49 protein-coding genes and 2 pseudogenes (2 of these 51 running past the window's edge) are annotated in these 56,144 nt (G+C 71.9%); 30 read left to right on the top strand and 21 right to left on the bottom strand.

The window, feature by feature from the left end:
• On the bottom strand, nucleotides 1-458 hold the 5' portion of the coding sequence (locus tag ACIRQ7_RS13140) for a LysR family transcriptional regulator (RefSeq protein WP_404262199.1). It extends 484 nt beyond the left edge of the window; only the first 458 of its 942 coding nucleotides appear in the window; it begins with the start codon at nucleotides 456-458; its stop codon lies off the left edge, out of view.
• Between the two features lie 83 nt (nucleotides 459-541).
• On the opposite strand from ACIRQ7_RS13140, the gene ACIRQ7_RS13135 reads away from it, so the two are divergent.
• On the top strand, nucleotides 542-1,303 hold the full coding sequence (locus ACIRQ7_RS13135) for a TSUP family transporter (RefSeq protein ID WP_404262197.1): 762 nt from the start codon (nucleotides 542-544) through the stop codon (nucleotides 1,301-1,303).
• A 118-nt stretch (nucleotides 1,304-1,421) separates the two neighbouring features.
• A complete protein-coding gene (locus ACIRQ7_RS13130) occupies nucleotides 1,422-1,661 on the top strand; it encodes a hypothetical protein (RefSeq protein ID WP_404262195.1) in 240 nt (79 codons plus the stop codon).
• Nucleotides 1,662-1,713: 52 nt separating this feature from the next.
• On the opposite strand, the gene ACIRQ7_RS13125 is transcribed toward ACIRQ7_RS13130, so the two are convergent.
• From ACIRQ7_RS13125 to ACIRQ7_RS13110, 4 genes are all read right to left on the bottom strand, one after another.
• Entirely contained in the window at nucleotides 1,714-2,964 is a 1,251-nt protein-coding gene (locus ACIRQ7_RS13125; RefSeq protein ID WP_404262193.1) for an MFS transporter, read from the bottom strand.
• Between the two features lie 100 nt (nucleotides 2,965-3,064).
• Nucleotides 3,065-3,616: an isochorismatase family protein gene (locus ACIRQ7_RS13120; protein ID WP_404262191.1), complete on the bottom strand. Its 552-nt coding sequence runs from the start codon at nucleotides 3,614-3,616 to the stop codon at nucleotides 3,065-3,067.
• A 109-nt stretch (nucleotides 3,617-3,725) separates the two neighbouring features.
• A complete protein-coding gene (locus tag ACIRQ7_RS13115) occupies nucleotides 3,726-3,974 on the bottom strand; it encodes a hypothetical protein (protein WP_404262189.1) in 249 nt (82 codons plus the stop codon).
• 10 nt (nucleotides 3,975-3,984) lie between these two features.
• On the bottom strand, nucleotides 3,985-4,416 hold the full coding sequence (locus tag ACIRQ7_RS13110) for a MarR family winged helix-turn-helix transcriptional regulator (protein ID WP_404262188.1): 432 nt from the start codon (nucleotides 4,414-4,416) through the stop codon (nucleotides 3,985-3,987).
• Nucleotides 4,417-4,575: 159 nt separating this feature from the next.
• Between ACIRQ7_RS13110 and ACIRQ7_RS13105 the strand changes: the two genes are divergently transcribed.
• The 3 genes from ACIRQ7_RS13105 to ACIRQ7_RS13095 all read left to right on the top strand — a co-directional run bounded on the left by ACIRQ7_RS13105 (nucleotide 4,576) and on the right by ACIRQ7_RS13095 (nucleotide 8,233).
• Complete coding sequence (locus tag ACIRQ7_RS13105; protein ID WP_404262187.1) at nucleotides 4,576-5,910, top strand: hypothetical protein; 1,335 nt, start codon at nucleotides 4,576-4,578, stop codon at nucleotides 5,908-5,910.
• Between the two features lie 170 nt (nucleotides 5,911-6,080).
• Nucleotides 6,081-6,923: a nitrilase-related carbon-nitrogen hydrolase gene (locus ACIRQ7_RS13100; RefSeq protein ID WP_401467391.1), complete on the top strand. Its 843-nt coding sequence runs from the start codon at nucleotides 6,081-6,083 to the stop codon at nucleotides 6,921-6,923.
• A 41-nt stretch (nucleotides 6,924-6,964) separates the two neighbouring features.
• On the top strand, nucleotides 6,965-8,233 hold the full coding sequence (locus tag ACIRQ7_RS13095; RefSeq protein WP_401467389.1) for an aspartate aminotransferase family protein: 1,269 nt from the start codon (nucleotides 6,965-6,967) through the stop codon (nucleotides 8,231-8,233).
• An 18-nt stretch (nucleotides 8,234-8,251) separates the two neighbouring features.
• Here the strand turns inward: ACIRQ7_RS13095 and ACIRQ7_RS13090 are convergent, their stop codons facing one another.
• Nucleotides 8,252-9,136, bottom strand: a complete 885-nt coding sequence (locus ACIRQ7_RS13090; RefSeq protein WP_404262185.1) for an ABC transporter substrate-binding protein — start codon at nucleotides 9,134-9,136, stop codon at nucleotides 8,252-8,254.
• Between the two features lie 433 nt (nucleotides 9,137-9,569).
• Between ACIRQ7_RS13090 and hydA the strand changes: the two genes are divergently transcribed.
• The 3 genes from hydA (at nucleotide 9,570) to ACIRQ7_RS13075 (ending at nucleotide 13,648) form a co-directional block, all read left to right on the top strand.
• A complete protein-coding gene (gene hydA / locus ACIRQ7_RS13085) occupies nucleotides 9,570-10,976 on the top strand; it encodes a dihydropyrimidinase (protein WP_404262183.1) in 1,407 nt (468 codons plus the stop codon).
• An 11-nt stretch (nucleotides 10,977-10,987) separates the two neighbouring features.
• Nucleotides 10,988-11,989, top strand: coding sequence for a TIGR03842 family LLM class F420-dependent oxidoreductase (locus ACIRQ7_RS13080; RefSeq protein WP_404262181.1), 1,002 nt, complete (start codon nucleotides 10,988-10,990; stop codon nucleotides 11,987-11,989).
• Nucleotides 11,990-12,085: 96 nt separating this feature from the next.
• On the top strand, nucleotides 12,086-13,648 hold the full coding sequence (locus ACIRQ7_RS13075; protein ID WP_404262180.1) for an NCS1 family nucleobase:cation symporter-1: 1,563 nt from the start codon (nucleotides 12,086-12,088) through the stop codon (nucleotides 13,646-13,648).
• Between the two features lie 14 nt (nucleotides 13,649-13,662).
• On the opposite strand, the gene ACIRQ7_RS13070 is transcribed toward ACIRQ7_RS13075, so the two are convergent.
• The 3 genes from ACIRQ7_RS13070 to ACIRQ7_RS13060 form a co-directional block, all read right to left on the bottom strand.
• Nucleotides 13,663-14,727, bottom strand: a complete 1,065-nt coding sequence (locus ACIRQ7_RS13070) for a biotin/lipoate A/B protein ligase family protein (protein ID WP_404262178.1) — start codon at nucleotides 14,725-14,727, stop codon at nucleotides 13,663-13,665.
• 119 nt (nucleotides 14,728-14,846) lie between these two features.
• Nucleotides 14,847-15,620 (bottom strand): SIR2 family NAD-dependent protein deacylase, encoded by a 774-nt coding sequence (locus ACIRQ7_RS13065; protein ID WP_404262177.1) that lies wholly within the window; start codon nucleotides 15,618-15,620, stop codon nucleotides 14,847-14,849.
• A gap of 37 nt (nucleotides 15,621-15,657) precedes the next feature.
• Nucleotides 15,658-16,614: a hypothetical protein gene (locus tag ACIRQ7_RS13060; protein WP_404262175.1), complete on the bottom strand. Its 957-nt coding sequence runs from the start codon at nucleotides 16,612-16,614 to the stop codon at nucleotides 15,658-15,660.
• A gap of 212 nt (nucleotides 16,615-16,826) precedes the next feature.
• On the opposite strand from ACIRQ7_RS13060, the gene ACIRQ7_RS13055 reads away from it, so the two are divergent.
• The 9 genes from ACIRQ7_RS13055 to ACIRQ7_RS13015 all read left to right on the top strand — a co-directional run bounded on the left by ACIRQ7_RS13055 (nucleotide 16,827) and on the right by ACIRQ7_RS13015 (nucleotide 27,945).
• Nucleotides 16,827-18,419, top strand: coding sequence for an ABC transporter substrate-binding protein (locus ACIRQ7_RS13055; RefSeq protein WP_404262173.1), 1,593 nt, complete (start codon nucleotides 16,827-16,829; stop codon nucleotides 18,417-18,419).
• An 8-nt stretch (nucleotides 18,420-18,427) separates the two neighbouring features.
• On the top strand, nucleotides 18,428-19,381 hold the full coding sequence (locus ACIRQ7_RS13050) for an ABC transporter permease (RefSeq protein WP_404262325.1): 954 nt from the start codon (nucleotides 18,428-18,430) through the stop codon (nucleotides 19,379-19,381).
• Nucleotides 19,378-20,277 (top strand): ABC transporter permease, encoded by a 900-nt coding sequence (locus tag ACIRQ7_RS13045; protein ID WP_403672539.1) that lies wholly within the window; start codon nucleotides 19,378-19,380, stop codon nucleotides 20,275-20,277. Before ACIRQ7_RS13050 ends, ACIRQ7_RS13045 begins: the two co-directional genes overlap by 4 nt.
• Nucleotides 20,274-21,350 (top strand): ABC transporter ATP-binding protein, encoded by a 1,077-nt coding sequence (locus tag ACIRQ7_RS13040; protein WP_404262171.1) that lies wholly within the window; start codon nucleotides 20,274-20,276, stop codon nucleotides 21,348-21,350. The genes ACIRQ7_RS13045 and ACIRQ7_RS13040 overlap by 4 nt, the downstream gene beginning before the upstream one ends.
• Nucleotides 21,351-21,594: 244 nt before the next feature.
• Entirely contained in the window at nucleotides 21,595-22,839 is a 1,245-nt protein-coding gene (locus ACIRQ7_RS13035; RefSeq protein WP_404262170.1) for an ABC transporter ATP-binding protein, read from the top strand.
• 122 nt (nucleotides 22,840-22,961) lie between these two features.
• Nucleotides 22,962-24,764: a gamma-glutamyltransferase family protein gene (locus tag ACIRQ7_RS13030; RefSeq protein WP_404262169.1), complete on the top strand. Its 1,803-nt coding sequence runs from the start codon at nucleotides 22,962-22,964 to the stop codon at nucleotides 24,762-24,764.
• 122 nt (nucleotides 24,765-24,886) lie between these two features.
• Complete coding sequence (locus tag ACIRQ7_RS13025; protein ID WP_404262167.1) at nucleotides 24,887-25,789, top strand: inositol monophosphatase family protein; 903 nt, start codon at nucleotides 24,887-24,889, stop codon at nucleotides 25,787-25,789.
• A 40-nt stretch (nucleotides 25,790-25,829) separates the two neighbouring features.
• Nucleotides 25,830-27,251 carry a phytoene desaturase family protein gene (locus ACIRQ7_RS13020; protein WP_404262165.1) on the top strand — a complete coding sequence of 474 codons (1,422 nt, stop codon included), beginning with the start codon at nucleotides 25,830-25,832 and terminating at the stop codon, nucleotides 27,249-27,251.
• A 133-nt stretch (nucleotides 27,252-27,384) separates the two neighbouring features.
• Nucleotides 27,385-27,945: an O-acetyl-ADP-ribose deacetylase gene (locus ACIRQ7_RS13015; protein ID WP_404262163.1), complete on the top strand. Its 561-nt coding sequence runs from the start codon at nucleotides 27,385-27,387 to the stop codon at nucleotides 27,943-27,945.
• A 117-nt stretch (nucleotides 27,946-28,062) separates the two neighbouring features.
• Here ACIRQ7_RS13015 and ACIRQ7_RS13010 read toward each other — a convergent pair whose 3' ends face one another.
• The gene (locus ACIRQ7_RS13010; RefSeq protein ID WP_404262161.1) at nucleotides 28,063-28,455 is read right to left on the bottom strand and encodes a YciI family protein; all 393 of its coding nucleotides are present in this window, start codon (nucleotides 28,453-28,455) and stop codon (nucleotides 28,063-28,065) included.
• Between the two features lie 367 nt (nucleotides 28,456-28,822).
• On the opposite strand from ACIRQ7_RS13010, the gene ACIRQ7_RS13005 reads away from it, so the two are divergent.
• The 6 genes from ACIRQ7_RS13005 (at nucleotide 28,823) to ACIRQ7_RS12980 (ending at nucleotide 35,908) form a co-directional block, all read left to right on the top strand.
• Nucleotides 28,823-30,520, top strand: a complete 1,698-nt coding sequence (locus tag ACIRQ7_RS13005) for a purine-cytosine permease family protein (protein ID WP_404262159.1) — start codon at nucleotides 28,823-28,825, stop codon at nucleotides 30,518-30,520.
• Between the two features lie 139 nt (nucleotides 30,521-30,659).
• The gene (locus tag ACIRQ7_RS13000) at nucleotides 30,660-31,172 is read left to right on the top strand and encodes a metallophosphoesterase family protein (protein ID WP_404262157.1); all 513 of its coding nucleotides are present in this window, start codon (nucleotides 30,660-30,662) and stop codon (nucleotides 31,170-31,172) included.
• Between the two features lie 55 nt (nucleotides 31,173-31,227).
• Nucleotides 31,228-32,250, top strand: coding sequence for an alpha/beta fold hydrolase (locus tag ACIRQ7_RS12995; RefSeq protein ID WP_404262156.1), 1,023 nt, complete (start codon nucleotides 31,228-31,230; stop codon nucleotides 32,248-32,250).
• A 160-nt stretch (nucleotides 32,251-32,410) separates the two neighbouring features.
• Nucleotides 32,411-33,883 (top strand): AlkA N-terminal domain-containing protein, encoded by a 1,473-nt coding sequence (locus ACIRQ7_RS12990; RefSeq protein WP_404262154.1) that lies wholly within the window; start codon nucleotides 32,411-32,413, stop codon nucleotides 33,881-33,883.
• Between the two features lie 10 nt (nucleotides 33,884-33,893).
• The gene (locus ACIRQ7_RS12985) at nucleotides 33,894-34,442 is read left to right on the top strand and encodes a methylated-DNA--[protein]-cysteine S-methyltransferase (protein ID WP_404262153.1); all 549 of its coding nucleotides are present in this window, start codon (nucleotides 33,894-33,896) and stop codon (nucleotides 34,440-34,442) included.
• Nucleotides 34,443-34,606: 164 nt separating this feature from the next.
• On the top strand, nucleotides 34,607-35,908 hold the full coding sequence (locus ACIRQ7_RS12980) for a hypothetical protein (protein WP_404262152.1): 1,302 nt from the start codon (nucleotides 34,607-34,609) through the stop codon (nucleotides 35,906-35,908).
• Nucleotides 35,909-35,985: 77 nt separating this feature from the next.
• On the opposite strand, the gene ACIRQ7_RS12975 is transcribed toward ACIRQ7_RS12980, so the two are convergent.
• Nucleotides 35,986-36,813: a nucleotidyltransferase domain-containing protein gene (locus ACIRQ7_RS12975; protein ID WP_404262151.1), complete on the bottom strand. Its 828-nt coding sequence runs from the start codon at nucleotides 36,811-36,813 to the stop codon at nucleotides 35,986-35,988.
• A gap of 438 nt (nucleotides 36,814-37,251) precedes the next feature.
• On the opposite strand from ACIRQ7_RS12975, the gene ACIRQ7_RS12970 reads away from it, so the two are divergent.
• On the top strand, nucleotides 37,252-38,376 hold the full coding sequence (locus ACIRQ7_RS12970) for a glycerate kinase (protein WP_401467676.1): 1,125 nt from the start codon (nucleotides 37,252-37,254) through the stop codon (nucleotides 38,374-38,376).
• Nucleotides 38,377-38,516: 140 nt separating this feature from the next.
• On the opposite strand, the gene pssA is transcribed toward ACIRQ7_RS12970, so the two are convergent.
• The 9 genes and pseudogenes from pssA to ACIRQ7_RS12925 form a co-directional block, all read right to left on the bottom strand.
• Nucleotides 38,517-39,365 (bottom strand): CDP-diacylglycerol--serine O-phosphatidyltransferase, encoded by an 849-nt coding sequence (gene pssA, locus ACIRQ7_RS12965; protein WP_401467320.1) that lies wholly within the window; start codon nucleotides 39,363-39,365, stop codon nucleotides 38,517-38,519.
• A complete protein-coding gene (locus tag ACIRQ7_RS12960) occupies nucleotides 39,352-39,999 on the bottom strand; it encodes a phosphatidylserine decarboxylase (RefSeq protein ID WP_401467317.1) in 648 nt (215 codons plus the stop codon). The genes pssA and ACIRQ7_RS12960 overlap by 14 nt, the downstream gene beginning before the upstream one ends.
• Nucleotides 40,000-40,169: 170 nt before the next feature.
• On the bottom strand, nucleotides 40,170-41,375 hold the full coding sequence (locus ACIRQ7_RS12955; protein ID WP_404262148.1) for an acyl-CoA dehydrogenase family protein: 1,206 nt from the start codon (nucleotides 41,373-41,375) through the stop codon (nucleotides 40,170-40,172).
• Between the two features lie 2 nt (nucleotides 41,376-41,377).
• Nucleotides 41,378-41,902: a MaoC family dehydratase gene (locus ACIRQ7_RS12950; protein WP_404262147.1), complete on the bottom strand. Its 525-nt coding sequence runs from the start codon at nucleotides 41,900-41,902 to the stop codon at nucleotides 41,378-41,380.
• A gap of 5 nt (nucleotides 41,903-41,907) precedes the next feature.
• Nucleotides 41,908-42,870 (bottom strand): HpcH/HpaI aldolase/citrate lyase family protein, encoded by a 963-nt coding sequence (locus tag ACIRQ7_RS12945; RefSeq protein WP_401467308.1) that lies wholly within the window; start codon nucleotides 42,868-42,870, stop codon nucleotides 41,908-41,910.
• Nucleotides 42,867-44,942: pseudogene (locus ACIRQ7_RS12940) on the bottom strand (protein meaA); the annotation flags it as partial. The pseudogene ACIRQ7_RS12940 and the gene ACIRQ7_RS12945, both read right to left, overlap by 4 nt.
• Nucleotides 44,920-46,257 carry a crotonyl-CoA carboxylase/reductase gene (ccrA, locus tag ACIRQ7_RS12935; protein ID WP_404262144.1) on the bottom strand — a complete coding sequence of 446 codons (1,338 nt, stop codon included), beginning with the start codon at nucleotides 46,255-46,257 and terminating at the stop codon, nucleotides 44,920-44,922. The pseudogene ACIRQ7_RS12940 and the gene ccrA, both read right to left, overlap by 23 nt.
• A 485-nt stretch (nucleotides 46,258-46,742) precedes the next feature.
• Complete coding sequence (locus ACIRQ7_RS12930) at nucleotides 46,743-47,546, bottom strand: TetR family transcriptional regulator (protein ID WP_404262143.1); 804 nt, start codon at nucleotides 47,544-47,546, stop codon at nucleotides 46,743-46,745.
• Between the two features lie 115 nt (nucleotides 47,547-47,661).
• Entirely contained in the window at nucleotides 47,662-49,482 is a 1,821-nt protein-coding gene (locus tag ACIRQ7_RS12925) for a 3-hydroxyacyl-CoA dehydrogenase family protein (protein ID WP_404262141.1), read from the bottom strand.
• A 391-nt stretch (nucleotides 49,483-49,873) separates the two neighbouring features.
• Here ACIRQ7_RS12925 and ACIRQ7_RS12920 point away from each other — a divergent pair, with 391 nt between their 5' ends.
• The 4 genes and pseudogenes from ACIRQ7_RS12920 (at nucleotide 49,874) to ACIRQ7_RS12905 (ending at nucleotide 51,955) form a co-directional block, all read left to right on the top strand.
• Nucleotides 49,874-50,539: a HEAT repeat domain-containing protein gene (locus ACIRQ7_RS12920; RefSeq protein ID WP_404262139.1), complete on the top strand. Its 666-nt coding sequence runs from the start codon at nucleotides 49,874-49,876 to the stop codon at nucleotides 50,537-50,539.
• Nucleotides 50,536-50,829 (top strand): annotated as a pseudogene (locus ACIRQ7_RS12915) (hypothetical protein); the annotation flags it as partial. The gene ACIRQ7_RS12920 and the pseudogene ACIRQ7_RS12915, both read left to right, overlap by 4 nt.
• A gap of 94 nt (nucleotides 50,830-50,923) precedes the next feature.
• The gene (locus ACIRQ7_RS12910) at nucleotides 50,924-51,514 is read left to right on the top strand and encodes an SDR family NAD(P)-dependent oxidoreductase (RefSeq protein WP_404262138.1); all 591 of its coding nucleotides are present in this window, start codon (nucleotides 50,924-50,926) and stop codon (nucleotides 51,512-51,514) included.
• A gap of 72 nt (nucleotides 51,515-51,586) precedes the next feature.
• Nucleotides 51,587-51,955, top strand: a complete 369-nt coding sequence (locus ACIRQ7_RS12905; protein ID WP_404262137.1) for a MerR family transcriptional regulator — start codon at nucleotides 51,587-51,589, stop codon at nucleotides 51,953-51,955.
• Nucleotides 51,956-51,982: 27 nt separating this feature from the next.
• On the opposite strand, the gene ACIRQ7_RS12900 is transcribed toward ACIRQ7_RS12905, so the two are convergent.
• Nucleotides 51,983-52,999 carry an Rv2578c family radical SAM protein gene (locus ACIRQ7_RS12900; protein ID WP_404262136.1) on the bottom strand — a complete coding sequence of 339 codons (1,017 nt, stop codon included), beginning with the start codon at nucleotides 52,997-52,999 and terminating at the stop codon, nucleotides 51,983-51,985.
• 154 nt (nucleotides 53,000-53,153) lie between these two features.
• Here ACIRQ7_RS12900 and ACIRQ7_RS12895 point away from each other — a divergent pair, with 154 nt between their 5' ends.
• Entirely contained in the window at nucleotides 53,154-53,597 is a 444-nt protein-coding gene (locus tag ACIRQ7_RS12895) for an SRPBCC family protein (protein ID WP_401467290.1), read from the top strand.
• A 258-nt stretch (nucleotides 53,598-53,855) separates the two neighbouring features.
• Nucleotides 53,856-56,144: the 5' portion of an MFS transporter gene (locus ACIRQ7_RS12890; protein ID WP_404262135.1), read on the top strand. 285 nt of this gene lie beyond the right edge of the window; 2,289 of the gene's 2,574 nt are visible here — the first part of the coding sequence; the start codon lies at nucleotides 53,856-53,858; its stop codon lies beyond the right edge, outside the window.

Genomic DNA, 56,144 nt, shown 5'->3' with positions numbered 1-56,144 from the left:
GCTTCGTCGTCGACGACCACCCCCAGGTCCGCCTCGCCGTCGGCGAGCATCCGTACGGTCTGCGGGGTGCGGCTCTCGGCGACCTCGACGTCGACGTCGGGGTGTGCCCGGAGAAACGACACCAAGGCCCGCGGCACGAGCCGGTGCATCGCCGAACCGCCGCCCAGCAGCTTCAGGGGAGCGGTCGGGGACCGGGTGTAGCTCGCGACGGCGCTGTCCAGCCGCGCCGTCTGGGCGAGCACCTCGCGTGCGTGCCGGGTGAGCGTCGTCCCCGCGGGGGTGAGCCGCACGCCCCGGCGACCGCGGATCAACAGCGCGACACCGGCGTGGCGCTCCAGCGAACGCACCCTGGCACTGGCCGACGGCAGGCTCAGGTGCATCCGGCGAGCGCCCGCCGTGATCGAGCCCTCCGCCCCGATGTGGAGAAAGAGCCGCAGGTCGTCCAGGTCGTAGTGCACCGTCCCAGCCTAAGGCGGAGCCATAGGCTGGGTACGCCGATGACGCATTGTCGATGCACTGGTCACCGCGCGATGCTCGGTCGGTGACCGAGTTCCTGCTTGTCCTTCTGGCCGGTGCCGCCGCCGGAGCGCTGAACGCCATCGGGGGCGGCGGCACCTTCGTGGCGCTGCCCGCTCTCGTCGCGTTCGGCCTGTCACCGGTCACCGCGAACGTGGTGTCGCGCAGCGCCCTGGTGCCCGGTGCCGCAGTCAGCGCCTGGGTCTGCCGACGCGAACTCGCCCCGGTCGGGGGGACGTCCACGAACGTGCTGACAGGAATCAGTGTGCTCGGCGGCGGGCTCGGCGCCGTCCTGCTGCTCACCCTGCCCGCCACGTCGTTCGACGCCGCGGCGCCGTGGCTGCTCGCCTTCGCCACGGTGGTCCTCACCTGCGGACGGCGCCTCTCCCAGGCGGTGGGGAGCGCGCTGGGCCGCTCGGGAGACATCGGTTCCCGAGCCGTCCTGATCGGCCAGTTCCTCCTCGCCGTCTACGGCGGATACTTCGGCGGCGCCGTAGGCATCCTCATGACGGCGCTGTGGAGCACCGGTCTCGGCCTCGACGCCGCCGCGAGCAACCCGATGCGGCTCGCTCAGCTCGCGGCCGTCCATCTCAGCTCCACCGTGCTGTTCCTCATCGCCTCGCCCGCGCTGAGTGCTCCGCTTCTCCTCACCGTCATGACGGTCGGCGCCGTGGCCGGTGGCTTCGCCGGCGCCCACCTCGCCCGCCGCCTCCCCGCCCGGCTGCTGCGGGGCGTCGTCGTCACCCTCGCCGTGAGCACGACGGTCCTGTACTTCCTGCGCGGCTGACCACCCGCCGTCCCGATCGGCGAGCGCGAGCCGAATGCCCTGACACCTCCGATGCCGTGCGCACGTGCGCACGTGCGGATGGGGAGACGTGCGCACCACCAACACCTGGGAGAGACACATGGACGCCTCACCATCCGAATCCGACGCGGCCAGGCTCCTGCGGGCCCTCGCCGTGCGGGCCTTCACCCTCGCCCTTCTCGTCGGCATCGCGGGCGACTCCCTGCTGACGGCCGTTTTCGCGCTGACGGGGCTCGGGCTCCTCCGCGCACAGGTGGACACACCCTGCTCCGGGTCTTTTCCGGCCCCCGGCACCCGGGCCGGCAACCGCCACCGCGCGGACGGCCCCGGGCACATCTGACGGGCCGTACGGTGCGGACACGCCGGCGGTGCGGTCAGGTGCGGACGGTGGATCAGCCACCCGGTGCTGCGGTCTCCAGCTCACCGCCGGTCCGTGCGGCGATTTCGCGGCGGGGCAGCAGCAGCGGGGTGGCCAGTATGAGCACGCCGGCCAGCGCGATCGCGGTGCGGGTGCCGACGGCGCCGGCCAGCAGACCCCAGCACGCCGTCAGGGCAGCGACGGTCACGCTGCTGGAGATGGACCACGCCGACAGGGTCCGGGCGACGCGATCGGAGGTGGTGTTCTCGAGCCGGTAGGTGGAGAACACCGGGTTGAAGACCCCCATGCACGTGATCAGCCCGAGCTCGATCGCGATGACGAGCAGCAGCCCCGAGGGCCCGGGTTGGACGAAGGCGAGTCCGAGCGACCAACACGCGCGCAGCGTGCCGCTGGTGAGCATCACCCGGTGGTGCCCGTACCGGTCGACCAACGGCCGGGCCAGCCGCGAACCGATGAGGCCGCCGAGGCACGGCACGCCGAAGGCCAGCCCGTACTGCCAGGGGGCGAAGCCGAGGTCACGGAGGAGAAGGACCGCCATCAGCGGCACCGTCGCCATGATCAGTCCGCTCACCAGGACGGTGTTGAGGAACAGCGGCCGCAGGTGGGGGTGGCGCAGGATGTGGCGCCACCCCTCCAGGAGTTCGCCCGCGCGGAACTGCCGCTTGCGCCCGGCCGCCGGCGGGGCTTCGTGACCGCCGATCGCGCGGATCCCGAGGGCCGACAGCAGGTAGCTGACCGCGTCCGTCACCACGGTCGTCAGCGGCCCGAACATCCCGATGGCCACGCCTCCCAGGGGAGGGCCGAGCGCCGTCGCCGTCCACCGGGTCGATTCGAACCTGCCGCCGGCCACCAACAGGTCGTCGGGCCTCACCAACGCCTTCAGGTACGCCCCGCTCGCGGCGGTGAACACGATGTCGGCGGCGCGTACGACCACCGCCACGACGACGAGTTGCACGAAGCTCAGCCCGCCGAGCGCGTACGCGGCGGGCAGCGACAGCAGGGCCGCACAGCGCAGCAGGTCCATCGACGTCATGACCGGCCGTTTGCGGCGGAACTCCACCCACGGCCCCAGCGGCACCGCGATCAACGCCCCCACCGCAATCCCCACCGCGGACAGCAGCGCCACCTCGGCCGTGCTGCTGTGCAGCGCCAGGATGGCGATGAGCGGGAGCGCATCGAGCGCGAGCCAGGTGCCGACCGTGCTGGTGGCGTACGCCGCCCACAACCAGCGGAAATCGCGGCCCAACGACTGCCTGCGCCTCATGACAGCCTCCGGGCCACTCGATCGGAACCTGACCTTTCTACCGGAAATCGCCACGGGGGCGAGCAGGGGACATCCTCCGGGGCGCGCCCCGCGCGGTGGCTCAGCCGAGCAGCTTGATGATCGCCTCGGTGGTGTCGGTCTCGCCCAGCCGCGGGAAGATCTTCTCCACGGCGCGGTGGTGCGCCTCCTCGTCGAGGTCGGTCATGGCGTCGGTCGCGAGGGTGACGTGGTAGCCGTGCTCGTGCGCGGCGCGGGCGCTGGACTCCACGCCGATGCTGGTGGCGATGCCGGCGAACACGATCTGCGTCACGCCGCGGCGGCGGAGCTCCAGGTCCAGGTTCGTGCCGTGGAAGGCGCCCCACTGCTGCTTGGTGACGGTGATGTCGCCGGGCTGCCGGTCGAGTTCGGCGACCAGCTCGGCCCAGTCGGCCGGCGGGGTGCCGTGGCCCCCGGCGGATTCCGTACGGCCCGGAGCGCCGCCGGTGACGTTGACCAGGACGACCGGCAGCCCGCGCGCACGGAAGGCGCCGGCCAGCCGGGCACCGCGCTCGATGATCCCGGCCGAGGGGTGGACGGTGGGCAGCGCGGTGATGCCCTTCTGCAGGTCGATCAGGACGAGCGCGGTCGTGGCGTCGAGGGTGGTGGCGGGCATGAAGGCTCCTGGTGAGTGCGGGATGCGGGATGCGGGGTGCGCGGGTGTCGGACGGTCGGTACGGGTGTGTGGGCGGATCGGCGGTCGGCGGATCGGCCGGTGGTGCCGGTCAGCCGTCCGGACGGGCGGTGCCGGTGTGCACGGCCCGGTCGGCGAGGGGCAGGGCCGGCAGCAGGGCGAGGACGGTGCCGGTCAGGGCGATGTCGTGCAGCCCGGAATCCGAGGCGTGCCGCCCGCACGGCAGCCGAGCGGCAGCGCCGCCATCAGCCGAGCGCCGAAGGCGCGGTCGGCGGGCACCTGACCGCGGTCGGTGCGCCCGGCCGGTCCGCCGGGAGGACGGGGCCGACGGGTTGCTCATGCGTCCGCGCTCATTCCTGCGTCAGCCGCCGTATCAGCCCGGTCGCGGTGGCAAGGGTCCGCTGTTCATCGGCGGTCAGCCGGTCGGCGATGGCCACGGCGAGCCAGTTGTGCTTGGCCTGCCGTACGGCGGCGAGGGTGCGGCGGCCGTCCGCGGTGAGGGAGAACACGACTTGGCGTCCGTCCGTGGGGTGCGGGCTGCGGGCCAGCACCCCGCGCTCCTCCAGCGCGCCCAGCGTGATCCGCATGGACTGCGGGCGCACGAGTTCGGCGCGGGCGAGGGCGGCGGTGGTGGCCGGGCCTCCGGAGTCGATCCGGGAGATCACCGACCGCTGGGTGGGCGTGAGCTCACCCTGCGGGGACGCGGCGCGAAGGTGCCGCATCAGCTGCGCCACGGTCGCGCCCAGATCCGTCGCCAGGCGTTCCTGATCCTTTTCGGGCATCCGACGACGATAGATATCGACAGAAAAACTTGCAAGTTTGCCTGTGCTGTGCGCGGCAGGAAAACCTCCCGTAGCACGCCTGTCACCGTCCCCGAAACATGCCTGAGGTCGAATGCGGACGGGGTGGGGACGTCCGCCCCACGGGGGAGAGGGAGGGACATGCCGGACGCTCAACTCCTGGGACCGGTGGCGGTGTTCGCCCGCTTCCTGACCGGCCTCGCCCATCAGCTCGACCCGGCGGCCGGCTGGTACGGCGTCTTCGCGCGACGCGACCCGGAGGGACTGCGCGCCTGCCTGGACGGGCGGGACGTCCCCCCGTGGGACGTCGTGGAGTCGATGCTGCACGACCTGGCGGCGGACCAAGGTGAACACGCCCTGCGCTCCGTACTCCCACGGGCCCGGCAGCTGCACGCGCGAGCGCTCGCCGACCATGACGCGGGCCCGGCAGGCCGGCTCGCGCTCCAGGAGCGGCTGGAAACCATGCTGCGCGAACACCGGGACACCGGCCTGCGCGCGCGTGAGCTCCAGGGCGCCGTGTGGGCGGCGGCCGGCACCCCGGAGGCCGAGCGGTTCGCCCGGGAGCTGGCCTGGGCCGACGACGACCACACCCGCGCCGGCGCACGTGTCGCCGAACTCCGGGCCCGGCTGGCGGCCCTGGCCCTGGCGGCCGACGACGGACGGTCCGGCCCCGCCCCCGGTCCCGACCCCGCCCCCGGTCCCGGGTCGACGCCGAAGGCAAGGCCCGCGCCCCGGGCCGGCTCTCAGGCCGAGCCCCCGCGCAAAGCCACCGGCCGCCCACGCGGTGCACGCTTCGCGGGGCTGGAGCCGACGGCGGAGGACACCCCGGTCCGGGAACCCGGTGATCCCGGCAGGGCCCCGCGCGGAGCCCGCTTCGCCGGGGCCTGCGACGACGTTCCCCAGGCGGTCGGCCCGCGCCCCGCCGCGGCCCCCGCCGACCCCGAAGCCCGCCGGGCGGCCGCCGACACCGCCTCCCGCCTGGCCCGGCTGCGCGCGGCCGGCGACGGGGGCCTCGCGCACGCGGAACTGTGCGCCGCGGTCACGCGCCCGGCCCCCGAACTCCCCTTACTGATGGCGGCGCTGGAGCAGGCCGGGCTCGGCTTCGACGTAGCCACCTTTCTGTGGGAAGCGGCCTGCCTGCCGCCCGCCGCGCTCGCCGCGGCCGCCGACGCGCTGGCGGCCGCCGGCCGCACCGCGGACAGCGGCACGCTGCTCCGGCAGGCCGCCGCCCGCCCCGTCGAGGAGGTGGCACACATCGCGCTGGCCCTGCTCGCCCTGGACCGCGCGGGCGCCGCCGGGGAACTGCTGACCGCCCTCGCACGGGCCCGTACGCCGCAGGAGTCGGCCGCGTCGGCCGGGGTCGACCCGGACACGCTGGGGCCGCTGCTGCTGGACGCAGCGGAGCGCGTCTCGGCCCACCGGCGCAGCGATATCGCCCACGCCCTGCGCCTCGCGCGTCAACATGCCGACCCCTGACCGCCGCGCCTCCCGAGGGGCCGCGCCCCTGACCACCGGGCCCCTGACGCGCCGCACCGGAGATGGTCTTGCCACGGTGCGTGACGGGGCTTACGGTCACCTCCACACGCGTAGACCGTGTCCGTGAACGCGTGTGCCTGCAGGCTGACGCATCGACAAAGGAGCAGCTCATGGCCGATGTTGTGCGTGCCGCACTGGTCCAGGCGACCTGGACCGGCGACACCGAATCGATGATCGCGAAGCACGAGGAACACGCCAGAGCGGCGGCCGCGCAGGGCGCGAAGGTGATCGGCTTCCAAGAGGTCTTCAACGCCCCGTACTTCTGCCAGGTCCAGGAGCCCGAGCACTACCGCTGGGCCGAGCCGGTGCCCGACGGCCCGACGGTACGGCGCATGCAGGATCTCGCCCGCGAGACCGGCATGGTGATCGTGGTGCCGGTCTTCGAGGTCGAGCAGTCCGGCTTCTACTACAACACCGCGGCCGTCATCGACGCCGACGGCACGGTCCTGGGGACGTACCGCAAACACCACATCCCCCAGGTCAAGGGCTTCTGGGAGAAGTACTACTTCAAGCCGGGGAACGCCGGGTGGCCGGTCTTCGACACCGCCGTCGGCAAGGTCGGGGTCTACATCTGCTACGACCGCCACTTCCCCGAAGGATGGCGGCAGTTGGGGCTCAACGGCGCCCAGATCGTCTACAACCCCTCCGCCACCTCCCGCGGCCTGTCCGCCTACCTCTGGCAGCTGGAGCAGCCGGCGGCCGCTGTCGCCAACGAGTACTTCATCGCGGCGATCAACCGCGTCGGCATCGAGGAATACGGCGACAACGACTTCTACGGCACCAGCTACTTCGTCAATCCCCGCGGCCAGTTCGTGGGCGAGCCCGCCAGCGACTCCAAGGAGGAGCTGGTCGTCCGCGACCTCGACCTCGGCATGATCGACGAGGTCCGCCAGCAGTGGGCGTTCTACCGGGACCGCCGCCCCGACGCGTACGAGGGGCTGGTGCAGCCGTGACCCATGACAGCCCGAGCCTGCACGCCCGGCACCAATCCGTCATGCCCTCCTGGCTCAGCCTCTACTACGAGCGGCCCCTCGAACTCACCCACGGCGAGGGCCGGCACGTCTGGGACGCCGACGGCAACCGCTATCTGGACTTCTTCGGCGGCATCCTCACCACCATGACGGCGCATGCGCTGCCCGAGGTGACCAAGGCGGTCAGCGAGCAGACCGGCCGCATCATCCACACCTCGACGCTGTATCTGTCGCGCCCCATGGTCGAGTTGGCGGAGCGGATCGTCGCACTCTCCGGGATCCCCGACGCCCGGGTCTTCTTCACCACCTCCGGTACGGAGGCCAATGACGCGGCTCTGCTGCTGGCCACCACGCACCGCCGCTCCAACCAGATCCTGGCGATGCGCAACAGCTACCACGGCCGTTCCTTCTCCACCGTCGGGATCACCGGCAACTCCGGCTGGTCGCCGACCAGCCTTTCGCCGCTCCAGACGCTGTACGTCCACGGCGGGGTGCGCAGCCGCGGTCCGTACGCCGCACTCTCCGACGCCGACTACACCGCCGCCTGCGTCGCCGACCTGGAGGACATGCTCCAGCAGACGGCGGGCGGCGTCGCCGCGCTGATCGCCGAACCGGTGCAGGGCGTCGGCGGGTTCACCGCACCACCGGACGGCCTGTACGCGGCGTTCCGCGAGGTGCTCGCGCGGCACGGCATCCTGTGGATCAGCGACGAGGTGCAGACCGGCTGGGGCCGCACCGGCGACCACTTCTGGGGCTGGCAGGCGCACGCCGACAACGGCCCGCCCGACATGCTCACCTTCGCCAAGGGCATCGGCAACGGCATGTCCATCGGTGGTGTGGTGGCCCGCGCCGAGGTCATGAATTCGATCTCCGCGAACTCGATTTCGACCTTCGGCGGCAGCCCCGTCACCATGGCCGCCGGCCTCGCCAACCTCACCTACCTCCTCGAACACGACCTCCAGGGCAACGCCCGTCGCGTCGGCGGACTCCTCATCGAGCGGCTGCGGGCGGTCGCCGCCGGCCTCGACGTCGTACGCGAGGTGCGCGGCCGCGGCCTGATGATCGGGGTCGAGCTGGTCCGGCCGGGCACGGACGAGCGGTCGCCCGAAGCCGCGTCCCTGGCGGTGGAGGCGGCCAGGGAACGCGGCCTGCTGGTGGGCAAGGGCGGCCAGGGCGGAGCCTCGCTCCGCATCGCGCCCCCGATGTCGCTGACCGTCGCCGAGGCCGAACAGGGCGCCGACCTGCTCGAAGAGGCCCTCCAGGAGGTCCAGCAGCGGGTGGCCGGCGGCTGACGGGTGCCTCAGGGCGCCTCAGGCCCGCGCAGCCGTCTCCCGTACGGTGTCGGCGACCAGCTCGAAGAAGCGGGTGTGCGCCCGCCTGCTGCACGGGGCCTCCGGGTTCCACGGCAGCAGGCGGGCCCTGGCCTCGATCGCGCGCCAGTGTGCGTCGGCGCGCAGTTCCGCGGGCCTGGCGGCGTTGATCCGGGTGTCGGTCAGCACGATGTCCGGGTCCATCGCCGCGGCGTCCGCCCAGCCCACGGTGGACCAGTTCGCGCCGGAGCCCGCCGCGGGCTCCAGCAGCCCGACGCCGTTCTCCGCGAGTGCGCGCAGGTCGGGCCAGGCGCCGGGCCGGGCCAGATGCACCCGGTCGGGCCCGGCGGGGGAGAGCGCCAGCACCCGGGGCCGTACGCCGCCCCCGGCCGCCTGCCGCAGGGCGTCCTCGGCGGCGTCCAGCTCCCGTGCGGTGGCGAGCGGTTCGCCCCGGCCCAGTGATCCGCTGAGTGACGCGAAGCGTTCGCGCACCTCGGCGAGGCTCCGCCCCGGGCCCACCGCCACCGTCACCACGGGGACGTCCGCCTCCAGTTCCAGCGCGGTCTTCGGCTCCAGGCCGTAGACCTGTTCGCCGTCGTAGGTGACGGCCACCACGAGGTCCGGCTCGGCCTCCAGGAGGGTGTCCGGATGCAGCGCACCGCCGGATCCGAGATACGGGATCTCCCCGAGGGGCAGCTCACCGCTCTTGGCCGGGTCGGGGGCCGCGCCGTCGTGCTGGGACCCGAAGAGCCCCACGGGCCGAATGCCGTGATCCCACAGGGTCGCGCCCGCCTGTATGTACGCGACGATGCGTAACGGCCGCTCGCCGGCCACGGCCAGGCGCCCGCGGTCGTCGGAGAACTCCCACGGCGTGCTCTGTTCCATGACGTGTCGCCTTTCTGATCGCTGACGTCCTCGGTCCGGCCGTGCGGCGCCCGCGCCCACGTCCGCGTCATGCCCGTGGATCCGTACGCTCCCTGCGATGCGTACCGGCCGGGAGGACTGCCCGACGGCTTCGGCGGTTATCTGCCCAGCGCGGCACGTGTGCACCCCTCGGGCTTCCCCGGGCGGCCGTTCCGGGGCCCGTCGTTGAACCGTCCAGCTGATCGTCGGCGCAACACGAACGTCCCCGCTGATTAACGGTCACGGTATTGCCACCTTGGGTGACATGCTTCTACGGTCTCCTTCTCAACCGGAATCTACGGGTGTAGACCGGCTGTGGCGTGGCGTCAGCGGAGCAGGGCTGCCGAGGAGATGGTGCGCGTCGAGCTCCGCCTGCCGTGCCGCCGATGTTGCCGGTGTGGAAGGAGCAGGGATTGTGAGCCGTACGGTCATCCGGGGCGGGCTGGTCATCACCGCCGCCGATGAGATCCACGCCGATGTGCTGGTGGAGGACGGCCGGGTCGCGGCCCTCGCCGCGCATGGCAGCCCGTCAGCCGAGGGCTGGACCGCTTCCGCGGACCGCGCCATCGACGCCACGGGGAAGTACGTCATCCCTGGCGGGGTCGATGCGCACACCCATATGGACTTCCCCTTCGGCGGTACGTTCTCCGCCGACACCTTCGAGACCGGCACCCGCGCCGCCGCCTGGGGCGGCACCACCACCATCGTCGACTTCGCCGTACAGTCCCGCGGCCAGGCGCTGCGCGCGGGCCTGGACCTGTGGCACGGCAAGTCCGACGCCCAGTGCGCCATCGACTACGCGTTCCACATGATCCTCTCCGACGTGAACGAGCAGACGCTCAAGGAGATGGACCTCCTGGTGGCGGAGGGCGTCACCTCCTTCAAGCTGTTCACCGCCTACCCCGGGGTGTTCTACAGCGACGACGGGCAGATCCTGCGCGCCATGCAACGGGCCGCCGGCAACGGCGGGTTGATCATGATGCACGCCGAGAACGGCATCGCCATCGACGTCCTCGTCGAGCAGGCGCTGGCCGAAGGGAAGACCGACCCGCGCTACCACGGCGAGGTCCGCAAGGTCCTCCTGGAGGCCGAGGCCACCCACCGCACGATCCAGCTCGCCCGGGTCGCCGACGCGCCGCTGTACGTCGTGCACGTGTCCGCCGAGGAGGCCCTTGCCGAGATCGCCGGGGCCCGCGACAAGGGGCTGAACGTCTTCGGTGAGACCTGCCCGCAGTACCTCTTCCTGTCCACCGACAACCTCGCCGAGCCGGACTTCGAAGGCGCCAAGTACGTGTGCAGCACGCCGCTGCGGCCGCGCGAACACCAGGAAGCCCTGTGGCGCGGGCTGCGCACCAACGACCTCCAGGTGGTCTCCACCGACCACTGCCCCTTCTGCTTCCAGGGTCAGAAGGAACTGGGCCGCGGCGACTTCTCCAAGATTCCCAACGGGATGCCGGGGGTGGAGAACCGGATGGATCTCCTCCATCAGGGCGTCGTCGAGGGACGCATCAGCCGCCGGCGCTGGATCGAGATCGCCTGCGCCACCCCGGCCCGGATGTTCGGCCTCTATCCGAAGAAGGGCACCATCGCCCCCGGCACCGACGCCGACATCGTCATCTACGACCCGGCCGCGGAGCAGACCGTCTCCGCCGAGACCCATCACATGAACGTCGACTACTCGGCGTACGAGGGAAAGCAGCTCACCGGCCGGGTCGAAACGGTCCTCTCGCGCGGTGAACTCGTCATCGACCGCCGGGAGTTCGCCGGGCGTGCCGGGCACGGTCAGTACATCCCGCGTGGCACATGTCAGTACCTCATTTAAGGAGCGCCGCTGTGGATTTCGGAGTTGTCCTGCAGGCCGACCCGCCCTCATCCGCCGTCGTGTCCCTGATGCGCCGCGCCGAGCGCAACGGCTTCCGCTACGGCTGGACGTTCGACTCGGCCGTCCTGTGGCAGGAACCGTTCGTCATCTACAGCCGCATCCTGGAACACACCGAGCGTCTGATCGTCGGCCCGATGGTCACCAACCCCTCCACCCGCACCCCGGAGGTCACCGCCTCCACCTTCGCCACCCTCAACGAGATGTACGGCAACCGCACCGTCTGCGGCATCGGGCGCGGCGACTCCGCGATGCGGGTGGCGGGCCGGCCGCCCAACACCCTCGCCCGGCTGGGTGAATCCATCGGCATCATCCGCGACCTGGCCGAGGGCCGGGAGGCGGACCTCGGCGGTCACCGGGTCAGAATCCCGTGGGTCAAGGACGGCAAGCTGCCGGTCTGGATGGGCGCCTACGGCCCCAAGGCCCTTGCCATGGCAGGGCAGTTGGCGGACGGCTTCATCCTCCAGCTCGCCGATCCGTTCCTCACCGAATGGATGATCAAGGCCGTGCGGAAGGCCGCGGCGGACGCCGGGCGGGACCCGTCCGACGTCACGATCTGCGTCGCGGCGCCCGCTTACGTCGGTGACGACCTCGACCACGCAAGGGAGCAGTGCCGCTGGTTCGGCGGCATGGTCGGCAACCACGTCGCCGACCTCGTCGGCCGCTACGGCGAGCACTCCGGCCTGATCCCCGAGGAACTGACCGACTACATCAAGGCGCGGGAGGGCTACGACTACTCCCACCACGGACGCACCGGCAATCCGGACACCGCCTTCGTCCCCGACGCCATCGTCGACCGCTTCTGCCTGCTCGGCCCGGCCGAGGCGCACCTCGACAAGCTGCGCGGCCTCAAGGAGCTGGGCGTCGACCAGTTCGCGCTCTACGCCATGCACGACGCCAAGGAATCCACCCTCGACGCGTACGGAGCACAGATCATTCCCGCGTTCGCCGACTGAACGGGCGCCGGCCGGGCCGGGCGGTGACGGGCGGCAGCAGCCCGGACACCGCCCGGCCGGGCGCCGGCGGCCCGGATCCGGACGAAAGGTCTCCGCATGACCGCGACCTCCCCACCCGTGCCGTCGGAAGATCCCGCCCCGCCCCATGGCCAACTCACCGCCCCCGACGGCCGCGTCGAAGCGGCCCCCGGCGCCATTGCCGCGCACGACCGCTTCACCAACGCCGATCTGCGCCCCGTGCCGCTGGCCGAACGCCACTGGACCACCTACAACTTCACCGCCCTGTGGATCGGCATGGCCCACAACATCCCGTCCTGGACGCTGGCTTCGGGCCTGGTCGCTCTCGGCATGGACTGGAAACAGGCCGTGTTCACCATCGCGCTGGCCAACGTCATCGTGCTCGGCCCGATGCTGCTCACCGGGCACGCCGGACCGAAATACGGCATACCGTTCCCCGTCCTGGCCCGCGCCTCGTTCGGCCTGCGCGGCGCCAATCTGCCCGCCCTGATCCGCGCGGCCGTCGCCTGCTGCTGGTTCGGCATCCAGACCTGGATCGGCGGCCAGGGCATCTACATCCTGCTGGGCAAGATATCCGGCGGCAGCTGGTCCGACGCCGCCACCATCGGCGGCTACCCCTGGACCCTGTGGCTCTGCTTCCTCGCCTTCTGGGCCATCGAACTGGCCATCATCCACCGGGGGATGGAGACCCTGCGGCGCTTCGAGAACTGGGCCGCCCCGTTCGTCCTCGTGGGCGCCGTGGTGCTGCTGATCTGGATGGCGGGCAAGGCCGGAGGTCTCGGTCCGCTCCTCGACCAGCCCGGGACGCTCGGCTGGGACGCCGACTTCTGGCCGGTCTTCTTCCCCTCGCTGATGGGCATGATCGGCTTCTGGGCGACGCTCTCCCTCAACATCCCGGACTTCACCCGCTTCGGCGCCGGACAGCGCGCCCAGGTCTGGGGCCAGACCCTCGGCCTGCCGACCACCATGACTGCCTTCGCGCTGCTGTCGGTCTTCGTCACCTCCGGCTCGCAGGCCGTCTACGGCGCCCCGATCTGGGATCCGGTGGCGCTGGCCGGCAAGTCCGACAACGTCTTCGGTCTGCTCTTCGCCCTGATCACGGTCCTCATCGCGACCGTCTCCGTGAACATCGCGGCCAATGTGGTCTCGCCCGCCTACGACCTCGCCCACCTCGCCCCGAGGTTCATCACCTTCCGCCGGGGCGCCCTGATCACCGGCGTCATCGGCGTCCTCATCCTCCCTTGGAAGCTCACCGCCACCCCCGAGCTGTACATCTTCCTGTGGCTCGGCGTGGTCGGCGGACTGCTCGGCACCGTCGCCGGCATCCTCATCGCCGACTACTGGATCATCCGCCGTACCCGCCTCGCCCTCGCCGACCTCTACCGCCCCGCCGGCCGCTACTGGTACACGGGCGGCTGGAACATCCGTGCGGTGCTCGCCTTCGCCCTCGGCGGGCTCCTCGCCGTCGGCGGCTCGTACTCCCGCCCCGGGAAGGGCCCGTTCCCCGCCGACGGCCTGATCCCGGCCCTCAAGCCGCTGGCCGACTACGGCTGGGCCGTCGGCCTCGCCACCGGCCTGCTGGTGTACACCGTGCTGATGCTGCCGACGGCCCGCGCCGCCCGGACTTCGCCGGCACCCTGAGTGCGTGGTGCGGGTCAGGGGATGCGGGCGGTCCACTCCTCGTGACCGAATTTGGTGCGGACGAGGTCCTGGGCGCGGGCCGTCTCCTCGGCGGTGACCGCGCCACGGGCGAGACCGTAGCGGGAGCGGAAGGAAGCGATCATCTTCTCGATGACGGCCTCCCGCGCCAGGCCGGTCTGTCGGCGCAGCGGGTCGACGCGCTTCTTGGCGCTCCTGGTGCCCTTGTCGGAGAGCTTCTCCTTGCCGATCCGCAGCACGTCGAGCATCTTGTCGGCGTCGATGTCGTACGACATCGTCACGTGGTGCAGAACGGCTCCCGGCCCGCCGTCCGGGCCGACCATGCGCTTCTGGGCGGCGCCGGCGACCTTCCCGGCGTCGGTGGCGATGTCGTTGAGCGGTTGGTACCACGCCGTGATGCCCATGTCGCCGAGCGCGGTGAGGACCCAGTCGTCGAGGTAGGCGTAGCTGTCGGCGAAGGACAGCCCGGAGACGAGCGCCTCGGGCACGGCGAGGGAGTAGGTGATGGTGCTGCGGGGCTCAGCGAACATGGCGCCGCCACCGGAGATCCGGCGGACGACCGTCACGCCGTGGCGGGCGACGCCCTCGGGGTCGACCTCGTTGCGCAGCGACTGGAAGCTGCCGATGATGACGGCGGGTGCGTCCCACTCCCAGACCCGCAGGGTCGGCGGGCGCCGCCCGGCGGCCACTTCGGTCGTGAGGACCTCGTCGAGTGCCATGTGGAGGGCCGGCGGCTGGGGCGCGTCGTGGATGAGCTGCCAGGCGTAGTCGCCCCAGTCGGTGGCGTGTGCCAGCGCGCGGCGTACGGCGATGGCGACGCTCTCCGCGGTGAAGCCGAACAGTACGGCGGACGGGGGCAGCGCGGCGTGGATGCGGGCGGTCAGGCCGGCGGTGTCCGTGTCGGCGGGGGCGCCCTCCAGGGCGGCGTCGATCAGCAGGAGGGCCTCGTCCGGTTCGAGGAAGAAGTCGCCGGCGACCCGCACGCGTGTCAGATGCCCCGCGTCGACCCCCAGGTCGACGACGACGAGCTTGCCCCCGGGGACCTTGTACTCACCATGCACGGCGCCACCTCCAGGCCCGGCAGGCGGTCCGCCGGTTGCTGCTGTTCCGCATCCTCCCGCATACGGCGCGAGCGCCGCGGCGTTGACCGGTGAAGCCACGGATCGCCGCCGGCGCCCGCTCAGCCGAGGTCCGCCAGGAGCCGGGGGAGCGCGCTGCCGATGGGCTCGCGGACGACCTCGGCGGCGAGCGCGTCGTACGGGGTCGGCTCGGCGTTGACGATGACGAGGCGGGCGCCGTGTTCGGCGGCCACGCCCGCGAGTGAGGCGGCCGGTTGCACCTGGAGGGTCGTACCGACCGCGAAGAAGACCTCGGCCGCCTTCGCGACGGACAGGGCCGTGCCGAGCACCTGCGGGTCCAGCCGCTCCCCGAACATCACCGTCGCGGATTTCAGGATGCCGCCGCACACCAGGCACGCGGGGTCCGGATCGCCCTCGGCCACCCGCGCCAGCGCCTCCTGCATGGGCGACCTGGCGTGGCAGCGGGTGCAGGTGACGGTGCGTACGGTGCCGTGGAGTTCGAGGACCTTGCGGTCGGGCACGCCGGCGAGCTGATGCAGCCCGTCGACGTTCTGGGTGAGGACGCGCACCGGCACGCCGGACCGTTCGAGCCTGGCCACCGCCTCGTGTCCGGCGTTGGGCCGGGCGCGGAACGCCGGGTGGTCCGCTCGCATCCGCCAGGACCGGCGGCGGATCTCCGGATCGGCCATGTACGTGTCGTAGGTGACGAGTTTCTCGGCCTCCGGGTCGCGCCGCCACAGTCCGTTCGGGCCGCGGTAGTCGGGGATCCCGGAGTCGGTGGAGATCCCGGCGCCGCTGAGGATCGCGACGAGGGGGCGGCGGCCGGGAGCGTCGGCGGGCGTCGTGGCGGGGGTGGTCGGGTCGGTGCCGGGCATGGCGTGAGCGTACGCAGCGGCGGCGGCCGGTGTCGCGTCAGATATGGGTGTCGGGGTGCCAGTCGGGTGCGTGCCGGGCGGCGAGTTCCTGCCATGCGGGCGCGCCGCCGGGCAGCGGCCACGACCGGGTGAGGTGCGAGCGGGCATACACCGTGTCCAGGTCCCCGGCCAGGCGGCGGCCCGCGTTCGCGATCCGGACCTCGGCCATCGGGTGGCCTTCGGCCAGGTCCGCCGTCAGCCGGGCGATGCGCTCCTCGTACGCCCGCAGGAGCGGCCGGGCGCAGAGCTGGTGCACGGCCTCCTTGCCCGCCCGGTTCAGGCGCAGCACGGCCGGCCGGCCGCCCTCGGCCAGGGCGGCCGCGAGCCGGTCGTGGCCGTCCAGCACCACACAAGCGTCGAGCGCGCTGACGCCCCACAGCAGCACCGGGGGCAGGGTGCCCTCGCGGTACTGGCGGCGGTAGGCCTTGACGCGTGCGGTGTGGGGCGCCGACAGGGGCCGCAGTGCCAGGATGTCGCGGCTGTCCGTCGGGGGACTTCCGGAGAACCAGGCGAGGTGGCCGATGTCGGGGTCGTGCGAGAGGGAGTCCCAGAAGGCGTCGACGGCGTAGGCGGTCATGCCGGGGCGTAGCTGCCAATCGCCTTCGTGCAGCGGCCCGTTGGAGGAGGCGCGGAGGGCGTCGGCGAAGTGATGGGCCCAACGGAGGGACCAGGCGTCGTCGTCGGGGTGGGTGTCGCGGTGCCTGCGTGCCGTGTCGGCCCGCAGGGGCGCGATCGGTGAGACGTAGTGACCGGTGCGGGCGTAGTGGACCCCGAAGTACGTGACGCGTTGCCGTGCCAGCAGCACCACCTGCTCGCCCTGGAGCAGCACCATCCGCCGCCCGTCGGCGACTTCGAAGCGCAGCGGCGCGCGGGGCGGTCCGTCGACGGTCAGGGCGAGTCCGTACCGGGGGACCCCTTCCGCGGCGTGCGGCAGTGCCGTGCGGTCCATGGCCATGCGGGCAGCTTACGAGGTGATCTGCGGGGAGTTTTGCCCCGGTTGGCGTTCGTCTTCCGGAGCGGTTCCCGGCTGCCGGCCGGTTCGCTGTCCGCTATCCGGGACAACCCCTTGCCGGTCGCCTGTATGCGAAATACGGTCTGCGGGATTCGGTAATGGTTGATCGTTCATCCTCTGCACCTGCTCTGCGGGAGGTATGTCTCGTGCGCCCAATGGCGACCGCCCTGGCGGTGGTTGCGCTGGCGGCCGGCACCGCCGGCTGCGGATCCCTGACCACCGCCGCCACCGAGGTCGGCGGGGTCCGGATGACCGACGAGCGCCCTGTCCGGGAGGGCGGCACGCTCACCGTCGCCCTCAAGTCCGACCCCGACAAGCTCGATCCGACGCTCGCCCAGACCCTCGTCGGCCGCACCGTCTTCGCCGGGATGTGCGAGAAGCTCTACGACACCGACCGCGCCGGGAAGGTCGTTCCGCAGCTCGCCGCCGCACTGCCCCGCACCTCCCACGACGGCCGGACCGTCACCCTCCCCATCCGTCCTGGCCTGCGGTTCAGCGACGGCACCCGGCTGGACGCGGCGGCCGTCGCCCGGTCCCTGGAGCGGCACCGCACCCTCGCCGGATCCGCCCGCGCCACCGAACTCGGCCCGCTGACCGGCGCGGTGGCCACCGGAGAGCTCACCGTCCGGATCCGGCTGAAGAAGCCCTACGTCCCGCTGACCGGGGTGCTCGCCGACCGCGCCGGAATGGTGATGTCACCCCGGGCGCTGAAGAAGTACGGCAAGAACTTCACCGCCCACCCCTCCTGCGTCGGCCCGTTCCGGTACGTCGAACGGGTCGCCGGCGACCGAATCGTCCTGGAGAAGGATCCGCACTACTACGACGCCGCGAAGGTGCATCTGCGGCGCGTCGTCTACAAGACGATCACCGACGGCGGGGTCCGGCTGGCGAACCTGCGCTCCGGCGACGTCCAGATCGGCGACCAGATGGGCCCCGTCGAGGTGCGCAGCTCGCTGACCGAGCCGCAGCTCCAGCTCTTCAACTCGCCCTCGCTCGGCTATCAGGGGCTCGGCTTCAACATCGGGAACGTGCACGGGACGGGGAAGAAACCGGGAAAGCTGCACACCCTCTTCGCCCGTGAGCCGAAGGTCCGCGAGGCCTTCGAACTGTCCCTGGACCGCGCGCTCATCAACAAGGTCGTCTTCCAGGGCATGTACGCACCGGCCTGCGGCCCCGTATCGCCGGAGTCCGCCGTGGCACCGGGCGCCGCCCACTGCCCGCCGCGCGATCCGGCCGGAGCCAAACGGCTGCTCAAGGAGGCGGGGGTGCGCACCCCCGTCCCCCTCGAACTGAAGGTGTCGACCACCCCCGAGGACAGCAGGCTCGGCCAGGTCATCCAGGCGATGGCCAAGGAAGCCGGATTCGAGGTCCGGCTGCGGCCGATGGAGTACGCCACGCTGCTGGAGGAGACCGACGCCGGGCGGTTCGAGGCGTACGTCAGCGGCTGGTCGGGACGGCTCGACCCGGACGGCAACATCGCGTCCTTCCTCGGCACGGCCGGCGCCATGAACACCTACGGCGTCTCCGACCCCGCCCTGGACCGGCTGATCGCCCAGGGCCGCACCACCCCCGGCGGCACGGAACGCGGCGCCCTCTACCGGCGCCTGACCGACCGCATCCACGACCAGCACGCGCTGATCTACCTCTACCGGCAGAAGAACTACGTCGTGGCACGCAAGGACATCGCCGGACTGCGCGTCTACGGCGACGGCCTCGTGCGCGTCAAGGACGCGGGGTACGCACGATGAACCGCACCATGATCCGCTACCTGTCCACCCGGCTCCGGCAGTCGGCGCTCACCCTCTTCCTCGTCAGCGTCGTCGTGTTCGCCGGCATCCGCGCGCTGCCCGGCGACCCGGCGCTCGCGCTGGCCGGAGAGGAGCGCAGCCCGCAGGCGCTCGCCGCGATCCGGCAGGCCTACGGCCTCGACGACACCATCGTCGTCCAGTACGGCCGTTTCCTCGGCCATGCGCTGACCGGCGACCTCGGCACCTCGGCCCGCACCGGCCTGCCGGTCCTCGACTCGATCGCCGGGGCACTCCCCGTGACCCTCGAACTCGCCACGCTCTCCCTGCTGCTGGCGGTCGTGGTCGGCATCGGCGCGGGGGTCGTCGCGGCGGTGCGCCGGGGCCGGCCCGAGGAATGGCTCGCCAACGCCGTCGCCCTGCTCGGCCTGTCCGTCCCCACCTTCTGGCTCGGCATCGTGCTGGTCCTGGCGTTCGCCATCGCCGTCCCGGTCTTCGCCGCCTCCGGATACGTCCCCTTCAGCGCCGACCCGCTGCACAACCTGCGGCGGATGGTGCTGCCGGCCGTCGTCCTGGGCTCCGGGCTCGCCGCCGTCGTCATGCGGCAGACCCGCGGCGCGATGCTCGACAACCTCTCCGCCGACTACGTCCGCACCGCGCGCGCCAAGGGGCTCTCCCGGCGCCAGGTCATCGGCGGCCACGCGCTGCGCAACAGCCTGGTGACGGTGGTGACCGTGCTCGGTCTGCAACTGGGCCACCTGATCTCCGGGGCCGTCGTCACCGAGCAGATCTTCGTGCTCCCCGGCTTCGGCAAGCTCACCATCGACGCCGTCTTCACTCGCGACTACGCGATGCTCCAGGGCGTGGTGCTGTGCACCTCCGCCGCCTACATCCTCATCAATCTCCTGGTCGACGTGCTGTATTCGGTCATCGACCCGCGGATCCGGCTCGGAGGCGCCCGATGACCGCAGCCACCCTCGCCCCGAAAGCACCCGACGGGCCCGCCGCACCCGCCCGGACCGGCCGGGCGCGCGACCGGCTGCGCGCCCTGCGCAGAAACCGGCTCGCACTGGCCGGCGGCATCCTCGCCGCCGTCTTCGTGCTGACCGCCCTGTGTGCCCCGCTGCTCGCCCCGTACGACCCGGCGGCCCCGGACTTCGCGTCCGTGCTCGCCCCGCCGAGCGGCGCGCACTGGCTCGGCACCGACGACCTCGGCCGCGACCAGCTCTCCCGCGTCATCCACGGCGCCCGCGCGTCCATGCAGGTCGGGGTGGTGGCTGTGGCCCTGGCCTTCGTCGTCGGCGTCCCGCTGGGACTGGCGGCCGGCTACTACGGCAAGCTCGCCGACTCCGCCGTCTCCCGGCTCACCGACACCCTACTCGCCTTCCCCTTCCTGGTGCTGGCCGTCGGTCTGGCCGCCGTCCTCGGCCCGTCCCTGCTCAACGCCACCATCGCCATCGGCGTCTCGCAGATCCCGGCCGTCATCCGCATCACCCGCGCCGAGACGCTGCGCCTCAAACACCTCGACTACGTGGGCGCGGCGATCGCCAGCGGTGGCGGCGACGGCACCGTTCTCTTCCGCCACATCCTTCCCAACGCCACCTCCGCGCTGATCGTCCAGGCCACCGTCGGCATCCCTGCCGCGATCATCGGTGAGGCGCTGCTGAGCTTCCTCGGCCTGGGCGTCCAGCCGCCCGCACCCTCCCTGGGCGTGATGCTCTCCAGCGCCCAGCCCTTCCTGGGGCCCGCGCCCTGGATGGCCGTCTTCCCCGGCCTCGCCATCGTCGCCGCGACGCTGGCCTTCAACCTGCTCGGCGACGGACTGCGCGATGTCCTCGACCCCCGCGGAGGCAACCGATGACCGAAACCGCCGCGCTGCAGGGGGCCGAAGGAACGACCCGGGCGCCGGAGCCCGCGCCCGTCCTCAGCGTCCGCGACCTGTCCGTCTCCTTCCGCTCCGGCACCCGCACCACGCATGCCGTGGACGCGCTCTCCTACGACCTGCACGCCGGTGAAGTCCTCGCCGTCGTCGGCGAATCCGGCTGCGGCAAGTCCGTGACGTCGATGGCCGTGATGGGCCTGCTGCCCCCGAACGCCACCGTCGGCGGTTCGGTGCGGCTGCACGGCCGGGAGCTGGCCGGGGCCGGCGAGGCCGCCTGGCAGAAGGTCCGCGGCAACGAACTCGCGATGATCTTCCAGGAGCCGATGACGTCCCTGAACCCGGTGCTCACCATCGGCCGGCAGATCGGCGAGGTGCTCCGCCGCCACCGGGGTCTCGGCCGCAAGGAAGCCAAGGAGCAGGCCGTCGAACTCCTCGACCTCGTCGGCATCCCGGCCCCCCGCCGCCGCGTCGAGGAATACCCGCACCAGCTCAGCGGCGGTATGCGGCAACGCGTGATGATCGCCGTGGCGGTCGCCTGCGACCCCGCCGTACTCATCGCCGACGAGCCCACCACCGCCCTCGACGTCACCGTCCAGGCCGGCATCCTCGAAGTCCTCCGGTCGCTGCGCGAACGGCTGGGCACCGCGATCGTCCTGATCACCCACGACCTCGGCGTGGTCGCGGACTCCGCGGACCGCGTGCTGGTGATGTACGCGGGCCGGGCCGTCGAACAGGCCCCCGTCCACGAGCTGTTCGCCGCACCCCGGCACCCGTACACCCAGGGCCTGCTCCAAGCCGTACTCCGCCCCGGACAGGAGAGCCGGCGAAGGCTCCCGGAAATCCCCGGCCTGGTCCCGAGCCTGTCCGGCTCCCCGGACGCCTGCACCTTCGCCGACCGCTGCGCGTCCGCCGACGCGCACTGCACGGGCGAGCGGCCGGTCCTGGCCCCGGCGCCCGGGGCGCCGGACGGGACGGCGGCGGATCCCCGCCCGCACCGGGTGGCCTGCTGGCATCCGGTCGGCCTCGCGCAGGGCGAGGAGGCCGGGCGATGAACCGCCCCTCGGCCGTCGCCCCCGCCGGGTCCGCACCGCGCTGCCCGCTCTGCCCGTGCTTCCCCTACTCGCTGTACTGCTCCCACCGGCCGCAGCTTCCCCGCATGCACCGCCCGCACCGCATGTACCGCGCCTTCCGGCTGTACCGCTCAAGCCGCCCGTCCCGCCCCGGCCGTCCGGGGAGCCCGTACCGCGCCCATCCCCACGCCGGCCGCCCCGCCAACCGCCACGAGGAGACCGCGCGATGACCACCGCGCCCCGGATACCCGCCTCGCGCGCCACCGCGCACCGGCACGACGACCCCGACCCCGCGCCCCCGGTCCTCGAAGTACGCGATCTGGAACGGCACTTCGGCGGATCCGGCGGCACCGTACGCGCCGTCGACGGCGTCAGCCTCACCATCCGGCACGGCGAAGTCGTCGGCCTGGTGGGCGAGTCGGGCAGCGGCAAGTCCACCGTCGGACGCTGTGTCGTACGGCTCGACGAGCCGACCGGCGGCAGCGTCCGCATCAAGGGCACCGACATCAGCCACCTCTCCCGGCGCGCCCTGCGCCCGCTGCGGACCGACTTCCACCTCGTCTTCCAGGACCCCTCGTCCTCCCTCGACCCCCGGATGACCATCGGCCGGATCATCGCCGAACCGCTCCGGCTGCACCGGCTCGTGACCAAGGACGCCGTCGCCGGCCGGGTCGGCGAACTCCTCGCCCAGGTCGGGCTGCGCCCCGAACACGCCGACCGGCATCCGCACGAACTCTCCGGCGGACAGCGCCAGCGGATCTCCCTGGCCCGCGCGCTGGCCGTCGGCCCCGACCTGCTCGTCGCGGACGAGCCGACCTCGGCCCTCGACGTCTCCGTCCAGGCGTCCGTCCTCAACCTCCTCGCCGACCTCCAGCGCGACCGCGGCTTCGGCTGCCTGTTCATCACCCACGACCTGGCGGCGGTGGAATTTCTCGCCGACCGGATCGCCGTGATGTACCTGGGGCAGATCGTCGAGGAGGCGCCCACCGCCGAACTGTTCGCCGACCCCAAACACCCCTACACCCAGGCCCTGCTGTCCGCCGCGCCGGTCCCCGACCCGGTCGCCCAGCGCACCCGCGAGCGCATCGTGCTGCACGGCGAGCTGCCCAGCCCGCTGGATCCGACCGCCCGTCGCCCGGCCAGCACCCCGGCAGGACGCCCTTCGGGCAGCGTGTTCGACGGCTGCCGCTTCCACACCCGCTGCCCCCTGGCGGAGGACCGCTGCCGTACGGAGATCCCCGCGCTGCGGGTCTTCGCGGACGGCGCGGCGGCGGGGGCGGGCGCGGCAGGCGCGCCGGAGGCCGGCCGGCGGGTCGCCTGCCACCTCGTCGCCGAGGACGGGACCGCGCCCGATGCGGCGGCGGGTGCGGCGCGAGGCGCGGTGGCGGAAGCGGCGGCGGGGCCGCCGCCCGGAGCCGGAGGAGCGGACCGGACCGGGGCCGTAACCGCGGAGCCCCCTGAACCCTGCTGAGCTTCGCCTGAGCCCCTCCGTACGATCGCGGACGGCCCCCGCTACGGAACGACCCGCACCCGAACGACCGCACCCGACGCCCCACACCCACACCCGCACCGAACGACCAGAGGAGCCACCCCGTGTTCACCACCCGTCCGACCCTCCAAGGCACCTTCGGGATGGCCTCCACCACGCACTGGCTGGCGTCCCAGTCCGCGATGGCTGTCCTGGAGGACGGCGGTAACGCCTACGACGCCGCCGTCGCGGCGGGGTTCGTGCTGCATGTCGTCGAGCCGCACCTGAACGGCCCGGCGGGCGAGGTGCCGATCATCCTGGCGCCCGCGGACGGGCCGGTGCGGGTGCTGTGCGGGCAGGGCCCCGCCCCGGCCGGTGCGAGCGTGGCGCACTACACCGGGCTCGGCCTCGACCTGGTCCCCGGCACCGGACCGCTGGCCGCCGCCGTACCGGGCGCCTTCGACGCCTGGATGCTGCTGCTGCGCGATCACGGCACCCGGTCGCCCGCACAGGTGCTGCGGTACGCCATCGGCTACGCCGAGCACGGCCACCCGGCCGTCGAGCGGATAGGCGAAACGGTCGAGACGGTCCGCGCACTGTTCGAGACCGAATGGACGTCGTCCGCCGAGATCTACCTCCCCGGCGGCAGGTCCGTCGCCGCCGGCGGGCTGCTCAGGAACCGGCCGCTGGCCGCCACCTGGCGCCGCCTGATCGCCGAGGCGGAGGCCGCCTCGGCGGACCGCGAGGCACAGATCGACGCCGCCCGCCGCATCTGGCGCGAGGGCTTCATCGGTGAAGCCCTCGCCGACTTCGCGGCCCGCCCCGCGATGGACACCTCGGGCGAACGCCACACGGGCACCCTGACCGGCGACGATCTCGCCTCCTTCGCCGCCACCTACGAAGCCCCGGCCACCCACGACTGGAACGGCTGGACCGTCGCCAAGGCCGGCGGCTGGTCCCAGGGCCCGTCCTTCCTCCAGCAACTCGCTCTGCTGCCCGACGAGTTGCCCGCGTACGGCAGCCCCGAATACGTACATCTGCTCATCGAGGGCAGCAAGCTCGCGATGGCCGACCGCGAGGCCTGGTACGGCGACGCCGACGACGTGCCGCTCGACACGCTGCTGAGCGCCGACTACAACACCGCCCGCCGCGCGCTCATCGGCGGCGCCGCCTCGTACGAGCTGCGGCCCGGCAGCCCCGACGGCCGCACCCCGAAGCTCAGCAAGCACGCGCTGGCCGTCGCCTCCGGCGAGGACGCGTTCGACGCGATGGGCGTCTCGGGAAGCGGAGCGGGCGAGCCCACCGTGTCCAAGGAAGGCGCCACCCGGGGTGACACCTGCCACATCGACATCGTCGACCGCTGGGGCAACCTGGTCTCCGCGACCCCCTCCGGCGGCTGGCTGCAGTCCAACCCCGTCGTCCCGGCCCTCGGCTTCCCGCTCGGCACCCGGCTGCAGATGGCCTGGCTGGAGGACGGGCTGCCCAACTCCCTCACGCCGGGGCGCCGCCCCCGCACCACGCTCACCCCGTCCCTCGCCCTGCGTGACGGCGTGCCCGTGATGGCGTTCGGCACGCCCGGCGGCGATCAGCAGGACCAGTGGCAGGTGCACTTCTTCCTCGCCGTCGCGCTGCGGTCCACGGTCCGCGGCGGCCTCGACCTGCAGGGCGCCATCGACGCCCCGAACTGGCACCAGGACTCCTTCCCCGGCTCCTTCTTCCCCCGCGCGATGCGGCCCGGAAGCGTCACGGTCGAGTCCCGGATCGGGGCGCCGGTCGTCGACGAGCTGCGTCGGCGCGGTCACGCCGTCACGGTCGGTGACCCCTGGTCGGAGGGGCGGCTGTGCGCGGTGGCCCGGGACCCGGAGACCGGCGTGCTCTCCTCGGCGGCGAACCCGCGGGGCATGCAGGGGTACGCGGTGGGGCGCTGAGACGGCACGGGTCCGGGCGGGGGCGGGAGGTCCGGCGCCCGCCCCGGCCCGTGACCTGCGCGGCATCCGGATTTCACCTGGCGTCCAGACGTCGTGTCAGTGGGGCGTGGTTCGATGGACACATGATCGAAGCACTTCGTACCCACCCTTCAGGAGACCTCGCGAACCTCACCGATGCGGCCGCCACCGGGGCCCTGTCCCCGCATGACCTCTTCTCCGTCGACCCGGCCGCCGTCGAGGCCGCCGTCCGCAAGGCCGCGGCCGACGAGATCATGCCGCGCTTCCGGCAGCTCGCCGCCGACGACATCGTGGAGAAGAACGGCCCGCACGACCTCGTCACCGTCGCCGACCGGCTCGCCGAGGAACACCTCACCGCCGCGCTCACGACCCTGCTGCCCGGCTCCCGGGTGGTCGGCGAGGAGGCGGTGCACGCCGACCCGTCCGTCCTCGACGCGCTGCACGGCGACGCCCCGGTCTGGATCGTCGACCCGGTCGACGGCACCCGCCAGTTCGTGCACGGCGACCCGGGCTTCGCGACGCTCGTCTCGCTCGCCCACCGCGGCGAGGTGCTGGCCTCCTGGACCTACGCCCCCGCGCTCGGGCTGATGGCGGTGGCCCGCCGCGGCGCCGGCGCCGAGCTCAACGGCGTACCGCTGCACACCCGCAGCGCCGCCCCCGGCGCCGTCCTCGACATCGCGATATCCCACTACGACTTCACCGACGACGACCAGAAGCGGGTGCTCGCCGCACTGGACACCAGCGGCATCGCCCCGCGCCCCTGCGGCTCAGCCGGGCTGGAGTATCTCTACGTCGCCCGGGGCGACATCGACGCCACCGCCTTCAGCTGGGAGAACTCCTGGGACCACGCCGCCGGGCTGCTCCTGGTGCACGAGGCGGGCGGAGCCAGCGGCACCGTCGCCGGAGTGCCGTTCCGCATCGAGGGCGGCAACGCGCTGCCCTTCACCGCGGCGCGGGACACCGAAACCGCGCGGCGTATCCTCGGACTGCTGGCAGCCGCCAACTGATCCTCGACGACGAGGATCGGACGTGAGGGGAGTGGCGCAGGTGCCGAGGATGCTCGATGCCGTGGTGATCGGGGCAGGACCCAACGGTCTGACCGCCGCCGTCGAACTGGCCCGTCGCGGCATGTCCGTGGAGGTCTTCGAGGCCCGCGACACCATCGGCGGCGGGGCCCGCACCGAGGAGCTGACCCTCCCCGGCTACCACCACGACCCCTGCTCCGCCGTGCACCCGCTCGGCGTCGGCTCGCCCGCCTTCGCCGACATGCCGCTGGAGCGGTACGGCCTCCAGTGGCTGCACCCCGACGTCCCGATGGCGCACCCCTTCCCGGACGGCACCGCCGCCGTGTTGGCGCATTCAGTCGGCGAGACCGCGATGTCCTTCGGCCCGCGCGACGCCGGCACCTACCGCCGGCTCGTCGCCCCGTTCGTCGGCAAGTGGGACGCCCTGGCCCGCGACTTCCTGCGCACCCAGTGGATCGGCTTCCCCCAGGACCCGCTGACGTATGCCCGCTTCGGCCTGACCGCGATGCAGCCGGTCACCCTCGTCAACCGCCGCTTCAAGGACGAGAAGGCCCGCGCCCTGATGGCCGGCCTCGCCGCGCACGCCATAGCGCCCCTGGGCGGCCTCGGCACCACCGGCCTCGCCCTGATGTTCGCGCTCGCCGCCCATGCCAACGGCTGGCCGATCCCGCGCGGCGGCTCGCAGGCGATCTCCGACGCGCTGGCCGGTCTGCTGCGGGCCCATGGCGGCGCGCTGCACACCGACTTCGAGGTCAAGCGGCTCGACGACCTGCCGCCGGCCCGCGCCTATGTCTTCGACACCTCGCCCACCGCGCTCGCCCGCATCGCGGGCCTGGGCAACGCCTATCGCGAGGTGAAGTACGGCCCCAGCGTCTTCAAGATCGACTACGCGATGTCCGGCCCGGCACCCTGGACGGCCAAGGAGGCGCGCCGCGCCGGCACCGTCCACATCGGCCCCACCAGCGGCGAGATCTCCGCCGCCCTGGACGCCGCCACCACAGGCCAGGACCCCACCGTCCCCTTCCTGATCACCTCTCAGCCCACCCTCATCGACCCCACCCGCGCCCCCGAGGGCAAGCACACCTTCTGGGCGTACGGCCATGTCCCCAACGGCTGGGAGGGTGACGCCACCGAGGTCGTCGAGCGGCAGATCGAGCGCTTCGCCCCCGGCTTCCGCGATCTCGTGCTGGCCCGCGCCGTCGCCGGACCGCCGGAGATCGCCGCCCGCAACGCCAACTACGTCGGCGGGGACACCGCCACCGGCTCCGCGGCCGGTCTGCGCCTGCTCATCCGCCCCAAGCTCGCCCGCATCCCGTACGAGACCGCGCACCCCGCCGTCTTCCTCTGCTCCCAGGCCACCCCGCCGGGCCCCGGGGTGCACGGTATGTCCGGCCACCACGCCGCGAGGGCGGTCTGGCGCCGACTGCGCGCAAGCCACCAATAGCCGTCACAGCACCGACTCGCAGCCGTCAGAGCACCGACTCGCACCTCGCCACCGGACACCCCGGCAGGCGTTCGCCCCGTCGCGGCGCCAAATCAACTGGCCGCGCCCGTGCGCTCTCCCTAGGCTCAGCGGCATGAGCTCCGCTGCCGACGATGCCGCTGCCGACGACCGCACCCCACGCCGCACCCCGCGCCTCACCCTCGTCCAGGGCGACATCACCGAACAGCGGGTGGACGCCGTGGTCAACGCCGCCAACTCCTCGCTGCTGGGCGGCGGGGGAGTGGACGGTGCCATCCACCGGCGCGGCGGTCCGGAGATCCTGGCCGCGTGCCGCGCCCTGCGCGCGTCCCACTACGGCCGCGGTCTGCCGACCGGCGCGGCCGTGGCCACCACCGCGGGCCGGCTGCCCGCCCGCTGGGTGATCCACACCGTCGGCCCGGTGTTCGCCGCCTCCGAGGACCGCAGCGACCAGCTGGCCTCCTGCTACCGCGCGTCCCTGCGGATCGCCGACGAACTCGGCGCGCGCACGCTCGCCTTCCCGGCCGTCTCCGCCGGGATCTACGGCTGGCCGATGGATGATGCCGCCCGTATCGCCGTCGAGACGGTGCGCGCCGCGGACACGGCCGTCGACGAGGTGCGCTTCGTCCTCTTCGACGAGCGCGCGTACACGGCCTTCGCCGCGCACGTGCGCTGACCGCGCCGGTCCGTACGGGCACCCGGCCCCAGCCCCGGCGTCAGCCGGTCGGTCAGGCCGCCCCCGTGGACGGATGCCCCCGTGGACGGGTGCCCGACCGGCGCGGCGTCACCTGACTCAGGCCTCCGGAGGACCGGCGGGGACCGCGTGCACCTCGACCGGCTCGTTGCCCGGCTTCCCACCGGGGGCGGGGCAGGCCGACGCCCGCGCGGCGATCTCCAGGGCCCGGTCCTCGTCCTTGACGTCGACCACCCAGTAGCCGGCGAGGATGCGGTCGGCCTCCGCCGGACCGTCGCTCACCTGCGGGCGCCCGTCGTCCCCGGCCCGGACGGTCTTGGCCAGCGTGGGTCCGCCCAGGCCGCGTGCCTCCACCAGCTCGCCGGCGGCGGTCAGATCGTTGTTGAGTGCGTTCATGTGGGCGAACATCGCCTTGGTGTCGTCCTGGGAGTACGACGACATCATCGAGTCCCACTGGGTGGCCGGGACATTCAACTGGATCATGTACTGCATGTTTCTCACCTTCCGGGCGGGTGCCGCGCGTGCGAAGCGGTAGCTGACGAAGAGGTAGACGTCAGGATGCGGCAGAACTCATCGGCCCGCCTGCCGGAAGACGCCGGGGCGAGACCCCGGCCCAGGTCCCCGCGAGGCCCGGTGCGACCCGTGCGCTCCCGTGAGATCCCGGAAATCTCCCCTTCACCTGGTGAGAGCGGCCGTGAAATACCCCGTGCCTAGCGTTTCCGCCACGGCAGCGGGAACCGACCCGCATCCCGCCGTCCCCTCCTGCCGACGGCGCCATGCGGGGACCCGTACCGCCGGCGTCCGCCCGCCCCGGCCGTACATCCCAGCACAGGGCCGATCGCACCCCAGGAGGCGTGGCATGAGCGTTCCCGCACGGCCGGTGGTCGAGGACGAGGCCCGGCCCGGCCCCGCAACCGAGGAGCGGCCCGCGGCCGACGGGCGCCCCGCGGCCGGGCAGGCGGCCGACGAAACCCTGGAGGACTACACCCTCCGCTTCGCGCCGCGCAGCTACCGCCGCTGGACACCCATGGTGGTGGCGACCACCGCGCTCGGCGGGATCGCCTACCTGGCCGACTTCTCCATCGGAGCGGGCATCGGCCTCACCCACGGCACCGGCAACGCGCTCGCGGCGATCGGGGTCGCGGCAGCCGTCATCTTCCTCACCGGCTTCCCGCTGGCCTACTACGGCGCCCGCTACAACATCGATCTGGACCTGATCACCCGAGGCTCCGGATTCGGCTACTACGGCTCGGTGCTGACCAGCGTCATCTTCGCCAGCTTCACGTTCATCTTCTTCGCCCTCGAAGGCTCGATCATGGCGCAGGGCCTCGCATTGGGGCTCGGCCTGCCGCTCTGGCTCGGCTATCTGGTCTCCACCCTGATGGTGATCCCCTTGGTGATCTACGGGATGAAGGCACTCAGCAAGCTCCAGGTGTGGACCACCCCCGTCTGGCTGCTCCTGATGGTGGCCCCGCTGGTGTATCTGATCGCCGGCGACCCGGGCACGGTCGGCCGCTTCCTCTCGTACGCCGGAAGCGACGGCGCCGGCGCCGTCAACACCGCGTCGGTGCTGCTGGGGGCCGGTGTGTGCCTGTCGCTCATCGCGCAGATCGGCGAGCAGGTCGACTACCTGCGCTTCATGCCGCCCAAGACCCGCGAGAACCGGCGCAGTTGGTGGATCGCGGTGGTCATGGCCGGGCCCGGCTGGGTGGTGCTCGGTGCGCTGAAGCAGGCCATCGGCGTGTTCCTGGCGGTCTACATGCTCGCCGAGGTGGGGCCCGCCGCGGCCACCGAGCCGATCCAGCAGTTCCGCGGCGCCTTCGCGGCGATGCTGCCGTCCTGGCTGGTGATCCCGCTGGCCGTGATCCTGGTCGTGATCAGCCAGATCAAGATCAATGTGACCAACGCCTACTCGGGCTCGCTCGCGTGGACCAACTCCGTCACCCGCGTCACCCGGCACTACCCGGGGCGCATGGTCTTCGTGCTGGTCAACCTGGCCTTCGCGCTGACGCTGATGGAGGCCGACATGTTCAGCGTCCTCAACAGCATCCTCGGGTTCTACTCCAACTGCGCCATCGCCTGGGTCGTCACCGTCGCCACCGACATCATCATCAACAAGTACCTGCTCAAACTCTCCCCGCAGGCACCCGAGTTCCGCCGCGGCATGCTGTACGCCGTCAACCCGGTGGGCGTGGTGGCCTTCACCGCCGCCTCCGGCCTGTCGATCGCCCTGTACTTCCACGCCCTGGGCGACACCCTCCAGCCGTACTCGCCGGTCGCCGCGGCCCTGATCGCCTTCGTCCTCACCCCGCTCATGGCGGTGCTGACCAAGGGACGCTACTACCTGCGCCGCACCGACGACGGCATCGCGGAACCGCTGCTCGACGCGGACGGCAACCCCAGCGCGACCACGTACGCGTGCCATGTGTGCCGGCAGACCTTCGAGCGGCCGGACCTGGCCGCCTGCCGCACCCATGACGCGATGGTCTGCTCCCTGTGCCTGAGCACCGACAGGGCCGGCGACCACGTCCTCCCTCCGGAGCCGGCCACCCCGTAGGCCGCACGGCCCGCGGCGCCCCCCCCACGCGGCACCGCACCGGCCACGCGAGCGGGCTGGACAGGTCACGTAGGTCGCCACCGGCCACGCGCGCCCCGCACAAGGGGTTCCCGCACCCGGCTGAGCTACCGTCAGCCGGGTGCGACTGCTGATCGTTTCCGACACCCATCTGCCCCGGCGCGCCCGGACGCTGCCGCCCCAGCTGCTGGACGAAGTGGCCCGCGCCGACGTCGTCCTCCACGCGGGGGACTGGGTCGACCTCGCCACCCTGGACCTGCTGGAGACCTCCGCCGCCCGCCTGATCGCGGTGTACGGCAACAACGACGGCCCCGAACTCCGGTCCCGGCTCCCGGAAGTGGCGTACGCCGACCTCGAAGGCCTGCGTTTCGGCGTCGTGCACGAGACCGGCGCCGCGCAGGGCCGCGAGCGCCGCTGCGCCGACCGGTTCCCCGGCCTGGACGTGCTGGTGTTCGGCCACAGCCACATCCCCTGGGACTCCACGGCGGACGGCCGGCTGCGCCTGTTGAACCCCGGCTCGCCGACCGACCGAAGGCGCCAGCCGTACTGCACCTACATGACGGCGGAGGTGTCGGACGGCCGGCTCACCGGCCCGGAACTGCACCGCCTGCCCCCGCGACGAACCGGCCGCTGAGACGATGCGGGGCAGGGAAGACGCGTGCGGCACACGGGAAGGGGGGCACGGGCCCATGGCTGAGCAGTATCCGCCGATCGAGCCGTACGACGAGGGGATCCTCGACGTCGGCGACGGCAACCTCGTCCACTGGGAGGCCTGCGGCAATCCGCGCGGCAAGCCCGCGCTCGTCGTGCACGGCGGGCCCGGCTCGGGATGCGGCCCCGGGGCGCGCCGGTACTTCGATCCGGAGCACTATCGCGTCGTCCTGTTCGACCAGCGCGGCTGTGGCCGGAGCACCCCGCACGCCGCCCGTCCGGCCACCGACATGCGGCACAACACCACGGCCCATCTGCTCGCCGACATGGAGCAGTTGAGGCAGCACCTGGGCATCGAGCGCTGGCTGCTGTTCGGCGGGTCCTGGGGTTCGACGCTGATCCTGGCGTACGCGGAGCGGCACCCGGAGCGGGTCTCGGAGATCGTCATCCCGTCGGTCACCACGACCCGCCGCTCGGAGATCGACTGGCTCTACCGGGGCGTCGGCCGCTTCTTCCCCGAGGCGTGGGAACGCTTCGCTGCGGGTGCTGCGGGTGCTGCGGGTGCCGCCCCGGCGGATGGCCGCCAGCTCGCCCCCGATCTCCACCTCGCCCCCGGCCCCGCTGCCGTTCCCGACGTCGTGGCGGCCTACGCACGCCTGATGGACGACCCCGACCCGGCGGTACGGGAGCGGGCCACCGCCGACTGGTGCGCCTGGGAGGACGCGGTGCTCTCCCTGGAGCCGTACGGCTCACCGAACCCGTACGGTGACCGGCCCTCGGAGGCGCGGAAGGCGCTGGTCCGGATCTGTTCGCACTACTTCGCGCACGGCGCGTGGCTGGAAGAGGGCGCCCTGCTGCGCGACGCCGGACGGCTCGCCGGTATCCCCGGGGTGCTGGTGCACGGCCGGCAGGACATGGGCGGGCCGCTGCACACGGCCTGGGAACTGGCCCGCGCCTGGCCCGACGCCCACCTGACCGTCATCGACGAGGCGGGCCACAAGGGGAGCGAGGCGTCGCGTGACGTCGTGATCGGCGCGCTCGACCGCTTCGCGGGGACGTGACGGCCCGCGAGCGGACCCGGGCCACGTGACCTGCGGCGACCGGCCCGGGGCGCTCGGCCTGGGGCGGCTGACCTGCGGTGACCCGGACCGCCCCAGGTCGCCCGACGTTGATGTCGGATTCTCGCCAGCCGGAGTCCGGTGGCTGAGGAATCCTGAAGTCATGCACACCGACACCGAACGTTGTCTGCGCGCCGTCCGCTCCAAGGACGCCCGTTTCGACGGCTGGTTCTACACGGCCGTGCTCACCACCGGCATCTACTGCCGCCCCAGCTGCCCCGTCGTGCCGCCCAAGCCACAGAACATGCGCTTCTACCCGAGCGCGGCCGCCGCCCAGCAGGCCGGATTCCGGGCCTGCAAGCGCTGCCGCCCGGACGCCAGCCCGGGGTCCCCGCAGTGGGACGAGCGCGCCGACCTCGTCGCCCGCGCCATGCGCCTGATCGCCGACGGCATCGTCGACCGCGAAGGCGTCCCGGGACTGGCAGCCCGCCTCGGCTACAGCACCCGCCAGATCGAGCGCCAGCTGCTGGCGGAACTCGGCGCGGGACCGCTCGCGCTGGCCCGCGCCCAGCGCGCCCAGACCGCCCGGCTCCTGGTGGAGACCAGCGGACTGCCGATGGCCGATGTCGCCTTCGCCGCCGGATTCGCCAGCATCCGCACCTTCAACGAGACGGTGCGGGAGGTCTTCGCGCTCTCCCCGAGCCGGCTGCGGCAGCGCGCCCGGCCGGGACCGCACGCCGCCGTGCCCGGCACGCTCGCCCTGCGGCTGCCGTTCCGTCTGCCGCTCAACCCGGACAACCTCTTCGGGCACCTCGCCGCCACCGCCGTCCCCGGTGTCGAGGAGTGGCGGGACGGCGCCTACCGCCGCACGCTGGACCTCCCGTACGGGCACGGCATCGTCGCGCTGGCGCCCCGCCCCGACCACATCGACTGCCGGCTCGCCCTCACCGACCTGCGCGATCTCGCGGGTGCCATCGCCCGCTGCCGCCGGATGCTGGACCTCGACGCGGACCCGGAGGCCGTGGACGGGCTGCTCCGCGAGGACCCGCAGCTGGCACCGTTCGTGGACATGGCCCCCGGCCGCCGTGTGCCGCGCACCGTCGACGCCGACGAGTTCGCGGTCCGTGCCGTCCTCGGCCAGCAGGTCTCCACCGCGGCCGCCCGTACGCACGCCGGACGCCTGGTCCGCGCGTACGGCACGCGGATCGACGACCCCGCAGGCGGCCTCACCCACCTCTTCCCGTCCGCCGCTGCCCTCGCCGCACTCGACCCGGAGTCGCTGGCGATGCCCCGCACCCGGCGGGCCACCCTCACCGGCGTCATCGCCGCCCTCGCCTCCGGCGCGCTGCACCTCGGCGTCGGCAGCGACCGGGAGGCGGCCCGCGCACAGCTGGCGGCGCTGCCAGGCGTCGGCCCCTGGACCGTCGAATGCATCGCCATGCGGGCTCTCGGCGACCCCGATGCCTTCCTGCCCACCGATCTGGGCCTGCGCCGCGCGGCCGCCGGACTCGGCATGCCCGGTACACCCGCCGCCCTCATCCGCCACTCCGCGATCTGGCGCCCCTGGCGCGCCTACGCCGTCCAGTACCTCTGGGCGACCGACGACCACCCCATCAACCACCTCCCCACGAACTGAGCCCGCTGCCATGACCCTTCCCGCACCCGCGCCGTCCGCGCCCCGCACCCACACCGTCCTGGAGGACACCCCGGTCGGCCCGCTCACCCTCGTCGCCGCAGGCAACGCCCTGACCGGCGTCTACATGACCGACCACCGCCACCGCCCGCCCCTGGAGACCTTCGGCTCCTTCACGGACCCGGCCGAGCCCCCCTTCGACCGCACCATCGCCCAGCTCCAGGCCTACTTCCGCGGCGAGTTGACCACCTTCGACCTGCCGCTGGCACCCCGCGGAACGCCCTTCCAGCAGCGCGTCTGGGCCGCCCTGCGCGACATCCCGTACGGCGGGACCCTCTCCTACGGACAACTCGCCGCACGCCTGGGCGCCCCCTCGGCGGCCCGCGCGGTCGGCCTGGCCAACGGCCGGAACCCGGTCAGCATCATCGTCCCCTGCCACCGCGTCGTCGGCGCCGACGGCAGCCTCACCGGTTACGGCGGCGGACTCGACCGCAAGCGCCGCCTGCTCGCCTTCGAGCGGACGGACGACGTCCTCTTCCCGGCGGCGGAGTGCGGCGGCTGACCACCCTGATGATCCTTCACCGGCCCGCGGCGCCCCGCGAGGACCCGCCCCGGTGGTGCTGACCTGCCCCTCGGCATACGTGGCCCAGGCCGGGGCAGCGGCACCGGGGAAGGCCTTCGACGAAGGCGGCAATGCACCGGTCGTGGACCGGGAAGGAGGAAGCGATGCAGCGGCTCGGCGTGCCCGGATCCGGTAACTCCCGTGAAGGGCCGCGCATTTCTCGTCGACTGCTGCTCGGAGCGTCCGGTGCCGCCCTGCTCGCCTCGGGATGCGGAGGCCCGGTCGGCGAGGGACAGGACGACCGAGCCGTCCCTCCGTCGGGATCCGGCAGCGGCGGAGCGGCGGGCGGGCCCGCCGCCCCCAGTGGCGCACTGGGCGCCAATTTCAACGAGGACCCCAGCGATATGCGCTTCGCGCAGTTACGCGACCTCTCCGCGGGCTGGCTGCGTGGCTTCCTCCCGATGCCGGAGACCGATGAGGGCCCTCCGGCGCACCAGACGGCCGTATCCACGCTGATCAGCGCGAGCAAACAGGGATACGGCACGATCCTTTCGCTGAAGTTCCCCTACAGCGGTCGGGCGCTCCCCAAAGCGGGCAGCACTCTCATGGCTGCCGAGCTCCGGCGCGTCGACAAGGTGGCGCGTGCCGTGATGGGCACGGTCGACATCCTGGTGATCGGAAATGAACCGTTCCTCGAAACCCGGCGCGCAGAGCGGGACGGCCCCGCCATCAACACCTTCTACGAGCACGTCGCCCGGCATCTTGTCGCGTACCGGAAGAAGCATGTCGGAGCGCGCTGCAGGACCCGCCTTTACATGGGCGCGCTCAATCATCTGGACAACCCGGAACGGCGAACCGGAGCAACCCGGCGCTGGATGGAATTCGTCCACGAAACTCCGGAGATCGAAGGTGTCGACATTCATCCCCATGTGGTCTCCATCGACGCCGCACAGAAATACCTGGACTACGTGGTCCCTCACCTCCGCGGTGACCAGAAGTTCCTGGTCACCGAGTTCTCCCTCGTACTCAAGTGGCGTCAGCATCTGCGGGACGCAATCCCCGCTCCGTTTGCCGAGCGTTACCACATGGACCCGAACACGCAGGTATGGGACGTACTCAAAGCGGCCGTCCAAAACCCCTTCCCCCAGGAAAAATGGAATGCTTTTCTCGCCATGAGCCCATGGTTCCACAGCAGCAAGCACTACCTCAGGGATCAAGTGCAGAAGTTCCGCGACACGAAGAAGCTTGCGGTGGCCACCTATGGCGTGGTGCAAGCGGACGCCATGGTGAAGAACATCGGCCCCGAAAAACAACCGTGGTTGCTCAACAGCCTGTACGCCAACCGGACCGTCGAGGAACAGGCGAACGGAACCACCGGACGCAATCAGGAATGGTGCAAGGATTTCCGGGCGCTTCAGCGCCGGCGGGACCGGCGGCCGATCCGGACCGGTGCCACAGCCACGTGAGAGGCGGAGGAGGAGAACGGCGCCCGCGCCGGAAGGGGCGGCGCCGGTGCCCCTCGGTGCGGCGGGTCCGATCCGCATCAGGGCGGCGTCAGGCCTTCCGCGTCGACCACCCGCCGCACCTCCGCCACCAGCCGCTCCGCCTCCGCCAGGGACTGCCGCAACTCGCCCTCCGTGCCCCCGAGCCGGCCGAGGAGGGCGGCGGCGCGCCCGGCGAGGCCCGGTGGGGTGGCCGGTAGCGCGGCCGCCGCCGCGAGGGCGCCCTTCTCGTTGAGGCACCAGACGCGGTGGTGCGCGTGCAGCGCCTGGACGAGACCGCCGACGGCGCGGGACAGGCACAGCGCCGCGTGCAGCACATCCCGCGCGGCGCACGACTTGCCGGCCATCGCCACCGAGAAGCCGGCGTCCCAAACGGCGGCGCCCGTCAGCGCCTCGCGCAGCGGCTCCGGGTAGTCCTGGGTCTCCGCTTTGAGGCGGGCCAGCTCCCCGCCGGTGTCGGCGAGTACCTGCCCCAGCGCCACCTCGCCCGGATACGCGGGCGACCAGAAGCCAAGGGGATGCCCGGCCTGCACGCCGATCTCGAAGCGGCCCGTGCGGCACTCCTCCCACACACGCCGCACCCGGTCCGCGTCCCGCAGGATCCAGTCGACGTGCCTGCCGTCCGGGGTCACGAGCCAGGCCCCGCCGTTGACCCACGGGCCCCAGGCCCCCGGCGCGTACACCTCGACGGGGCCGCCGGTCACCTCCGCGGCCAGTGACTCCAGGGCCCGCAGATCCGGCTCGCCGCGGTAGTAGATCCCCAGATCCCAGTCGGAGTCCGGCCGGTGCGTCCCGCGTGCCCGGCTCCCCCCGAGCATCACCCCGACGACCCCTGGAACGTGAGCGAGCCCGAGCGCCATGTCTTCCATGGCCCGAGGCTAACGAACCACCCACGCAGGAGGGGTAGTTGACGGGCCCCGTCCGCGGCGCCGGCTTCCGGCCCCTCCGCGTCCTCGCGTCCCGGCAAGTACTCCGGCTCCGGCTCCGCGAGCAGGATGCGGCCCTCGCCGCCGTGGGAACCGCGCCCGCGCCCACACCCGCGAGCACCCGGGAGGGAGGCGAGACAGGCGGCGTGGCCCATGGCCTCAGGGCGGACCCGGGCGCGGCGGCACTCAAGAGGTCCGCAATAGCGCTCAATAGCCCTCAATGATCTCCCATCGCATCGTTTCGGGCGCTTCGGGGCCGTTCCGGAACCGTGTGCTCTGTTCGCCGGGCCGCTCGCCGGATAAGGTCACAGCGGCGCGACTGCCAGTTCGAAAGCAAGGGGAAACACGGTGGCGGACGCAGCAAGGACAAACACAGCACATGTGCTGATCGCCGCGGACAAGTTCAAGGGTTCACTCACGGCCGTCGAGGTCGCCGAGCACGTCACCGCCGGTCTGCGGCGCGTGATCCCCGAGCTGGATGTGGCGGCGATCCCGGTGGCGGACGGCGGCGACGGCACGGTCGCGGCGGCGCTCGCGGCCGGCTTCACCCGCCACGAAGCGCGGGTCACCGGCCCCACCGGCGCACCGGTGACGGCCACCTTCGCCCTGCGCGGCGACGGCACGGCCGTGGTGGAGATGGCCGAGGCCTCCGGCCTCCAGCACCTCCCGGAGGGCGTCTTCGCCGCTCTGACGGCGAGCACGTACGGCACCGGCGAGCTGCTGCTCGCGGCGCTGGACGCGGGCGCGACCTCGATCGTCTTCGGCGTCGGCGGCAGCGCCACGACCGACGGCGGCGCGGGCATGCTCGCGGCGCTCGGCGCGCGGTTCCTCGACGCGGACGGCGAGCCGGTCGCCCCCGGCGGCGGCCCGCTGCGCGACCTCGCCACGGCCGATCTGTCGGGTCTGGACCCGCGGCTGGCCCGTACGGACATCGTGCTCGCCAGCGACGTCGACAACCCCCTGACGGGCCCCAAGGGCGCGCCGGCGGTCTACGGCCCGCAGAAGGGCGCGAGCGAGCAGGACGTCGCCACCCTGGACGCCGCGCTCGCGCACTACGCCGAGGTGCTGGAGCGTGCGGTCGGTGCCAAGGCGGCCGAGCACGCGCTCGCCCCGGGGGCGGGTGCCGCCGGCGGTATCGGTTACGGCGCGCTGGTCGGCCTGGACGCGGCGTTCCGGCCCGGTATCGACGTGATGCTGGACGTGCTGGGCTTCGCGCCGGCGCTGGCGAAGGCCACCTTCGTCATCACCGGCGAGGGCTCGCTCGACCAGCAGACGCTGCACGGCAAGGCACCGGCGGGTGTGGCCGCCGCGGCCCGGACGGCGGGCATCGACGTCGTCGCGGTCTGCGGGCGGCTCCAGCTGGCCCCTGAGGCGCTCGGCGCGGCCGGTATCCGGCGGGCGTACGCGCTGACGGACCTGGAGAGCGACCCGGCGCGCTGCATGGCCGAGGCCGGCCCGCTGCTGGAGCGCACGGCGGAGAACCTCGCCCGCGACTTCCTGGTCTGAGGGGTCTGACGGGTCTGACGGGTCTGAGGTCCGAAAGAGCCCTGCCGTAGCGGCGCCGCGGAGGCGCCGCTACGGCAGGGAACGCCGAGAGCCCCGGGCGAATCACTCGCTCGGGGCTCTCGGCGTGTTGTGCGGTCGCGTTACGGAAGCTGCGCGGCCCGCGCCTCGCGGCGGTTGTCGCGGAAGGTGTTGACCCTCCGGGCCGTCGCGAACAGCGGGATCATCGCGCCCAGGACCACCTGGAGGGCGCAGCCGGTCTGCAGCAGCAGCTGTCCGCCGGGGGCGTCCAGTGCCCAGGCCGTGAGCATGCCCATGCTGAGCACGATCCAGCCGAGCATCGCCACCGCGAGGCGGCCACGGGGCTTGGGGTATTCGACCCGGCTCACCATCAGCCAGGCCACGCCGATGATCGCCAGCAGCGTCGGCAGGAACGGCAGCTCCAGCAGCACGATGGCGACGACCGTCAGGGCGCCGAACGGGCCCGGCATGCCCTGGAACATGCCGTCGCGCATCGGGACGCAGGAGAACCGCGCCAGCCGGAGCACCACCGCCAGCAGCACGACGACAGCCGCGACCACGGACACCCGCTGGTTCGCGTCCTGGGCGACCATGCCCCAGGTCACGACGAAGTACGCGGGTGCCAGGCCGAAGCTGATCAGGTCGGAGAGGTTGTCGAGCTCGGCCCCCATCGCCGAGGCCCGCAGCTTGCGCGCCACCAGCCCGTCGAAGAGGTCGAAGACCGACGCCATCAGCATCAGGATGACGGCCATCGCGGCGCTGTGCCGGGCCATCCCGCCGTCGTCCATGCCCGTCAGGTGCGGGATGAGGACGCCGGTGGTCGTGAAGTACACGGCCATGAAGCCGCAGATGGCGTTACCGAGGGTGAGGGTGTCCGCTATTGACAGCCGCGTGGACAGCGGCATGTCGTCCTCGTCCTCGTCGGTCTCGGGCGCCCAGCCCGCCTGTGTCTCGGGATCAATCACGGTCAAGACGAGTCACCCCCGCGGTGGTGGCCTGGCCGACCTCGACCGCTGCCTCGACGCCCTCCGGAAGGTAGACGTCGACGCGCGAGCCGAAGCGGATCAGTCCGATGCGCTCGCCCTGCTCGACCTTGGTGCCCTCGGGCACGTAGGGGACGATGCGGCGGGCCACCGCGCCGGCGATCTGCACCATCTCGATGTCACCGAGCTCGGTGTCGAAGTGCCAGACGACCCGCTCGTTGTTCTCGCTCTCCTTGTTGAACGCCGGAACGAATCCACCGGGGATGTGCTCCACGGACGCCACCGTGCCGGCCAGCGGCGCGCGGTTGACGTGAACATTCAACGGGCTCATGAAGATCGCGACGCGGGTGCGTCCGTCCTTCCACGGCATGATGCTCTGCACCACGCCGTCGGCCGGGGAGATGACGCGGCCCTGAGCGATCTCCCGCTCCGGGTCGCGGAAGAACCACAGCATGCCCGCCGCCAATACGGTGGTGGGCACGGCAACGGCCGCCCAGCGTCCCGAACGGCGGGAGCGGGCGAGGCTGACCGCTGCCGTGGCAACGGTCGGGAGGAGCCACGGCGACGCTCCGCGCGCGAGGCGGACGCGACCGCGTTGTGCAGAGGATTGGCTGTGGGGCATGGATGACCTTCGTAGCGGAGGATGCCGCGTAGGGGTACGGGGGACGGCGGCTTTCCGGGGATGCTATCGGTTGCGAGCGGCAACTGGCCAAGAGCCAGAGCCAATCCGTGGCCGAAGAACGATGACGGGGTGTGATCTTCGTCTAGACGAAATCGGCCCAAACGGGACGTTCACCCCTGGATTCGGTACTCCTCGAGTAGCCGGCGGCCAATGATCATTTTCTGGATCTCGGCCGTACCTTCACCGATCAGCAGCATCGGGGCCTCGCGGTAGAGACGCTCGATCTCGTACTCCTTGGAGAAACCGTAGCCGCCGTGGATGCGGAAAGCGTCTTCGACCACCTCCTTGCAGTACTCGGAGGCCAGGTACTTCGCCATGCCCGCCTCCAGGTCGTTCCGCTGACCGGAGTCCTTTTTGCGGGCGGCGTTCACCATCATTGCATGCGCCGCTTCGACCTTTGTGGCCATTTCAGCCAGTTTGAACTGGATCGCCTGGTGCTGGGCGATGGGCTTCCCGAAGGTGTGCCGCTGCTGCGCGTACGAAACGCCCAGCTCGAAGGCGCGCTGTGCGACACCGCAGCCGCGGGCGGCGACGTTCACCCGGCCGACCTCGACGCCGTCCATCATGTGATAGAAGCCACGTCCGGTCTCGCCGCCGAGGACCCGGTCGGCCGGAACCCGCAGGCCGTCCATGATCAGTTCGGTGGTGTCAACCCCCTTGTAGCCCATTTTGTCGATCTTGCCGGGGATCGTCAGCCCCGGCTTGACCTCGCCGAATCCGGGCTCCTTCTCCACCAGGAACGTCGTCATCGACTTGTGCGGCGCGGTGCCTTCGGGGTGCCCCTCGTCCGTCTTGCACAGCACCGCGACGAGCGTGGACGAACCGCCGTTGGTGAGCCACATCTTCTGGCCGTTGAGGACGTAACCGTCGCCGTCCTTCACGCCCTTGGAGGAGATGGCCGAGACGTCGGAGCCCAGCGCCGGCTCCGACATCGAGAAGGCGCCGCGGACTTCGCCCGCCGCCATCTTCGGCAGGAAATAGTCCTTCTGCTCCTGGGTCCCGTGCTGCTTGAGCATGTACGCCACGATGAAATGGGTGTTGATGATGCCCGAGACGCTCATCCAGCCGCGGGCGATTTCCTCGACGGTCAGCGCGTAGGTGAGCAGCGACTCGCCGAGGCCGCCGTACTCCTCGGGGATCATCAGCCCGAACACGCCGAGTTCCTTGAGGCCCTCGACGATGTGCGTCGGGTATTCGTCGCGGTGTTCCAGCTCGGTGGCGACCGGAATGATCTCTTTGTCCACGAAATCGCGGACGGTGGAGAGGATTTCCCGCTGGATGTCGGTCAGGCCCTCGGTCTGCGAGAGACGCGTCATCGCTACTTCTCCTTCTTGGCCGGCGGGGCCTGCAGCTCGGGGCGGCCGGGCTGTTCGCCGCCGCGCTCCTTGATGTACGTCTGCGTGGGGACCATGACCTTGCGCCGGAAGATGCAGACCAGGGTGCCGTCCTGCTTGTAGCCCTTGGTCTCGACGTACACGATGCCGCGGTCCGACTTGGACTTCGACGGTGTCTTGTCGAGCACGGTCGTCTCGCCGTAGAGCGTGTCGCCGTGGAAGGTCGGCGCCACGTGCTTGAGCGATTCGATCTCCAGGTTGGCGATGGCCTTTCCGGAGACGTCCGGCACCGACATGCCCAGCAGCAGCGAGTAGATGTAATTGCCGACGACGACGTTCTTCCCGAAGTCGGTGGTCTTCTCCGCGTAGTTGCTGTCCATGTGCAGCGGGTGATGATTCATGGTGAGCAGACAGAAGAGGTGGTCGTCGTATTCCGTGACGGTTTTCCCCGGCCAGTGCTTGTACACATCGCCGACGGTGAACTCTTCATAGGTGCGGCCGAACTGCATCGCGCTTACGCCTCCGGGGCCTCGAACTTGGACGTACGGGTCATGCCGGCTGCCCGGCCCTTGCCGGAGATGACCAGCGCCATCTTGCGGCTCGCCTCGTCGATCATCTCGTCGCCGAGCATCGCGGAGCCCTTGGCGCCGCCGGCCTCCGAGGTGTGCCACTCGTAGGCGTCCAGGATCAGCTCGGCGTGGTCGTAGTCCTCCTGGGAGGGCGAGAAGACCTCGTTGGCGGCGTCGACCTGGCCGGGGTGCAGCACCCACTTGCCGTCGAAGCCGAGGGCGGCGGCGCGGCCGGCGACCTCGCGGTAGCCATCGACGTTCTTGATCTGAAGGTAGGGGCCGTCAATCGCCTGCAGATCGTAGGTGCGAGCGGCCATCAGAATGCGCATCAGAATGTAGTGGTACGCGTCCGCGCCATAGCCGGGCGGCTGCTCGCCGACCACCAGGGACTTCATGTTGATGGACGCCATGAAGTCGGCCGGGCCGAAGATGATGGTCTCCAGGCGCGGCGAGGCCCCGGCGATCTCGTCGACGTTCACCAGGCCCTTGGCGTTCTCGATCTGCGCCTCGATGCCGATCTTGCCGACCTCGAAGCCCATCGTCTTCTCGATCTGCGTCAGCAGCAGGTCCAGCGCGATGACCTGCTGGGCGTCCTGCACCTTCGGCAGCATGATGCAGTCGAGGTTGGGGCCCGCACCCTCGACGACCGTGATGACGTCCCGGTACGTCCAGTGCGTGGTCCAGTCGTTGACCCGCACCACGCGCGTCTTGCCGGTCCAGTCGCCGTTGTTCAGCGCGTCCACGATGGTGTGGCGGGCGCCTTCCTTGGCGAGCGGTGCGCAGGCGTCCTCCAGGTCGAGGAACACCTGGTCGGCCGGGAGGCCCTGGGCCTTCTCCAGAAAGCGCGGGTTGCTGCCGGGGACCGCGAGGCAGGAGCGGCGGGGGCGCAGACGGTTGACCTGGGTCATGCGGGGACCTCCAGAGGGTCGAGCTTGTTCGCTTTCCGGATCTCGTCGACGATACGGCCGATGATCTCCGTGATACCGAAGTCCTTGGGTGTGAAGACGGCCGCCACTCCGGCTTCCCGGAGCGCGGCCGCATCGGCCGACGGGATGATCCCGCCGACGATGACGGGCATGTCGTCCACGCCGGTGCGGCGCAGCCGGGCCAGGACGTCCGGCACCAGCTCCGCGTGCGAACCGGAGAGGATCGACAGGCCCACGCAGTGCACGTCCTCGGCGACGGCCGCCGAGACGATCTGTTCCGGTGTGAGCCGGATGCCTTGGTAGACCACCTCGAAGCCCGCGTCGCGGGCCCGTACGGCGATCTGTTCGGCGCCGTTGCTGTGCCCGTCGAGGCCGGGCTTGCCGACCAGCAGGCGCAGTTTGCCGCTGCCGAGGTCCGCCGCGGTCCGTGCGACCTTCTCGCGGACGGCCGCGAGGGGGGTGCCGGCTTCGGCCGCGACGGCCAGCGGGGCGCTGGAGACGCCCGTGGGGGCCCGGAATTCGCCGAAGACGTCGCGCAGCGCCCAGGCCCACTCGCCGGTCGTCACACCGGCGCGTACGCATTCGAGGGTGGCCGCGAAGAGGTTGGTGTCACCGGCCGCGGTCTTCTTGAGCACCGACAGCGCGTCCTGTGCCCGGCCCTCGTCGCGGTTGTCCCGCCACGTGTGCAGGGCCGCGACGACGCCGGCCTCGTTGTCCGGATCGACGGTCATGATGGCGGTGTCCAGGTCCGCGGTGAGCGGGTTGGGCTCGGTGCCCTCGTAGCAGTTGACGCCGATGATCTTCTCGTCGCCCGCCTCGATCCGGGCCCGCCGCTCGGCGTGCGCCGAGACCAGCTGCGACTTGAGGTAGCCGGACTCGACGGCCGCCATGGCGCCGCCCATCTCCTGGATGCGCTCGATCTCCGCCATGCACTCCGTGACCAGCGAGTCCACCTTGGCCTCGATGACGTGCGAGCCGGCGAAGATGTCCTCGTACTCCAGCAGGTCGCTCTCGTGCGCGAGCACCTGCTGGATGCGCAGCGACCACTGCTGGTCCCAGGGCCGGGGCAGGCCCAACGCCTCGTTCCAGGCGGGGAGCTGGACCGCGCGGGCGCGGGCGTCCTTGGAGAGCGTGACGGCCAGCATCTCCAGCACGATCCGCTGGACGTTGTTCTCCGGCTGGGCCTCGGTCAGGCCCAGCGAGTTGACCTGGACGCCGTAGCGGAAGCGGCGCTGCTTGTCGTTCTCGATGCCGTACCGCTCGCGGGTGATGCGGTCCCAGATGCGGCCGAAGGCGCGCATCTTGCACATCTCCTCGATGAAGCGGACGCCGGCGTTCACGAAGAACGAGATACGGGCCACGACATCGCCGAACTTCTCCGGCGGCACCTGCCCGGAGTCGCGCACCGCGTCCAGCACCGCGATGGCGGTGGACATGGCGTACGCGATCTCCTGGACCGGCGTGGCGCCCGCTTCCTGCAGGTGGTAGCTGCAGATGTTGATCGGGTTCCACTTGGGGATGTTGGCCACCGTGTACGTGATCATGTCGGTGGTCAGCCGGAGGGAGGGGCCCGGCGGGAAGACGTGCGTCCCGCGCGAGAGGTACTCCTTGACGATGTCGTTCTGGGTCGTGCCCGACAGCTTGGTGATGTCGGCGCCCTGCTCCTCCGCCACCACCTGGTACATCGCCAGCAGCCACATGGCCGTCGCGTTGATGGTCATCGAGGTGTTCATCTGGTCCAGCGGGATGTCCTGGAACAGTCGCCGCATGTCACCGAGATGGGACACCGGGACCCCGACCCGGCCGACCTCGCCGCGGGCGAGGATGTGGTCGGGGTCATAACCGGTCTGCGTCGGGAGGTCGAACGCGACCGACAGGCCGGTCTGTCCCTTGGCGAGGTTACGCCGGTACAGCTCGTTGGACGCCTCGGCGGTGGAGTGCCCGGCGTAGGTCCGCATCAGCCACGGACGATCCTTCTGACGCTCAGTCATGTGTGACCCGTATCCTCGTGGTTCAGGCTTCTGAGGGGGCTCAGATGTCCCGGAACCGGTTGATGGCGTCGAGGTGCTTGGCGCGCATCTCCTCGTCGCGCACGCCCATCCCCTCCTCGGGTGCGAGCGCCAGCACACCGACCTTGCCCTGATGCAGGTTGCGGTGCACGTCGTAGGCCGCCTGCCCGGTGTCCTCCAGGGAGTAGGTCCGCGACAGGGTCGGGTGGATCTTGCCCTTGGCGACCAGCCGGTTGGCCTCCCACGCCTCGCGGTAGTTGGCGAAGTGTGAGCCGACGATCCTCTTCAGCGACATCCACAGGTAGCGGTTGTCGTACTCGTGGGTGTAGCCCGAGGTCGAGGCGCAGGTGACGATGGTGCCGCCCTTGCGGGTGACGTAGACGGACGCGCCGAAGGTCTCCCGGCCGGGGTGCTCGAAGACGATGTCCACGTCCTCGCCGCCGGTCAGTTCGCGGATGCGCTTGCCGAAGCGCTTCCACTCCTTGGGGTCCTGGTTGTGCTCGTCCTTCCAGAACTTGTAGCCCTCGGCGTTGCGGTCGATGATCGCCTCGGCGCCCATCTTCCGGCAGATCTCCGCCTTCTGGTCGCTGGAGACGACGCAGATCGGGTTGGCGCCGCCGGCCAGCGCGAACTGGGTGGCGTACGAGCCGAGGCCGCCGCTGGCGCCCCAGATCAGGACGTTGTCGCCCTGCTTCATGCCGGCGCCGTTCCGGGACACCAGCTGGCGGTACGCGGTGGAGTTGACCAGACCGGGCGCCGCCGACTCCTCCCAGCTCAGGTGCTTGGGCTTGGGCATCAGCTGGTTGGACTTGACCAGGGCGATCTCGGCGAGGCCGCCGAAGTTGGTCTCGAAGCCCCAGATGCGCTGTTCGGGGTCGAGCATGGTGTCGTTGTGGCCGTCCGAGGACTCCAGCTCGACGGACAGGCAGTGCGCGACGACCTCGTCGCCGGGGCCCCAGGCGTTGACGCCGGGACCGGTGCGCAGCACGACTCCGGAGAGGTCGGAGCCGATGACGTGGTACGGGAGGTCGTGCCGCTTGCTGAGCTCGGAGAGGCGGCCGTAGCGCTCCAGGAACCCGAACGTCGACACGGGCTCGAAGATCGAGGTCCAGACCGAGTTGTAGTTCACGGAGGAGGCCATCACGGCCACCAGTGCCTCGCCCGGGCCCAGCTCGGGCAGCGGCACGTCTTCGACGTGCAGCGACTTGCGGGGGTCCTTGTCCTTGCTGGCGAGGCCGGCGAACATCTCGGCCTCGTCCTTGTGCACGGTCACCGCGCGGTAGGACTCGGGGAGGGTCAGCGCGGCGAAGTCGTCGCGGGTGCTGTCGGTCGCGAGGATCGCGTCCAGGATTTCGTTCACGGTGTGCCTCCGGCGAAGCGCGTTGGGGAACGGCTTGAGGGAACGTCGGGGGTGGTGCGGGAGGTGGTGCCGTCGGTTCGGCCGGGGTCGGCTCAGTGTCCTTCGCTTTCGCGCTGGTCGCAGAAGCGGCGGTCACGGTGCCTGGCAGCGCTGGTGAGCGCGGGTGGTTGCCTGTGACGCAGGCGTCCGGGCGAGCGGCCACGAGTGGCTTGCTGGGACAGCCGGCGCACGAAGTGTTTCTTCTGCGCGCCGGCCGCCCGGACACCTTCAACGTATGACACCGCGTGCCATGCGGCAAGACACTGAGTGCCATGAATTTCTCTCAGTTGAAACTCGGTGGTCACAAATGAGCGATGATCGTTCAAGTGGGGGTCATGAGCCGGACCCGTACGTCGTCGCGAGAGCAGTGCGGGCGGGGCCGGGGCCCCCGGCCCCCACCCCGCCCGTACACGGCGTTCAGCGCTCTTCCGGCGCCCCTGCTGCCCCTACTGGCGCTGCTTCAGGGCCCGCTCGATGGTGCGCATGACCTCGTCCAGCGGGGCGTCCGTGCGCGCCACCGTCACCAGGACCTCGCCCTCCTGCGAGACGGCCGCCGGCGGGTTCTCGTTCGTGGTGGTGCGGCCCGCGCCGATGCCGCTGCCGAAGGTCTCCCGGACGATCGCGAAGGCATGGTCGAGATGGGTCTCGACATCGCCCTGGGCGCCCGCCCGCAGCCAGCGCCGCAGTACGTGGTTGTGCGCGGTGACCACGGCGGACGCGGCGACCTCGGCGAGCAGCGGGTCGTCGTCGCCCTCGCGGTGCGCCCCCTCGTCGAAGTGGCCCAGCAGATAGCGCGTGAAGAGCCGTTCGTAGCGGGCCACCGAGGCGATCTCCGCCTCGCGCAGGGTGGGCACCTCACGCGTCAGGCGGTAGCGGGCCACGGCCACGGCCGGGGAGGCCGCGTACATCCGCATGACTTCCTTGATGCCCCGGCAGACCGTGTCGAGCGGGTTCTCGTGCGGCGGTGCGGCGTCCAGGACGGCCTCGGCGCGTACGAGAGTGTCGTCGTGGTCGGGGAAGATCGCCTCTTCCTTGGAGCGGAAGTGGCGGAAGAAGGTGCGCCGGGCGACGCCCGCGGCGGCCGCGATCTCGTCGACGGTGGTCGCTTCGTAGCCCTTGGTCGCGAACAGTTCCATTGCCGCCGCCGACAGTTCGCGGCGCATTTTGAGCCGCTGGGCGGCCGCGCGACGGGTGCCGGGAGTGCTGGTGTCGGGTGCGTCGGAGGACTGCGTGCGAGCGGGCTGGGACATGTGGGGACGGTACTGCATATTTACCCGGCCCGTGGCATTCGGTGCCACCTGTGCCCCCGTGACCGGGGGCGGACTGCCGGAAGGTTCCAGCAGTCCGCCCCACCCGCCCCACCCGTCAACGCCGGGCGTACTCACGGAAGCCGCGGCCGGTCTTACGGCCGAGGCAGCCCGCGGCGACGAGGTGCTCCAGCAGCGGCGCCGGCGCCAGGCCGGGGTCGCGGAATTCCGCGTGCAGCACCTTCTCGATGGCCAGCGAGACGTCCAGACCGACCACGTCGAGGAGTTCGAACGGGCCCATCGGGTAGCCGCCGCCGAGCTTCATCGCGGCGTCGATGTCGTCCAGCGTCGCGTAGTGCTCCTGGACCATCTTGATCGCGTTGTTGAGGTACGGGAACAGCAGCGCGTTCACGATGAATCCGGCCCGGTCGCCGCAGTCCACCGGGTGCTTGCGGACCTTCGTGCAGACCGCGCGCACGGTGGCGTGCACGTCGTCGGCCGTCAGGACCGTACGGACGACCTCGACCAGCTTCATGGCCGGCGCCGGGTTGAAGAAGTGCATCCCGATGACGTCCTCGGGGCGCGAGGTGGCGCGGGCGCAGGCGACGACGGGCAGCGAGGAGGTGGTGGTGGCCAGGACGGCGCCCGGCTTGCAGACCTTGTCCAGGGTGCCGAACAGCTGCTGCTTGACCTCCAGGTCCTCGGCCACCGCCTCGACGGCCAGATCGACGTCCGCGAAGGCGTCCAGCGAACCGGCCGGGGTGATCGCGGCGAGCGCGGCATCCCGTGCCTCGGCGCTGAGCCGGCCCTTGTCCACGGAGCGGCCCAGCGACTTCGCGATCCGGGCCTTCGCCTTCTCCGCCTTCTCCGGGCTGCGGGCGGCCAGCACGACCTCGAAGCCCGCCTTGGCGAAGACCTCGGCGATACCGCTGGCCATCGTCCCGGAACCGGCGACGCCGACGCTGTGGACGGTGCGGCCGGCGCCGAGCGCGTCGGCGGACCGGGGGCTCTCCGCGTCCGGCACGGTGGTGGCGCTCCCCGGCTCCTCGTAGGTGTAGAAGCCGCGGCCCGCCTTGCGGCCGGTCAGTCCGGCCTCGGCCAGCTGGCCGAGGATCGGGGCCGGGGCGTGCAGCCGGTCGCGGGAGTCCGCGTACATGGCCTCCAGGACCGTCCGCGCGGTGTCCACGCCGATCAGGTCGAGCAGCGCCAGCGGACCCATCGGCAGGCCGCAGCCGAGCCGCATCGCGGCGTCGATGTCCTCGCGCGTCGCGTACTTCGACTCGTACATCGCGGCGGCCTGGTTGAGGTAGCCGAACAGCAGACCGTCCGCGACGAACCCGGGGCGGTCGCCGACCGCGATCGGGTCCTTGCCCAGGTCGCGGGCGAGGGCGGTGACGGCGGTGACGACGGTCGGCGCGGTGAGCACCGAGGAGACCACCTCGACCAGCTTCATGGCCGGCGCGGGGTTGAAGAAGTGCACGCCGAGCACCCGCTCGGGGCGCTGCGAATCGGCAGCCAGCCGGGTCACCGACAGGGCGTTGGTGCCCGTGGCGAGGATGGTCTCCGGCCGCACGATGCCGTCGAGGGCCGTGATGACCTGCCGCTTGAGCTCGTAGTCCTCCGGAACGACCTCGATGACGAGGTCGGCGTCGGCCGCCGCCTGAAGGTCCGAGAAGGTACGGAAGCGGGCCAGCACGTCCTGCCGCTCCCGTTCGGTGATCCGCTCGCGGTGCACGGCGCGGGTGGTGGAGGCCTCGAGGGCGGCGACCGCATGGCGGGCGGCGGCTTCGTCGGTGTCGATGCCGATGACCTCGCGGCCTGCGCGGGTCAGCACTTCGGCGATACCGGTGCCCATGGTGCCGAGGCCGACAACGGCCACGGTGGAAAGGGACAGAGGGGAGACATCAGTTGAGAGGTCCGGTGTGGACTGAGTGCCCATCGCGAGACTCCAGAGGGTGTTCCCCTGAGGCAGGGGAGAGGTGACGACTGAGGAGTGACCGCGCAGACGCGACGAGAAGCAGCGAGCAGCGGGGAAGAGGCGGCGGGAGCCGCCGGGATGCCGCGGAGCTGCGGGCAGCGCTGGCGGAGGGGGAGACCCGGCGGGCCCTGTCCCGGGGCCGTGCCGTGTTCTCCGTAAGGGGTCGTGCTGTGCGGTGCCGAACCGAATTCACCTGTGGCGGCTGCGTCACCAGGCCGCCCGAGCAGTGGTGCTGCCCGTTCCAGCAGGTTAACCCGTGGGTAACCGGAGCGCCAGGGGTAGTCCGGGTCATTAGGCTGTGGCGCAGGCCACGTCGCGCGAACCGGGGCGGCCCGGCGGGAGGGGACGGCAAATGGAAGAGGAATTCCACGAGTTGACTGACCGGGTGCGGGCCGAACTCCGCTCCCCGCAGGATCTGGTCGCCTACGAGCGGCTGCTCGGCCTCGCCCGCAAGGACACCCCGGCCGGACGCGAGGAACTCGCGCGGGTACTGACCGCCGTGGAACGCCCCTTGTGGGCCCGGGAGGTCGCCGCTTTCATCCTGGGCTGCGCCGGCGACAAACGCGCCTTCGAGACACTCGTCCTGCTGCTCAATTACCGCGACCCGATCCGCTGCGCCACCGCCGCACACGCCCTCGGCCGGCTCGGCGACCCGCGCACCGCCCGCGCCGCGGCCGCCCTCGCCACCAACCCCCTGCGCACCGCCTACGCCCTGCACCCCGTACGCCTGCTCGCCGAACTCCGCGCCCCGCAGTCCGTCCCCGCCCTCATCGCCACCCTGGAGCGGCTGCTCACCCCGCACAACGCCTACTGGCGGGTGGCACTCGCCTGCGTCGAGGGCCTGGGCGCGCTGGGCGACCGCCGGGCCGTCCCCACCCTCACCGCAGCCGTCGGCCACCCCCGCCTGGCCGCGGCCGCCGCGGCGTCCCTGGCCCGGCTGGGGGTGCACGAGGACGCGGGAGAGAGCGGGGGAGGGGGCGGCGCGGCGGGTCCGGCAGCGGGCGGGAGCCGGCGCTGAGCGCGCGGCTCCCGATACGGCCGGCCGGCAGCGGCGCCGGCGGGCGGCTTGACCTTGCCCCAGGGGGCAGGGTCGAAGACTCCCGGCATGGAACGGACAAGCACCCCGGCACACAAAAGACGTCGACGGGCACGTCGACAGGCGCGCTGACAGGCATTTCGGCAGGTACGCCGGCGGAGGCTCCCGCACCGGCTTCCCGGCCGCGCCGGGCCGGTACGCCCCGCAGGGTCGTCCTCGTCACCGGTGCCGGCAGCGGGATCGGTCGCGCGAGCGCCCGCGCCTTCGCGGCCGAAGGGGCACTCGTGGTGGCGGTGGGCCGGCGGGCCGCGCCGCTGGAGGAGACGGCCGCGGGGGAGTGGGAGCGGGAAAGCGGGCGGCGCGATCGTGCCGTATGCCGCCGACATCACCGCGGCCGGAGCGCCCGAGCGGATCGTGCGGCATGCGGCGGACACCTACGGGCGGCTGGACGTGCTGGTCAACAACGCCGGGATCGTGGGCGCCGGCACCCTCGGCACCTACACCGGGGAACTGCTGGCACCGCTGCCGGCGACGAACCTCGTCGCGCCGGTGCTGCTGGCCCAGGAGGCCGTGCCGCACCTCGAACGGACCGGCGGGGTGCTGGTGAACATCACCACCTCGGTCGGTCAGCGGGGCCGGCCGGGCGACTCGGTCTACGCGGCGACCAAGGCGGGGCTCGAACTCCTCACCCGTAGCTGGGCGGTGGAGTTCGCACCCCGCGGCGTGCGGGTGGTGGCGATCGCCCCCGGCGCGATCGAGACCCCGATCGCCGAGCACCGCGGCCTCACCCCCGCACAGCGAACGGCCGTACGGGAATGGCAGATCGCGCACACCCCGATGGGGCGGGTCGGCCGCCCCGAAGAGGCGGCCTGGGCGCTCACCCGGCTCGCCGCGCCGTCCGCGTCCTTCGTGACGGGGGTGGTCCTGCCGGTCGACGGGGGAGCGGTGGTCGGCTGAGCGCGGGCCGGGCCGCCGCCCCTCCCGGCCGGGCCGCTGGTGGAAACGGTCCCGGAGGGGGAGGTGGTCCGGGTGCGGATCGGGGAGTTGGCGCGGCTCACGGGTGCGTCGCCGCGCGCGCTGCGCAACTACGAACGCGAGGGCCTGATCAGCTCGGAGCGGGCGGCGAACGGCTATCGCGCCTACGACGTCCGCGCCGTCGTACGCGTCCGCAACATCCGGCATCTGCTCGCCGCCGGTCTCACGCTCGCCGACGTCCACTGCTTCACCTCCTGCCTGGACGGCGATCTGCCCGCCGTCCGGCCCTCGGCCGAGGGGCTGCGGATCGCCCGCGCGCGGCTCGCCGTCATCGACGAGCGGATCGCCGCCCAGTCGGAGGCGCGCGACCGCCTCGCGCGGGCCCTGGAGGCGGTCACGGACCCGGGTGTGACGGCGCCCTGATGGCGTGGGCGGTGTCGTCGCCACCGGTCACAGGAGCGTCAACTGGGTCGGCGCGGAAGGGGAGTCGGGGGTGGCGGCCGGCGGCGCGATGCGGCGGGTCTCACGGGGACGGGAGGGGCCGATGCCGTACTCCGTCGCGAGGTCGTGGACCTGGCGGGTGATCCGGCGCTGGTACCACGTGGGGGCGTAGGAGCCGTTGGCGTACATCCGCTCGTAGCGGCCCACCAGATGAGGGTGATGATGGCCGAGCCAGGACATGAACCATTCGCGGGCGCCCGGCCGCAGATGCAGCACGAGCGGGGTGACGGAGCCGGCGCCCGCCTCCGCGACGGCCCGGACCGTGGCGCGCAGTTGCTCCGGGGCGTCGCCGAGGAAGGGGATCACCGGGGCCATCAGGACGCCGCAGGGTATGCCGTGGTCGGTGAGGGTGCGCACCACGTCGAGGCGGCGCTCGGGGGCGGGAGTGCCGGGCTCGACGGTGCGCCACAGCTCGTTGTCGAGGAAGCCGACGGAGACGGAGATGCCGATGTCGGTGACCTCGGCGGCCTGTCGCAGCAACTCCAGGTCGCGCAGGATCAGGGTGCCCTTGGTGAGGATCGAGAACGGGTTGGCGTGGTCACGCAGCGCGGCGATGATGCCGGGCATCAGGCGGTAGCGGCCCTCGGCGCGCTGATAGCAGTCGACGTTGGTGCCCATGGCTATGTGCTCACCGCGCCGGCGGCGCCCGCTCAGCTCGCGGCGGAGCAGGTCGGGGGCATTGACCTTGACCACGATCTGGGAGTCGAAGCCGAGCCCGGTGTCCAGGTCGAGATAGCTGTGGGTCTTGCGGGCGAAGCAGTAGACGCAGGCGTGGCTGCAGCCGCGGTAGGGATTCACCGTCCATTCGAACGGCATCCGGGAGGCACCCGGCACCCTGTTCACGATCGAGCGGGCGCGCACTTCGTGGAAGGTGATCCCGCGGAATTCGGGGGTGTCGAACGTCCGGCTGACGACGTCCGTGCCGAAGAGGGCGGATGAGCTTTCGCCCAGATTGTCCCAGCGCATCGGGCCTCCTGATCTGTCCTGCCGAGCCCCCGCCCGCGATAATAGAACAGATGTTCCCTTGACGTCTGCAACCCGGATTTTGGCGCGCCGCCCAGTGGTGGTTGGCTTGGCGCGCACCGCAGGACCGGCCGCCGAGTACTGGAGGAAGACACACATGGGTCAGGTCGAGGCCATCACGCAGCGCGAGATCGCGGCGGACCCGGAGGACGTGTTCGACGCGCTCGCCGACTACCGCGGCACGCGCCAGAAGCTGCTGCCCGAGCACTTCAGCGAGTTCGAGGTCCGCGAGGGCGGCGACGGCAAGGGCACCCTCGTCCACTGGAAGCTCCAGGCGACGAGCAAGCGGGTGCGGGACTGTCTGCTGGAGGTCGACGAGCCGACCGACGGCCAGCTCGTCGAGAAGGACCGGAATTCCTCCATGGTGACCACCTGGGTCGTCACCCCGGCGGGCGAGAAGCGCTCCCAGGTCGTCGTCACCACCACCTGGCAGGGGGCCGGCGGCGTGGGCGGCTTCTTCGAGAAGACCTTCGCGCCCAAGGGACTTGGCCGGATCTACGACGCCATCCTCGCCAACCTCGCCGCACAGATGGAGAAGTGAGCGGCCCGAGCGCCGTGCCATAACCCGTTCGGGGTGTCGTCACGCTCACCGGTTCGGGTGGTTTCCTTCGCGCCACGGCGTACGCCCCTCCGTTTGGGCGGCGCACAGAAACCCCTGATGGGAGCCCAATAGGCGCCCCGGGCAACGTACTTGAGGTCCGTTCCCGCCCCGCACGCTCCGATTCGCCGCGCTTGATCGCTGTTGTCGCCCAATGCGAGAAATGGGCGGCGGCAGCAGGCGTGACGACGGGAGCAGTACGTGGGCGGGACCACCCTGACCGAACAGGACGAGCGGGCCGGAGCGCCGGACACCGGTGAGATCACGGCACGGGCGCACGCCACGGTCCGGGACGGCGAGGCGGAGCGCAGCGGCGGGCGGGGGCGCACGCCCACCACCGGATCTCCCCCGGAATCTCTGGCGCCGGTGCAGCTCAGCCCCCGACGGGTCCGGATGGTCTTTCTCGGGCTGATGCTGACGCTGCTGCTCGCGGCCCTTGACCAGACGATCGTCGCCACCGCCCTGCCGAAGATCGTCGGTGAGCTGCACGGCCTGGACAAGATGTCCTGGGCGGTGACGTCCTACCTGCTGGCCTCGACCATCGGCCTGCCGCTCTACGGCAAGCTCGGTGACCTCTTCGGCCGCAAGTCGGTCTTCCTGTTCGCGATCCTCGTCTTCATCGTCGGCTCGGCACTGGCCGGCTGGTCGCGCTCCATGGACGAACTGATCATTTTCCGGGCCGTGCAGGGTGTCGGCGGCGGCGGACTCATGATCGGCGTCCAGGCGATCATCGCCGACGTGGTCCCGCCCCGCGCGCGCGGCCGCTACATGGGCCTGATCGGCGCCGTCTTCGGACTCGCTTCCGTGGCGGGACCGCTGATCGGCGGCTTCTTCACCGACCACGCCTCCTGGCGCTGGTGCTTCTACATCAACGTCCCCTTCGGTGTGCTGACGCTGATCGTCATCGCGTTCGTGCTGAAGCTGCCCCGGCCCTCGGGGCGCCCCAAGCTGGACATCGCCGGCGCGCTGCTGCTCGCCGCGTTCTCCACCTGCCTGGTGCTGCTGACCAGTTGGGGCGGCACCGAATACGCCTGGGACTCACGGATCATCCTCGGCCTCGGCGCCGGTGCGCTCGGCACCGCGCTGCTCTTCCTCGCCGTCGAGCACTTCGCCACCGAACCGCTGATCCCGCTACGGCTGTTCCGCGACTCGATCTTCAACATCACCGGGCTGATCGGCGCCGTCGTCGGTGTCGCGCTCTTCGGCGCCGCCAGCTATCTGCCGACGTTCCTGCAGATGGTCGACGGCGCCACCGCCACCGAGTCCGGGCTGCTGATGCTGCCGATGATGGGCGGCGTGGTCGTCGCCTCGATCGTCTCCGGCCAACTCATCAGCCGCACCGGCCACTACAAGGTCTTCCCGGTGCTCGGCTGCGCGGTGGCCGCCGAGGGGATGTGGCTGCTGTCCCGGATGGAGGAGGGCACCTCACGCGAGGTCTACAGCCTCTGGATGGGCATCCTCGGCCTCGGCATCGGGTTCGTCATGCCGGTGCTGGTGCTCGCCGTGCAGAACTCCGCACGCCCCGCCGACCTCGGCACCGCGACCAGCGCCAACAACTACTTCCGGCAGATCGGCGGCAGCGTCGGTGCGGCCGTCTTCGGCACCCTCTTCGCCGGCCGGCTCGCCGATCAGCTCGCGGCCGAACTGCCCCGGTCGGCGCGGCTGCCCGACCCGGAGTCCATCACCCCGCAAGTGGTGCACGCGCTGCCCGCGCCGCTGCGCGACGGCTACATCACCGCCTACGCGAACGCCATGCCGCGGATCTTCCTCTACCTCGTGCCGGTGCTCGTCCTGGGCTTCCTGCTCGCCTTCTTCCTGAAAGAGAAACCTCTGGTGTCACACGCCTCCCATGCCCCGCAGGCCCCGAACGCGCCGTACGGCGACCAGGAGGACCCCGCGGTCCCGCAGGCACGTTCCGCCTCCGCCGCCGAGGCGGCCCCCGCAGCGGACCCCTACGGCGCCGCCACCACCTACGCCCACGCCCATGCCGCCGGGCACCGACCGGCCACGGCCGGCGTCCCGGTCTGCGGCACCGTCCAGCACCACGACGGCAGCATCGTCCCGCGCGCCGCGCTCACCCTGATCGACGTCGCCGGGCGGCAGATCGGCCGCGGTGCCACCGGCGAGGACGGCCGGTACGCGCTGAGCACACCGGGCACCGGCTCATACGTGCTGATCGCGGCGGCCGGCGGCCACCAGCCGCAGGCCGTCAGCGTCACCGTGGGCGAGCGGCCGGTCGACCTGGACGTGGTCCTCGGCGGCGCCGGCCGGCTCGCCGGAACGGTCACCACCGCCGACGGCACGCCCGTACGAGACGCCATGGTCACCCTCACCGACGTGCGCGGCGAGGTGGTCGCCAGCACCCGCAGCGGGCGCGAAGGCGGCTACGTCATCCCGGAGTTGGTCGCCGGCGAGTACACCCTCGCCTCCAGTGCGCCGGCCTTCCGGCCCGCCGCACTCCCGGTGACCGTCCAGGCGTCCCGCGAGACC

The organism is Streptomyces sp. NPDC101393, assembly GCF_044767385.1.
Lineage (GTDB): Bacteria > Actinomycetota > Actinomycetes > Streptomycetales > Streptomycetaceae > Streptomyces.
This window is presented reverse-complemented; position numbering and strand designations above follow the sequence as displayed.

What these genes read in the sequence shown, in the direction of transcription:
- ACIRQ7_RS13130 (WP_404262195.1), top strand. Translation starts at nt 1,422, where the DNA reads ATGGACGCCTCACCATCCGAATCCGACGCGGCCAGGCTCCTGCGGGCC.
- ACIRQ7_RS13125 (WP_404262193.1), bottom strand. Translation starts at nt 2,964, where the DNA reads ATGAGGCGCAGGCAGTCGTTGGGCCGCGATTTCCGCTGGTTGTGGGCG.
- ACIRQ7_RS13120 (WP_404262191.1), bottom strand. Translation starts at nt 3,616, where the DNA reads ATGCCCGCCACCACCCTCGACGCCACGACCGCGCTCGTCCTGATCGAC.
- ACIRQ7_RS13115 (WP_404262189.1), bottom strand. Translation starts at nt 3,974, where the DNA reads ATGAGCAACCCGTCGGCCCCGTCCTCCCGGCGGACCGGCCGGGCGCAC.
- ACIRQ7_RS13110 (WP_404262188.1), bottom strand. Translation starts at nt 4,416, where the DNA reads ATGCCCGAAAAGGATCAGGAACGCCTGGCGACGGATCTGGGCGCGACC.
- ACIRQ7_RS13105 (WP_404262187.1), top strand. Translation starts at nt 4,576, where the DNA reads ATGCCGGACGCTCAACTCCTGGGACCGGTGGCGGTGTTCGCCCGCTTC.
- ACIRQ7_RS13100 (WP_401467391.1), top strand. Translation starts at nt 6,081, where the DNA reads ATGGCCGATGTTGTGCGTGCCGCACTGGTCCAGGCGACCTGGACCGGC.
- ACIRQ7_RS13095 (WP_401467389.1), top strand. Translation starts at nt 6,965, where the DNA reads ATGCCCTCCTGGCTCAGCCTCTACTACGAGCGGCCCCTCGAACTCACC.
- ACIRQ7_RS13090 (WP_404262185.1), bottom strand. Translation starts at nt 9,136, where the DNA reads ATGGAACAGAGCACGCCGTGGGAGTTCTCCGACGACCGCGGGCGCCTG.
- ACIRQ7_RS13075 (WP_404262180.1), top strand. Translation starts at nt 12,086, where the DNA reads ATGACCGCGACCTCCCCACCCGTGCCGTCGGAAGATCCCGCCCCGCCC.
- ACIRQ7_RS13065 (WP_404262177.1), bottom strand. Translation starts at nt 15,620, where the DNA reads ATGCCCGGCACCGACCCGACCACCCCCGCCACGACGCCCGCCGACGCT.
- ACIRQ7_RS13060 (WP_404262175.1), bottom strand. Translation starts at nt 16,614, where the DNA reads ATGGCCATGGACCGCACGGCACTGCCGCACGCCGCGGAAGGGGTCCCC.
- ACIRQ7_RS13055 (WP_404262173.1), top strand. Translation starts at nt 16,827, where the DNA reads ATGGCGACCGCCCTGGCGGTGGTTGCGCTGGCGGCCGGCACCGCCGGC.
- ACIRQ7_RS13050 (WP_404262325.1), top strand. Translation starts at nt 18,428, where the DNA reads ATGATCCGCTACCTGTCCACCCGGCTCCGGCAGTCGGCGCTCACCCTC.
- ACIRQ7_RS13045 (WP_403672539.1), top strand. Translation starts at nt 19,378, where the DNA reads ATGACCGCAGCCACCCTCGCCCCGAAAGCACCCGACGGGCCCGCCGCA.
- ACIRQ7_RS13040 (WP_404262171.1), top strand. Translation starts at nt 20,274, where the DNA reads ATGACCGAAACCGCCGCGCTGCAGGGGGCCGAAGGAACGACCCGGGCG.
- ACIRQ7_RS13035 (WP_404262170.1), top strand. Translation starts at nt 21,595, where the DNA reads ATGACCACCGCGCCCCGGATACCCGCCTCGCGCGCCACCGCGCACCGG.
- ACIRQ7_RS13025 (WP_404262167.1), top strand. Translation starts at nt 24,887, where the DNA reads ATGATCGAAGCACTTCGTACCCACCCTTCAGGAGACCTCGCGAACCTC.
- ACIRQ7_RS13015 (WP_404262163.1), top strand. Translation starts at nt 27,385, where the DNA reads ATGAGCTCCGCTGCCGACGATGCCGCTGCCGACGACCGCACCCCACGC.
- ACIRQ7_RS13010 (WP_404262161.1), bottom strand. Translation starts at nt 28,455, where the DNA reads ATGCAGTACATGATCCAGTTGAATGTCCCGGCCACCCAGTGGGACTCG.
- ACIRQ7_RS13005 (WP_404262159.1), top strand. Translation starts at nt 28,823, where the DNA reads ATGAGCGTTCCCGCACGGCCGGTGGTCGAGGACGAGGCCCGGCCCGGC.
- ACIRQ7_RS12995 (WP_404262156.1), top strand. Translation starts at nt 31,228, where the DNA reads ATGGCTGAGCAGTATCCGCCGATCGAGCCGTACGACGAGGGGATCCTC.
- ACIRQ7_RS12990 (WP_404262154.1), top strand. Translation starts at nt 32,411, where the DNA reads ATGCACACCGACACCGAACGTTGTCTGCGCGCCGTCCGCTCCAAGGAC.
- ACIRQ7_RS12985 (WP_404262153.1), top strand. Translation starts at nt 33,894, where the DNA reads ATGACCCTTCCCGCACCCGCGCCGTCCGCGCCCCGCACCCACACCGTC.
- ACIRQ7_RS12980 (WP_404262152.1), top strand. Translation starts at nt 34,607, where the DNA reads ATGCAGCGGCTCGGCGTGCCCGGATCCGGTAACTCCCGTGAAGGGCCG.
- ACIRQ7_RS12975 (WP_404262151.1), bottom strand. Translation starts at nt 36,813, where the DNA reads ATGGAAGACATGGCGCTCGGGCTCGCTCACGTTCCAGGGGTCGTCGGG.
- ACIRQ7_RS12960 (WP_401467317.1), bottom strand. Translation starts at nt 39,999, where the DNA reads ATGCCCCACAGCCAATCCTCTGCACAACGCGGTCGCGTCCGCCTCGCG.
- ACIRQ7_RS12955 (WP_404262148.1), bottom strand. Translation starts at nt 41,375, where the DNA reads ATGACGCGTCTCTCGCAGACCGAGGGCCTGACCGACATCCAGCGGGAA.
- ACIRQ7_RS12950 (WP_404262147.1), bottom strand. Translation starts at nt 41,902, where the DNA reads ATGCAGTTCGGCCGCACCTATGAAGAGTTCACCGTCGGCGATGTGTAC.
- ACIRQ7_RS12945 (WP_401467308.1), bottom strand. Translation starts at nt 42,870, where the DNA reads ATGACCCAGGTCAACCGTCTGCGCCCCCGCCGCTCCTGCCTCGCGGTC.
- ACIRQ7_RS12930 (WP_404262143.1), bottom strand. Translation starts at nt 47,546, where the DNA reads ATGTCCCAGCCCGCTCGCACGCAGTCCTCCGACGCACCCGACACCAGC.
- ACIRQ7_RS12925 (WP_404262141.1), bottom strand. Translation starts at nt 49,482, where the DNA reads ATGGGCACTCAGTCCACACCGGACCTCTCAACTGATGTCTCCCCTCTG.
- ACIRQ7_RS12920 (WP_404262139.1), top strand. Translation starts at nt 49,874, where the DNA reads ATGGAAGAGGAATTCCACGAGTTGACTGACCGGGTGCGGGCCGAACTC.
- ACIRQ7_RS12900 (WP_404262136.1), bottom strand. Translation starts at nt 52,999, where the DNA reads ATGCGCTGGGACAATCTGGGCGAAAGCTCATCCGCCCTCTTCGGCACG.
- ACIRQ7_RS12895 (WP_401467290.1), top strand. Translation starts at nt 53,154, where the DNA reads ATGGGTCAGGTCGAGGCCATCACGCAGCGCGAGATCGCGGCGGACCCG.